We start from the raw sequence: 55,581 nt of genomic DNA, 5'->3' as shown, positions 1-55,581 counted from the left end.
AAAATAGTTGCAAAGCGTCGAACAGGCGTCTAACATTAAATTATCGATCGTTAATTAATTTAACAACCCAACAGACAAAACCGTATACAGAATATAAAGATAGGAATAAGACTATGAAAAACCTGAAAATCACCATCGCAGCCATCGCACTGGCCACCGCTTCATTCGGCAGCTTTGCCGCCGATTTGGTTAACGCTCAACCGGCAGATCTGCAAAAAGCTGGCGTAGTCACCGTCAGCGGTGCATCCGACCTGACCAGCCTGGAAAACAAACTGGCGGCCAAAGCGGATGAAGCAGGCGCTAAATCATTCCAGATTATCTCAACTACCGGCGACAACAAGCTGCACGGTACTGCGATCATCTACAATTAATGGCTGAATCAGCTATTGCGCAAAGAGGCGGCCTTGGGCCGCCTTTTGTTTTATGGATGGTGCTCAGTCGCTTTGCAGATTCTTGAGCAGGTAGATATTGCAGCCGTGGTGGCCGGTATTGCCGCGTCTTTCCGTCAGCAGCGTAAAACCCAGCGCATAATACAATCCCAGCGCCTCTTTCAACTGCTCGGTGGTTTCCAGATAACAGTAGCGGTACCCCGCTGCCCGCGCCGCTTTCAGCGCCTGCACCACCATGTAACGCGCCATGCCTAACCCGCGCACGCTGGGTTTGAAAAACAGTTTTTGCAGCTCGCAGTAACCGACGTCACCGCCCGCCAAAGGGGCAATGCCGACGCCCCCCACTACCTGGCCTTCCTGTTCCAGCACCCAATATTTTCCGCCGTTATCCTGGTAAACGCCGGTCAGGCGATCCAAATCGGGATCGTGCAGACTAACGCCTTCCATTTTATCCATGCCGTACTCGCGGAATACGTTGCAAATAATCCCCGCCATCGCGGCATCATCATCCTGGGTTATCGGACGAACCCGCAAAGCGGCGTCACGCTGCTTACGTGCGTTACGTAATGCCGAGGTCATCTTTTTCATCGCGGCCGTAGTGGCAGCCAACTCATCATCGTCCAACTGCGCCAATGCATCCTGCATAAAACCATCGGCATTGGTGTCTATCGCCGCCAGCGTTTTACGGCCCAAACGGGTCAGTTGATTCAGGTTGTGGCGTTTATCGTGCGGATAATCCACCGCTTCAATCATGCCTGCGGCAACCAGGCTACGCACCGCCCGGCTGGCACTGGCCTTATCGATACACAACCGGGTGGCCAGTTCGGTCACGCCCAGGGGTAGCGTGCTGATCTCAATCAGAATATGGATCTGTAATGGTGAAAAACGGCTGCCGTTACTCTGTTTATTCAGCATGCCCAGTTCTCTGACCAGGTTGCGCGACAATGCCCTGAAATCTCTGATGTTCACAATCAATGTCCCCGTTGGTACCAGCGCTAAAACACTTCACTTAGTTGATAGTGTTACCTAATATTCATTACCATAACGGATTTTTAAACGGCGTGAAATCTCAACCTGACGAGACACCTGCAGCAATCTGTCGCCTCACACAGAATTACATTCTTTACTGAATTAAATTTACAAAATAAAAAGCCACAAAATATATATTTTACAAATAATAAACCCATCAAAAACCGGATAATTCAGCAAACCAGATAAAATACGAATGATATCCTTACACAATCCATTGTATTTGAATGAGTTATTTAATCCCCAATAGCGCCAATTATGTCGATATTCAGTTGTATTTTGTTACATATCCATGGCAGGATTGCCCCGTTTAAATAGCACCTGTTATTTCCCCTGCCGTTTAAATTCCTGGCGCAAAACGGTCTGTCTTGCGCGCTTTTATAATCATGGAGAGATTGTATTCCGATGAAAAAATCACTCGTTGTCTGCTCAGTCGCCCTTTCCGTCAGCCTGCTGGCAGGCTGTGCTACTGAATCCTCGCGCTCTCTGGAAGTGCCTAAAGTGGCGTCCTACAACACCAGCTACCAGGGGCAGCGCAGCCCTATCTCCGTCGGCAAGTTCGATAACCGCTCCAGCTATATGAACGGCATCTTCTCCGATGGCGTCGATCGTCTGGGCAACCAGTCAAAAACCATCCTGATCACCCATCTGCAGCAAACCGGCCGCTTCAACGTGCTTGATCGCGCCAATATGGATGAGTTGAAAACTGAAGCCGGCATTAAAGGCCAAACCCAGACGCTGAAAGGCGCCAACTACGTGATCACCGGTGACGTGACCGAATTCGGCCGTAAAGAAGTGGGCGATCACCAGCTGTGGGGCATTCTGGGACGCGGTAAAACGCAGGTGGCCTATGCCAAGGTCAATTTGAATGTGGTCAACGTACAGACCTCAGAAGTGGTTTACTCCACCCAGGGTGCCGGCGAGTACCAACTATCCAACCGTGAAATCATCGGCTTCGGCGGCACCGCCAGCTACGATTCCACCCTCAACGGCAAAGTGTTGGATCTGGCCGTACGCGAAGCGGTCAATAACCTGGTTGCCGGTATCGAAAGTGGCGCATGGCGCCCTGCTAACTAACGGAATAGAAGCAGCAATATGATAACTAAAAAAATGGGTGGGGCGCTGTTCGCAGCGACCCTGCTGGCCGGCTGCGCCGCGCCAAAAACGCTCTACAACTGGGATGGCTATCAAACTTCGATTTACCAATATTACCAACAGGATGGCCAAAGCCCTGAACAACAGATTTTGACGCTAAAAGAAATTGCCGAAAAATCTCGCGCCAAGAATAAAGCCGTGCCGCCGGGCCTGCATGCACAACTGGGGTTGCTGTACAGCAAAACCGGCAATACCGGCCAGGCCATGACCGAGTTCAATACAGAGAAAACGCTGTTCCCGGAATCAGCGCCGTTTATGAATTTCCTGATGGCTAAGGATAAGGGGAGCTTTAAATGAAACGTGCATTAGGTTTCTTCAGCGTCGCCGTTACCCTGCTGTTGAGCGGCTGCGCCAAACAAGCACCTTACGATTATGCAGCCTTCCACGAGAGCAAGCCGAAATCCATCCTGGTGCTCCCCCCTGTCAATCAGTCGCCGGATGTCAAAGCCAGCCATAGCGTCCTTGCCAGCACCACGCTGCCGTTGGCGGAAGCCGGTTACTATGTGCTGCCGGTCGCCGTGGTCGAAGAGACTTTTCAGCAAAACGGCCTGACCAACGCCAACGATATCCGTGCGGTCAGTATCCAAAAGCTGCATAAGATCTTCGGTGCCGACGCTGTGTTGTACCTGGATGTCACACAATACGGCACCAGCTATATCGTTATTAACAGCGAAACGCGCGTTACCGTGAAAGCCAGGTTGGTCGATTTGCGCAACGGCAAGCAACTTTGGGCCGGCAGTGCTACCGCCTCCAGCAACGAAAATAACAACAACTCCAGCGGCGGTCTGCTGGGTATGGTAATCAGCGCCGCCATCGCGCAAATTGCCGATACCATCAGTGACAAGGGGTTCGATGTTGGTGCCATCGCCAATACCCGCTTGTTGTCAGCAAACGGCCAGAACGGCGCCATTTTGTATGGCCCGCGCTCACCGCATTACGCCAGCCAACGCTAACCTCCAAGGGCGGCAGATCCGGCCGCCCAAACCTGGTTTCCCTTTTGCCAAAAGTAGCCCATGCTGTAACAGTGATGGGGTGAGCTACCGCTCATCTTGCACCTCCTTTTGGCAAACAGGACGGCTTGCTCATGACGAAAAAAACCACGTTGCTGCAGTTTTTCCATTGGTATTACCCCGATGGCGGTAAGTTATGGCAGGAAGCCGCCGAACGCGCCGAGCAAATTGCCGGAATCGGCATCACCGACCTGTGGCTTCCCCCTGCCTATAAAGGCGCTTCCGGCGGCTATTCGGTAGGTTACGACAGCTATGATCTGTTCGATCTCGGGGAGTTCGATCAAAAAGGCAGTCGCGCCACCAAATATGGTGATAAAGAGGCGTTGGCCCTTGCCGCCAACCGGCTACGCGACAACGGCGTAAGGGTCATTTACGACGTGGTGTTTAACCATAAGCTCGGCGCCGACGAAAAAGAGCAGGTGCACGTATACAAAGCGGATGCCAACAATCGCAATGACATCAACGATCAGGGTTTTGACGCCCTGGCCTACACCCGCTTCACCTTTCCAGGGCGGCAAGGTACCTATTCCAAATTCATTTGGGACTACAAATGCTTCGGCGGAGTGGATTACGTAGAACAGCCCGATGAAAAAGGCGTTTTCAAAATCGCCAATGATTACGGCGACGACGGCTGGAACGATCAGGTCGGCGACGAGAAAGGCAACTACGATTACCTGATGGGCGCCGACGTTGAGTTTCGCAACCCCGCCGTGACGGAGGAGCTGAAATACTGGGCTCGCTGGCTGATGGAGACTCTGCCCTGCGACGGTTTCCGGCTGGACGCCGCCAAACACATCCCGGCCTGGTTCTTTAAAGAGTGGGCTGATCATGTGCGTGACAGCGCGCAGCGCGATCTGTTTATCGTCGCCGAATATTGGTCGCACGATCTGGCAGCGTTACAACAGTATATTGACCTGGTCGAGGGCAAAGTGATGCTGTTCGACGTAGCCTTGCACCTGAAGTTTCATCAGGCATCCAAGCAGGGGGACGGGTTCGATATGGCGCAGATTTTCACCGACACCCTGACCGCCGCCGATCCGGCCCATTCGGTCACGCTGGTCGCTAACCACGACACCCAGCCGCTGCAATCGCTGGAAGCTCCGGTCGAACCCTGGTTCAAACCGCTGGCCTATGCTCTGATCCTGCTGCGCGAACAAGGCGTACCCTGCGTGTTCTATCCCGATCTGTACGGTGCCAGCTATAAGGATAAAGGCAGTGACGGCCAGGAATACCAAATTGATATGCCGGTGATCCCGGAATTGGAAAAGTTGATCCAGGCGCGTCAACGCTTTGCCAACGGCGTGCAAACCGATTATTTTGATGATAAAAACTGCGTCGCTTTCACCCGCAGCGGCACCGCCGATGCCCCTGGCTGCGTGGTGGTGCTCACCAACGGAGCTGAAAGCGGCAAAGCGGTTTCGCTGGGCGATGCTCTGGCACATAAAAGCTGGCGTGATCTGCTCGGCAACCGTCAGGATGAGGTCATCACCGACGAACTGGGGCAGGCAACTTTCCCGGTTAACGGCGGCAGCGTAAGCGTTTGGGTGTTGGCGGAAACCCTGTAGCGGGTGCGCCGTTGCGGCCATGTGTCACAACGGCGGCAAACTATTTTTTGCCTTTCAGGTCTAAATTGGGGTAACACCTTAGCAAACCATTCACACCGGAGCCTAAATAGGGTACAAGGCTGCATGAAAATTCCAAAACGACTCCAGCCATTGGTAGATGATGGTTTAATTGACGACGTCATCCGCCGTTTGAAAAGTGGCAAAGAAGCCGACGTCTTTATCGTGCGCTGCGGCGAAGAGATCCGCTGCGCCAAAGTCTACAAAGAAGCAGAAAAACGTAACTTCAAGCAGGCCGTGAACTATCAGGAAGGGCGCAAAGTGCGCAACAGCCGTGATGCGCGCGCCATGAGCAAAGGCTCTAAATTCGGCCGCCAGCAGCAGGAAGAAGCCTGGCAGAACACCGAGGTCGATGCGCTGAACCTGCTCGCCAAAGCGGGCGTTCGCGTGCCGCAGCCGGATATCTGTCTGGATGGCGTACTGCTGATGGAACTGATCACCGACGAAGAAGGCCTGGTAGCGCCGCGCTTGAGCGATGTTACCCTGACGCCGGAACAGGCACGGGCCGATCACGCATTGATGATGAACTACGCGGTACGCATGCTGTGTGCCGGGCTGGTGCATGGCGACCTGTCGGAATTCAACGTGCTGATGGACAAAAACGGGCCGGTGATTATCGATCTGCCGCAGGTGGTGGATGCCGCCGCCAACAACCACGCCAAAAGCATGTTCGAACGTGATATCAACAACATGTCGCAGTTTTACGGTCAGTACGCGCCAGAACTGCTCGGCAGCAAATATGCCAAAGAGATTTGGGCGCTGTACCAGGAAGGTAATCTGACCCCGGCGAGCGTGCTGACCGGCAAGTTTGTCGAGAGCAACAAACGCGCCGATGTCGGTTCCGTCCTGGAAGAGATCCAGGCGGCCAGCGAAGAGCACCAACGCCAACTGATGGCCCGCAACGAAGAAGATTAATCCTCCGGCCCTTTTTATCGGGCCGGGGTTTATTCGATCCTGACGACGTCAGGATGGCGTTCCGTCGCGGCTTCGTGGTAAATGTCCCCCAGATAGCCGGCTATCTCGCTTTCGGTCAATTCATCCGGCAACACGATGTCGTAACTGCGCGCATACTTGCGCTCCGGCAACGTCACGCGAAACAGCTGCCACTGCCCCCCTGCCCGTTTGACCCCCAGCAGGCGGCCGAACACATTAAAAATCATCACCCGCATTCCCTCCCCGGCGCGTTTTAGGCTATAACACAAGCTAGCCCCGCCGCATCGAAAAGGAAAGACAATGACCGCTAATGCGCCGCAGTTCTGGCGTGATCCGCAGCTCCCCTTCGTGGAAGCCCGCGCCATTGAAGATGGCCGTAAGGTTTGTTACGCCCTGCACAGCCATGAAATCTTTTCCATCGGCGCCATCACCGACGGCACCAGTATTTATATTAACGGCAGCCAAGCGTTGCAGGTCAGCACCGGCGATGTGGTGATCATCAATCCGCAGCAGGCCCACGCCTGTAACCCCATCGGCGACCAGCGCTGGTCATACATCATGTTTTATATCGATGCCGCCTGGCTGGGTAAATTGCAGCAAGAAATCGTCGGCGGCGACGGCCGTTTTATCCCCTTCACTCAGGTGCTCAGCCGTGACCCCGAACTGTTTGGTGGCCTGAACCGGCTGTATGAGCTACTGATCGACCCACTGCGCTGCCATTTGGAAAAACAGATCGCTCTGGTGGAATACTTCAGCGATTTGCAGACCTCTTTGGGGAATACGCCAGTTACCCCTTACGAGCACCCAAGATTGGCGGCGGCGGCAGCCTTTATCAACGCGCATTGCACCCAACCGCTCACGCTGGAGGCCATCTGCCAGGCGGCAGCGCTTTCGCCCTCATACCTGATACGCGCCTTTAAACAGCGTTACGGCATGACGCCGCATGCTTATCTGGTTAACCAACGCATTCAATTCGGTCACCGGTTGCTGAAACGCGGTTATCCGATCGCCGCAGCGGCCAGCGAAAGCGGTTTTGCCGATCAGGCGCACTTTCAGCGCACCTTCAAACTGTTGCTGGCCGCCACCCCCGGCCAGTACCAAAACCCACGCTAAATGCCGTCGGCCAACAGATAGCAGGCGCTGGCTGCCAACAGCAGCGCCATCAAGCGATTAAAACGCCGTACGTTGCGTGCCTGCCGCAGCAGGCCGGTCAACATCGCGCCGGTGTAAGCCCAGCAGGCCACCGAGGCATAACAGATCACAAAGTAAATTACCGCGAACTGCCACAGCAGCAGGCGATCGCCATCGGCAACAAACGCTCCCAGACTGGCCACCGACGCCAGCCAGGCCTTGGGGTTCAGCCACTGCAACAGCGCGCCGTACCAGAAAGAAGGGGCTTGCGGTTGACTACCCTGCCCCAAGCGGCCGTCGTCAAACGCCAGTTGATACGCCATAAACAACAAAAACGCGATGCCCGCCCACTGGATAACCTGCGTCAGCACCGGCCACAGCGCCAACAGCGTGTTCAGCCCCAGACCTAGCAGGATCAACAGCAGAGTAAACCCCAGCGTGGCGCCCGAAACATGGCGCAGAGTGGCGTTGAAACCGAATTGTGCCCCCGCGCTCAGGGCAACGATATTGACCGGACCGGGGGTGATGGAAGCGGCCAGCGCAAACGCAGCCATGGAAAGATAGATATTCATTAAAGGCACCTGAGAAAGAATTCACAGATGCCAGACTGACGGCTTGGCTTGTCACTGTATTGAACAGAATTACCCTACGCCGGCGCTAACCCGGCATCAGGCCGATAAAGCTGGTTTTCTTGCGTGGGCCGGTCATCAGCGCTTCCAGTTTCTCCACGCATTGCAGATAGTGCGGCGTCTTTTTGTGAGCGGCGACCGCCTGCTCGTCCCGATAGGCCTCATAAATATAAAACCGCGTCGGGATGGATTCATCTTGCAATACGTCAAAACGCAGGTTGCCCGGCTCTTCTATCGCCCCCAGGTGATTGGCGCGAAAGACCTCAATAAACTCGTCGATTTTGTCCTGTTTAACGTTAATTTCTACCAGTGTGACGTGCATGGCGACTCCTTGTTAAACCTCGAAGGTCAATGTTCTTTCCAACCATAGGTTTAATCCCACAGATTGCCCCTCCGCAAGGGCAATTTTGCTGCCTGGCTCACAAATCCCGCCAGGCCTGTCGCTTCCCCCACCGGGGCGAACAGTACGGCATCTATAGTTAAGGTTCCTCCCCAGAGAGTGTGAGCTATGGATAACTATTTGATGGCGCTGGATGCAGGCACCGGCAGCGTTCGCGCGGTAATCTTCGATCTGGCGGGTAACCAGATCGCTCAGGGCCAGGCGGAATGGCGGCATTTGGCCGTGCCGGGCGTGCCCGGTTCCATGGAGTTTGACCTCAGCCACAACTGGCAGCTGACCTGCCAATGTATCCGCCAGGCGCTGCAAAACGCCGGTCTCTCTGGCCAGGCCATCCGTTCCGTGGCCTGCTGCTCCATGCGTGAAGGCATCGTACTCTACGATCGCGACGGCGTGCCGATCTGGGCCTGCGCCAACGTTGATGCCCGTGCCAGCCAGGAAGTCAGCGAACTGAAAGAGTTGCATAACCATAATTTTGAGCGCGAGGTTTACCAGTATTCAGGCCAAACGCTGGCGTTGAGCGCCATGCCGCGCCTGCTGTGGCTGGCGCATCACCGGCCGGACATTTACCGTCAGGCGGCAACGCTGACCATGATCAGCGACTGGCTGGCAAATATGCTCAGCGGTGAACTGGCGGTAGATCCCTCCAACGCCGGTACCACCGGCATGCTCGACTTGGTCAACCGCGACTGGCGTCCGGCGCTGCTCGATATGGCCGGACTGCGTGCCGATATGCTGTCGCCGGTGAAAGAGACCGGCTGTGTGCTGGGACACATCACCGAACAGGCGGCACAGCAAAGCGGCTTACTGCGCGGCACACCGGTCGTGATGGGCGGCGGCGATGTGCAACTGGGCAGCCTGGGGCTGGGGGTGGTGCATGCCGGGCAGACAGCCGTGCTGGGCGGCACCTTCTGGCAACAGATCGTCAATCTGCCGGAACCGGCCACCGATCCGGAGATGAACATTCGCATCAACCCACACGTGATCCCCGGCATGGCACAAGCGGAGTCGATAAGTTTCTTCACCGGGTTGACCATGCGCTGGTTCCGCGACGCCTTCTGTGCCGAAGAGAAGCTGCTGGCGGAACGGCTGGGTGTCGATGCCTACAGCCTGCTGGAAGAGATGGCGGCGCGCGTGCCGCCTGGGGCCTACGGCGTGATGCCGATATTTTCCGACGCCATGCATTTCAAGACCTGGTACCACGCCGCGCCGTCGTTTATTAACCTGTCGCTCGACCCGGAACGCTGCAATAAGCAGACCCTGTTCCGTGCGCTGGAAGAAAATGCCGCCATTGTGTCGGCCTGCAATCTGGAACAAATCGCCAGCTTCTCCGGCGTGCAGGCCCGTTCGCTGGTGTTCGCCGGCGGCGGCTCGAAGGGCAAGCTGTGGAGCCAAATCCTTAGCGACGTTACCGGCCTGACGGTGCGTGTACCGGTGGTGAAAGAAGCCACCGCGCTGGGTTGCGCAATTGCCGCTGGGGTGGGGGCGGGACTGTATGAATCGTTGGCGCAAACCGGGGAAAAGCTGGTGCGTTGGGAGCGAGAATATCAGCCGGATATGGCCAACCATGAGCTGTACCGACAGCAAAAAGAAACCTGGCGTCAGGTGTATGCCGATCAGCTCACCCTGGTCGATCACGGCCTGACCACCTCGATGTGGAAAGCGCCGGGCTTGTAATACACGACCGGGTGCAGCCTGCTGCACCCATCGCATAAGCTTATACCAATTAAACATTTAGCCAGCCTGATGGCCGATAGCCCATGCCAGACTGGCCGCGCGCGATTATTCCCCCTCAGAAACAGTGTAACCACCGCAAACGGATTTATCCGCCGCAGAGGCCTGCGTAAATTGTGATCTCTGTCACTCCGCGCCTACCGCGCGGTTTACGCATCCACCTGGGACGAGCGGTACTATGCTGAATAATAATGAGAAACCTGCACCATCACCCTGGCTGGCGATCTTCTCGCTGACCGTCGCCTGCTTTGTGATGGTTACCACCGAATTTCTACCGATTGGCCTGCTGACCAATATCGCCCCATCGCTGGACGTCAGCACCGGCAAAGCCGGACTGATGGTGACCGTGCCCGGTATCGTCGCGGCAATCGCCGCCCCTGCCCTCAGTCTGGCGGCCGGTCGGCTCGATCGTCGTCTGCTGATGCTGGCATTGAGCGTGCTATTGACGGTTTCCAACCTGGTCTCCGCACTGGCGGTAAACTTCCCCATGATGTTGCTGGGCCGCGTGCTGCTGGGCATTTGCGTCGGCGGTTTTTGGGCCTTTGCCGCCAACTACGGCCGCCATCTGGTGCCGGAAGCCAGCCAGGGCCGGGCCACTGCGCTTATCCTGAGCGGCATTTCGGTCGGTGCCGTTTGCGGCGTCCCTGCCGGTGCGTTGATTGGAGACCTGTTCGGCTGGCGCGCCGCTTTCTTTGGCAGCGCGGTGCTGGCGGTCGGGGTGTTATTGGCACAGCTGCGCCTGCTGACATCGGTACCCCCCACCCGGCCGGTTACGCCACGCGATCTGCTGTTGCCGCTGCGTCTGCCGATGGCGCGTACCGGGCTTATTGCCATCGTGCTGCTGTTTATCGGCCATTTTGCCGCCTACACCTACCTGAAACCGCTGCTGCAGCAGGTATTCGTCCTCAGCCCGTCGGCGATTTCGCTGCAATTGTTAGCCTATGGTGCCATTGGCCTGCTCGGAACCTTTTTGGGCGAGAGGCTGGCCGAACGCAGCCTGCGCGCCACCTTTATCCTGATTGCCGCCATGTTGGCCGCCATCCTGATTGTGTCGCCGTTCCTCAGCGGCATCGCCGGGGCTACGCTGATGGTGATGGTATGGGGGTTGGCGTTCGGCGCCGTGCCGGTGTGCGCTACCAACTGGATGTTCGCTGCGGTACCGCAGGCCCCGGAGGCCGGCCAGGCACTGTTGGTCTGCGTGATCCAGATTGCCCTGGCCTCCGGCGCGCTGCTGGGTGGAGAAGTGGTTGACTGGCAGGGCGTCAGCAGCGCCATGTTGTTCGGTGGCGCACTGACCCTGTCCGCCGCGCTGGTATTCGGCCTGACCTTGCGCTCCGGCATGATTAGCGCTAAACAGTCATAATCATTATTTACTGGCAGAAACACTCCCCGGCTTGCCGCCGGGGTTTGCACTGAGAGCGCTATGGATCATCATTTACTCGCTATCCGGGTGTTTAACCGCGTGGTGGAAACCGGCGGCTTCACCCGTGCCGCGGACTCGTTGCGGATGCCCAAAGCCACCGTCACCAAGCTGATCCAGAGCCTGGAAGATCACCTGCAAACCAAGCTGTTCAAGCGCACCACCCGCAGCGTGTCGGTAACGCCCGAAGGCGAATGCTACTACCAACGAACGGTTAAATGGCTGGCAGAGCTGGAGCAAATGGAAGGCAGCATGACCGAGTCGCAGAGTGCGCCGCAGGGCGTGCTGCGCATCGACGTTGGCGGTGCCACCGCTCGCCAGCTGCTGTTGCCGGCGCTGCCGGACTTTATTGCCCGCTATCCGCAAATACAGATTGATCTGGGCGTGGGGGATCGACTCATCGACCTGATCAACGACAGCGCTGACTGCGTGATCCGCAGCGGTCCGCTGGCCGACTCCAGCCTGATTGCCCGCCGGTTGTTCGAGCTTGAATGGGTAACCTGCGCAACCCCGGCCTATCTGGCTCATTACGGTACGCCGCAGCATCCCTGCGATCTGGAACTGGGGTATCCGCTGGCACACTATCGTCATGCGTTGAACGATCGCATCCTGCCGCTGCACTTTGTCGATCGGGGCAAAGAAATCGATATCCAGCACCGCTATCACGTCAGCGTCAACGAAAGCAATGCGCTGCTGGCGGCGGCGCTGGCCGGATTGGGTATCATCCAAACCTTCCGTTTTATGGCACAACCGCATCTGGACAGCGGTGAGTTGGTCAGCCTGCTGCACGACTGGCAACCACCGGCTGAGCAGATGTATGTGGTGTACCCTTCCAACCGCCATCTGAGCGCCAAAATGCGGGTATTTATCGATTGGGCGATCGAGACCTTCAAATAGGCGAAAATCGTCGCTATAGTTGTCTGCCCTTGGGCAAAAAATGAACCGAATCATGCGTATCGAACGACTTTCTGCGCATCGCCAGCGCATTGGTGAACTGGCCGCTTTACTGCATCAGGAGTGGCAGGACTTCCCCCCGTGGAGCTGCCGAGAGAAAATCAGCCAGCGCCTGGAACAGCGCTGTGAACCACAGCACCCCGGGCTGGCGCTGTTGGCTCTGTCGCCGCAACAACAGATCCTCGGAACCGCCAGCCTGATCGTTTACGAACTGGCAGATAAGCCAGAGCGCAAGTTCTGGCTGGGGGAAGTCTTTACCCATCCACAACACCGCGGCCAGGGCGTGGCTAGCGAACTGATCGCCCAGTGCATTGCCCACTGCCGACGGGAACAGATCACCGCGCTGTATCTTTACACGCCCGACCAACAACCGCTTTATCAGAAACTGGGCTGGCAACCTGTTGAGCAACGTGAAGTTTGTGGCGAAACCGTCACGGTGATGTGCCGCACGCTGTAAGCCGGCGCTTTGTGGTATTATTTTACGTATTATTATTATCACCCGACGGGCATACACCATGGCATATATCCCAAAAAACTACGCGAGGCTGGAGACTGGCTACCGCGAAAAAGCGCTGAAAATCTTTCCCTGGGTCTGCGGACGCTGCTCGCGTGAGTTTGTGTACTCCAACCTGCGCGAACTGACGGTTCACCATATCGATCACGACCACAGCAACAACCCGGAAGACGGCAGCAACTGGGAAATGCTGTGCCTGTATTGTCACGACCATGAGCATTCAAAATACACCGAAGCCGATCAGTATGGCTCAACGGTTGTTGCCGGTGAAGATGCGCAAAAAGACGTCGGTCTCGCGACCCATAACCCGTTCGCCAACCTGAAGTCGATGTTGAAAAAGTAGCGTTCTGGCAGCCTCATCATTAGCAGCTTAATAACTTATTAAGCTGCTAAATTAAAAAAATCCTTCCGCTTGTCCCCCCTTCCCAGAACATTCCTACTTACCCGCTGACTACGTTACCAGCAAAATAGGCTGTAAAGTTAACCGCATACTGGCTTGGCAAGCCGCCGACATTGGTGCATATTGTTCAGGCTCTGTTGTAGTTAACCTGTTTAGTTATCAACCTAATAAGCATATTAACTTAATAAGTTACCAGCTTAATAACTTGAGAGATGGCAGCATGATTGTTTTGATTGGCTCGCAAAAGGGTGGCGTAGGGAAATCGACCAAGGCGGTCAATATCGCCGGATATCTGATCCTCAAGCAGGGAAAAACGGCCATCATCGTCGATGCCGACGATCAGAAATCAATCATGACCTGGTATAACGATCGCCAAAATGTTGAAGGTCTGCCGCATATTCCGGTGGTTGCCGCCTCGGGTAAAATCAAAGAGACGCTGCTGGAGCTGGATCGCCATTACGACTATGTGATTGTCGACACCGCCGGCCGCGACAGCGCCGAACTGCGCTCGGGCCTGTTGGCCGCCGATCTGTTCCTTTCTCCGCTGCGCCCGTCGCAGATGGATCTGGATACCGTCGGGTATCTGTCTGAAATGTTCGCCACGGCGCAAGAATATAACGAGAAGGTGAAAGGCTACATCGTGCTGAACATGTGCCCGACCAACATCTTCATTAATGAAGCCAACGAAGCGGCGCAGGTATTAAGCGAATACCCGGAACTGACGCTGGTCAGTAACCGCCTGTGCGACCGCAAGATTTACCGCGACGCTTGGGGCGAGGCGATTACCGTGCATGAGGCGCATAACGAAAAAGCGCAGGCGGAAATCGAAAGCCTGGTGAAGGAGGTGATCCTGTGAAAAAACGCACCCCAACCCACCGCATGTCGGAAGACGAATTTATCAATAGCGCCACGTCGCACACTTTGCTGGTTCCCGCCCCCGAAGCCAAGCCGCAGGGTCGCAAACGCACTTACAAAGCCATTTCAGTCAGCCTGACCGATAATCACGTCGACGCCATCGATGAAATCATTGTGCAGGCGGCGCGTAACGGCGTGGTGCGCATTACCCGCTCCGATATCATCAAGCTGGCGATTGACGGCCTGGCGGAGAAGAGCGAAGAACATCTGATGCAACTGCTGAAAAAGCTGTAATAGCCTCTTAACCTGCCAACTTAATAAGCCATTAGCTCACCAGGTTGGCAGGTAAAAACCCCTGTTCACGCAGTATCGCCTGCCCCTGTTCCGCCAGAATAAACTCGGCCAAGGGCTGTGCCCGTCCATCCAACAGACACAGACCGTAGTCGGCCTCAATCGTCAGCGAAGGCGGTAACTGCCGCACCACCAGCTCGGGAAACCTTGCCAACGCCGCACCATAGCTGGCGTAACCGAGGAAGATATCCGCCTGCCCGCTGTTGAGCAGATACTCAGCCGCCGGCCGGTCCATCGGCAACGGCGCCGAATCTGGGCCACCCACCAGAGCCAAAGCCCGTTGCCGCAGGGCTGTCCCCTGCCCCGGCGCCAGGGATTCAATACGTTCAAATAATTGCAGCGCATAGTCACCGGAAGGATCGGCACCCGGCGTGGAGGTCGCCACCCGCCAACGCGAGTCCAGCAGTACCGCCAACAACGGGCGTTCTGTTAGTCCGGCAATATTACGTACCGTCGCGCATAACCGGTTACGGGCAAAAGTTTGTACCCGTGGCGATAAATGCAGATCGACCAATCGCTGCGGATGCGCCAGATTGGCCGAAGCGAAAACATGCGGCCGTTCACCGGCTTCAATGCGCTGACGCAGCAGGCCTGCGGGACCAAATACCGCATCTACAACCTCGCCGGTTTGTGCCTGAAACGCGGCCAGCAGCGGCCCAAATGCCACACGCAGGCTACCGGCGGCAAACAGCAGAAGATTACTCATGATGACGCTCCCTTTGACTGCGATATAAAGGCACCAGCGTTTCAAACTGCCGCCCCTCAATCTGCAAAGCCACCCGCTCAATCGCCAAATCAAACAGTGGCGACAAGCACTCGGCCGTCAGCACCCTGGCACAGGGCCCGATTTGATGCTGTCCCTCGGCCCCCAGCAGCAAGGCACGATCGGCCACCGCATGAGCATGGTTGGGTTGATGGGTCGAAAACATCACCGCCATCTGTCGTTCCCGCGCCAGTGACGAGATCAGGCTCAGCACCCGATCCTGGTGATGAAGATCCAATGCCGAAGTGGGTTCATCCAGTATCAGTACCTCGCAGCTCATCGCCAGTGCGCGGGCAATCAGCACCAGTTGCCGCTGTCCGCCCGATAAACTGCCAAATTCGCGGTCGGCAAAGCCCAACATATCCAGCGACTGCAGGGCTTCTTTCGCCAGCCGATGATCCTGCGCCGAAGGAGAGCGGAACAACCCCACATAACGCGCTCGCCCCATCAGCACGATATCCAGCACCCGATAGGCAAAAGGCGCCGTGAAATGCTGCGGCACAAAACCGATGCCGCCGGCACATTCAACCGCCCCCTGTTGCAGCGGCAGGGTGCCGAGCAACAGCTGCATCAGGGTACTTTTGCCTCGCCCGTTGGGGCCCAGTACCGCCAAGACTTCGCCACGCGACAATTGCAGGCTCAGCGCGTTAAACAAAGGCGCTTGGCCGGGCCAACCAAAACTGAGATCTTTAACCGTCAGTAATGTCTCAGCCATGCCAACCTCTCAGTTGCGCACGGCGCAACAGCAACGCAAACAGCGGTGCGCCAATCAATGCCGTTAAAATGCCCAGCGGAATTTCACTGCTGCTCAGCGTGCGTGCCAAATCGTCGATCAACACCATATACAACGCCCCCAAACACAGAGAAGCCGGTAACAGACGACGATGATCGGGGCCAACCAGCAGCCGGGCAACGTGCGGAATAACCAACCCAACCCAGCCAATGCTGCCGCTGACCGCCACCTGTGCGGCGACAATCGCGGCGCACAGCGTCAGGATCAACCAGCGGGTGCGCTCGACGTTAATGCCCAGTGCAGCGGCATCCTCATCCCCCATCGACAGCAAATTGATTCTCCAGCGCAATGTCAATAACAGCCCGCCAGCCAACAACAACGGCAGGAAAAGCATCAACAGTTTATTGTCGTCGGCGGTGGCGAAGCTGCCCAGCAGCCAGAACACGATGCTCGGCAGTTTCTCTTCGGTATCGGCCAGGTATTGCAACAGGCTGACGCAGGCGGAGAAAAAGCCGCTGAGGATCACCCCAGCCAGCACCAGCGACAAAATATTGCGCCGGGCGATGGCGCTGGTAATGGCAAAAATCAGCAGCAACGCCGCCATGCCGAATACAAATGCAGACAGCAACAGCGCGGCCATCGGCAGGCTAAGTAAAATTGCCAGCGTGCCGCCAAAGGCTGCACCGGAAGAGACACCGATGATATGCGGATCCACCAGCGGATTACGAAATACCCCCTGCAGCGCGGCGCCACACAGGGCCAGAGAGGCGCCGGCCCCCATCGCCAATAACACTCTGGGTACGCGAACCCCCAGAATCACCTGACGTTGAACCGCATCGATAGCACCGTTCGGGCCGGTCAACGGCTCGAGCAGGATCATCAGACTGTGAGCTGCCGATACCGGGTAACGGCCAATCCCCAACGACAGCAGCGCGCAAAGCAACGTCAGCAGGAGCAGCCAGCCAAGCCTCATTGCTCGCTCTGGCAACAGCTGCTGCGATAATACTGCCGGTAATAGGCATCCACCCGCTGCTGCAAATTGACGTCGCTAAAACGCTGCGGATACAGCTTTTTCGCCATCCAGAGTTCACCCAGCGCCAGCGCTTCCGGCATCGGGTAGCCCCAGGCCTTGGCGTATTCCGGCATCAGATAGACACGTTTATTTTTTACCGCGTCAATCCCCTGCCACTGCGGCGAACTGAGGATTTGCTGCACCACCTCGGGATAACGCTCCTGAACGAAAATCACCGCCGGGTTCCACTTCAGCACGTCTTCAATCGATACCTGCTTAAAACCCTGAATATCCTTCGCCGCCACGTTTAGCGCACCGGCGTGCTGCATCATCAGCCCGGTGTATTTGCCCGATCCATAAGTGGTTAAATCCGGATTGGCCATATACACCCGAACCCGTTGGTCCGCAGGCAGGTCTCGCAGCCGGTCGGCCACCAGCGTTCTCTGCTGAAAAACGTCCTGGATCATCGCTTCTGCCTGCGGCTGGTGCCCCATTACCGTGCCGATCAGGCGGATACCGTCCTGCAGGCCGAGGTTATAGGCCTGGTCTTCATCATTGAGTACCGGGTTCATTTTCCCGGCCTGATCCGCCGCCTCACGGCGCAACGAAATAGCCACCACCGGAATACCGGCCCTTTCAATCTGGGCAATCATTTCCGGCGGTGCATAGTTGGCGACAAACACCACCTGCGGGTGCAGGCTGAGCAGGCTTTCGATGTTCACCGAGGTGAGATCGCCCGGCATCGGCATGTTTGCCAACCCAGGTGCCAGTCGCAGATAATTCGGCCCCAGCTGTTTCTTCCAGCTACTGAGCACACCTACCACCTGCGGCAGCGCGTCGAGCTGCACCAGCAGGTTCAGCGTCTGGTGTTGCAGCACCACCGCGCGGGTGATGGTATCGGGCAATGTGACCTGTCTGTTGAGTTGGTCGGTGACCTGGCGATCCGCCTGTGCGGCGGAAGAGAAAAGAATAAAAATCAGCAACAAGCGTTTGAACATGGGGGTTTCCGGTGAGTTATCGTTATATATAAAATCATATAGCGATAGCTGTGGCGAAACAATCAGCGGGATCAAAACAACGGGATTTTCCGTGCGAAAGCAGAACGGTTATGCGTTGAAGAGCTTGGGATCTCAAAAGCAACGCAAACCCTCTCCCACCGCGATGAGAGAGGGTCAGAGAGGGTGATTACTTCAGCGTAAAGCTCTGTGTTTGCACGTTGTCGGAATCCAGACCCACCATCACGTTAAACTTGCCCGGTTCCGCGCCCCATTTCAGGCTGGCGTTATAGAACTTGAGATCGTCTTCGGTGATCGGCAGCTCAACAGTCTGCGCCTGGCCCGCTTTCAGCATCACTTTCTTAAAGTTGCGTAGCTCTTTCACCGGACGGCTGACCGAGGCGGTCACGTCCTGCAGGTACAGCTGCACAACGGTGGCACCATCATATTTGCCGGTATTCTTCAGCGTGACGCTGGCGGTGATCTTGCCGTTGCGCGCCATTGTCGGGCTGGAAAGTTTCAGGTCCGACAGGCTGAAGCTGGTGTAGCTCAGGCCATAACCGAAGGGATACAGCGGACCGTTCGGCGAGTCAAAGTAGCGCGAGGTGTATTTGCCCGGGTTTTCCTTGCCGAACGGACGGCCGGTGTTCAGGTGGTTGTAATACATCGGGATCTGACCGACCGAACGCGGGAAGGTCATCGGTAACTTGCCCGACGGGTTGTAATCGCCAAACAGCACGTCGGCAACCGCATTACCGCCTTCGGTACCGCTGTACCAGGTTTCCAGCATCGCATCCGCCTGCTGGCTTTCCCAACTCAGCGCCAGCGGCCGGCCGTTCATCAGCACCAATACCAAAGGCTTGCCGGTGGCTTTCAGCGCTGCGATCAGGTCGCGCTGGCTTTGCGGGATAGTAATATCGGCGCGGCTGGACGCTTCATGCGCCATGCCCTGCGATTCCCCGACCACCGCTACCACCACGTCGGCTTTCTTCGCCGCCTGTACCGCTTCGTCAATCATCTGCTGCGGTGGACGGGTGTCAAACGCCACCGCTGGCTCATACTCGTTCAGGTAGTCGATAATGCTCTTGTCCTGAGTGACGTTGGCCCCCTTGGCATAGAGGATTTTCGCCTTGTCGCCCACCGCACGTTCCAGCCCTTCGCGGAGGGTCACCGACTGTTTGATTACCCCAGCCGCTGACCAGCTGCCCATCACGTCACGCTGGCTGTCGGCCATCGGCCCGACCAGCGCAATGGTCGCCTGTTTGCTTAACGGCAATGTCTGCCGGTCGTTCTTCAACAGCACCATAGTCTTACGCGCGATCACGCGCGCTTCGGCACGGTGCAGGCGGCTTTCGGCATTGGTGTCCTGCGGGTCGGAACCTGCCGGGCCAAGATGGGTGTAAGGGTCTTTAAACAGGCCCATATCATATTTGGTGTTCAACACGTCGCGACAGGCACGGTCAATGTCGCTTTCCGACACTAGCCCGTCTTTCACCAGCCCCGGCAGGTATTGGTCGTAATATTCGTCGCTCATGCTCATGTCGACGCCAGAGGTGATCGCCAGTCGTACTGCATCACGCGCGTCCGCAGCCACACCGTGTTTTATCAGCTCTTTGATCGCACCGTGGTCGCTGATGGTGATGCCCTTGAAGCCCCACCGATCGCGCAGCAGGTCCTTCAGCAGCCATGGGTTAGCGGTGGCCGGAATGCCGTTCACCGAATTGAGCGACACCATGACGCCACCGCTGCCGGCTTCCACCGCCGCTTTATAGGGCGGCAGATAGTCCTGATACATCCGCAATGGGCTCATATCGACGGTGTTGTAGTCGCGGCCGCCTTCAGTAGCGCCGTACAGCGCGAAGTGCTTCACGCTGGCCATGATTGAGCCGGGCTTGGACGGGTCACCGTTTTGGTAGGCGTCCACCATCACCTTGGCGATTTTGGACACCAGCCAGGTGTCTTCACCGAAGCCTTCAGAGACCCGGCCCCAACGCGGATCGCGGGTGATGTCGACCATCGGCGAGAAGGTCATGTTCAGGCCGTCGTCGCTGGCTTCCTGCGCCGACACCCGACCGCTGAGTGCGATGGCTTCCAGATCAAAGCTGGCCGCCAACCCGAGGCTGATAGGGAACACGGTACGTTGGCCGTGCACCACGTCATAGGCAAAGAACAGCGGGATTTTCAGGCGGCTGAGCTTCATCGCCTGATCCTGCATAACGCGGATATCCGGCCGGGTGACGGTGTTGAAGATGGCGCCAATCTGCCCCTTGCTGATGCCGTCGCGGATCGCCTCTTTCGGGTTATCCGGGCCGACGCTGATTAACCGCAGCTGGCCGATTTTTTCTTCCAGCGTCATCTGCTTCATCAGGTTGGAAACAAAGGCATCGCGCTGCTGGGCATTAACGCCTTGCGTTACGGCGTTTTCCTGTGCAAAAACCGGGCTGATGGCCAGACCGGACAACATACTCACCACACAAAGCCATTTCATATTTTTTATCTCAGGCATGCTCCCGTCGCAGACCGCGGCGGAGATGATTAATCGATGTGAAAAGGCAGTGTGCCATACTCCTTTTCACCGCAGAAATACTTTGTAATGTTAAAGGTTACAAGCTATTAGCGCGGGCCGGGCGATAGTTTTTCAGCCGGGTGCGGCTTTGCGCCGCCTCATCGCCCAGGAAATCCACCAGCGTAGTTAATGCCGGCGATTGCACTGCTCGTTCAGGATAGACCAGATAGTAAGCCGCACCGCTGAGCACGCTGAGTGGGAACGGCGTAACGATACGCTGCGCCTGAATGTCTTCCTCCAGCAAACATAAATCACCGATGGCGATGCCAAAACCCTGCAGTGCCGCACTCATCGCCAGATCGAGCGTATCGAAATGCTGCGCCTTACCGGAAGGCAGCGCTTCCTGCCCCGCCGCCTTTAGCCACAGCAGCCAGTCGCGGCGATCGCGCGTGGGATGTAACAGCGTTTTCTCCGCCAGATCGGCCGGCGTCGGCGGGCGAGATAAATCGGGCAGGTAAGTCGGCGTGCAGACCGGCGTGAGAATTTCATCGAACAGATGATGCACCGTCAGTTTTTTGCCCTGCGGCTGGCCGAACACCACCGCGGCATCGAAGTGTTCCGCAGCGAAATCCAGCCCGTGCGATACCGAAGCGGTCAGCTCAATATGCATTTCAGGTCGCTCGTTTTGAAGCCGGATAATACGCGGCAACACCCAGCGCATGGCACAGGTCGGGCACTTGATCCGCAAGGTCCCCGGCTGCGCCCCGATTCGGCTCAGCGCCTCATCCAACTGTCCCAGGGCTTGCTGCACCGGGGCCAACAGCATGGCTCCCTGCGGCGTCAACGTCAGGCCTCGCGCGCGTCGGCTAAACAACGGATAACCCAGATGCTGTTCCAGCCCCAGTATTTGCCGGCTGACCGCGCCCTGCGTCAGGTGCAGGCTCTGGGCGGCGTGAGTGAAATTAAGACGCTGGGCCACCACCAAAAAGGTTTTCAATACGTCGAGCGACGGCAGTGATGACGACATGGCGAGTTCCTTGATATCCCCTGAAATCCAAGGATTCCCCCAAATAATTGGAACGACATCAAGGCGGCCAGTGAACGCAACCCGATGAGCTGACATGAGTCAGTGATTCGGGTAAGTAAGCGCAGCCAACGCCGAGATCGTTTCAAGAATGAAGAGGAATCAGTCATGATCTGAGTGCATGGCAAGTATGACAAACTTTCCCTTGTTGGCCTACCGTCATTGATGCTTAATCAAGCGATATCCCCCTATTCCCTGGAGCCACTCATGCAGAGCGCATGCGCACAACGCTCGAAGTTGCCGGACGTCGGCACCACTATTTTTACCGTTATCGGCCAGCTCAGCGCCGAACACCAGGCCCTGAATCTGTCGCAGGGCGCGCCAAACTTCGCCTGTGAACCGCAATTGGTTGAGGCAGTGTCGCAAGCCATGCGTGCAGAACATAACCAGTACGCGCCGATGAGCGGCGTGGCAGCATTGCGTATCGCGCTGGCGGATAAAGTTGAACGTTTATATGGCGCACGCTATGACGCTGACGAAGAAATCACGGTCATTGCCAGCGCCAGCGAAGGGTTGTATTCCGCCATCAGCGCACTGGTGCACCCTGGCGATGAGGTGATCTATTTTGAACCGGCGTTCGACAGCTATGCGCCGATCGTGCGTCTGCAGGGCGCCACTCCGGTGGCGATTAAACTGTCGCTGGAAGATCTGCATATTGACTGGGATGAGGTCGCTGCGGCCATCAACAGCAAAACGCGGATGATCATCGTCAACAGCCCGCACAACCCAACGGGCAGCGTATTCGGTGAACATGATATCGAACGGCTGACCGCCCTGACTCGCAATACCGACATCGTCATTCTGTCCGACGAAGTTTACGAACACGTGGTGTTCGACGGCGATATTCATCACAGCATGGCACGCCACCCGCAGCTGGCCGAACGCAGCGTGATCGTTTCGTCGTTTGGCAAAACCTATCACGTCACCGGCTGGCGCGTCGGTTACTGCATGGCACCGGCGGCGCTGATGGACGAGATCCGCAAGGTACACCAGTTTATGGTGTTTTCCGCCGATACCCCGATGCAGTACGCCTTCGCCGAAGCCTTGGCTAACCCGCAAAGTTATTTAGGGCTGGCGGCTTTCTACCAGCAAAAACGCGACCTGCTGGCGAACGCCCTGCAAGATTCGCGCTTTGAATTACTGCCCAGCCGTGGCAGTTTCTTTATGCTGGCCCGCTTTAGCGGTTTCAGCAGCGAAAGCGACAACGATTTTGCGGTGCGTCTGATCCGCGAAGCCAAAGTCGCCACTATCCCGCTGTCGGCGTTCTACAGCGACGGCACCAATACCGGCATTATTCGACTGAGTTTTTCAAAAGATAACCAGACCCTGCTGGAAGGCGCACGCCGTCTGTGTCAGGTGTAATGCATTCACTTTTGCTTTGACCATGGGAAAAGGGCTCTGAATATGAAATCACTGAAAACGTTGATCGCCGCAGGCTGCCTGCTGGCCGCCGGTTCCTCGCTGGCGGCGGAAAACACCTTGCGTTTTGGCCTGGAAGCGCTGTACCCACCGTTTGAATCCAAATCTGCCAGCGGTCAGCTCGTCGGTTTTGATATCGATCTGGGCAATGCCGTTTGCGCCGCCGCCCAGTTGAAATGCAGCTGGGTTGAAACCTCTTTCGACAGCCTGATCCCGGCGCTGAAGGCGCGCAAGTTTGACGCCATCAACTCGGCGATGAACGTCACCGATCAGCGTCGCCAGGCCATCGACTTCACCGATTCAATCTATCAGGTACCGAACCGCCTGATCGCCAAGGCCGACAGCGGCCTGTTGCCGAACGCCACCTCGCTGGCAGGCAAACACGTCGGCGTGCTGCAAGGCTCGATTCAGGAGACTTATGCCAAGGCTCACTGGGCGCCGCAGGGCGTGGACGTGGTGTCTTATCAGGATCAGAACCAGGCCTATCTGGACCTGACCGCCGGGCGTCTCGACGCCACGCTGGTGATGGCCCCGTCGGGACAAAGCGGCTTCCTGGCGCACCCGGACGGTAAGGGCTTTGCCTTCGTCGGCGATGCGGTCAGCGACGACAAAATCCTTGGCGAGGGCATTGCTTTCGGCCTGCGTAAAGGCGATGAGGCGCTGAAGAAAAAACTGAATGAGGCGATCGTCAAAGTGAAGCAGCAAGGCACGGTGAGCGAGCTGGCGAAGAAATACTTTGGCGATATTGACGTAACGGTGAAGTAAAAATCAGGGGCGAAAATCGCTTCGCCCCTGACTGTTTTAGCGATCGAATACCGAACTGTTCAACGCACGATCCTGCTGATGGCGCTCCAGCGCCAGCTCAATCAGACGGGTAATCAGTTGGCTATAGCTGATGCCGCTGGCGGCCCACAGTTTGGGATACATGCTGATATTGGTGAAGCCCGGCAGCGTGTTGATCTCGTTGATCACCACGTTGTTGTCCGGCGTCAGGAACACGTCCACGCGCGCCAAACCGAAACATTCCAGCGCCCGGAAGGCTTTCAGCGCCACCTCACGGATTTTGTCGCTCACCTCCGGCGTAATCGCCGCCGGTACCACGACCTGAGCGCCCTGCTCGTTGATGTATTTGGTGTCGTACGAATAGAAGGCGTCGCTCAGCACGATTTCGCCACACAGGCTGGCCTGCGGATCATCATTGCCCAGCACCGCACACTCGATTTCGCGGCCGACAATCGCCGACTCCACCAGCACTTTGTGATCGAAACTGAACGCCAGCGCCACTGCGGCCTCATAGCCGTCGCGATCCTGCACCTTGCTGACGCCCACCGAAGAGCCCTGGTTAGCCGGTTTAACAAACAGCGGCAGCCCCAGGCGTTCGCTGAGCTGTTCAAACGTGAATTTGGCGCGGTTGCTGCGCGTCAGGGTTACAAAGGGCGCGACCGCCAGCCCGGCATCACGCAGCAAGCGTTTGGTGACGTCTTTGTCCATGCTGACCGCAGACCCCAGCACGCCAGCGCCGACGAACGGCAAATTCGCCATCCGCAGTAGCCCCTGCAATGAACCGTCTTCCCCCAGCGTGCCGTGCACTATCGGGAACACCACGTCGAGCTGGCCCAGCGCACCGGCGCTGCCTGACTCGATCAACTGCTGTTTTTCCTGACCGGGGATCAGCGCTACATTTTTATTTGAGCGGTTCAACGCAATCAGCGCCGGGTTTTCCGCATTCAGCAGGTAGTTGGACGCATCGTTGATGTGCCAATGCCCCTGCTTGTCTATCCCCAGCAATGTGACGTCAAACTTCTCTTTGTCTATGGCATCCACAATGTTTTTTGCCGACTGCAGTGAAACCTCATGCTCCGCCGATTTACCGCCGAAGATCACCCCAACACGTAATTTGGTCACGCCCTAATCCTTCTGAAAAATCATGGCAAAAAAGTCGTTTATCACAATAAACGCATTGCCCCGTGGCAGCAATCGTTGCAACCCGGAAAATGACCACCCCACGGAATGCCAAATTGCGACCATCCAAAACGTATACACTTCGTATATTACTCACTGAGGAGCAGCCTATGGGCATTGTGAAAATTTCAGACGCGCTGCATGACGATCTACGCCTCGCCAGCCTGACGATGACGCGTTCGATTAACGCGCAGGCGGAATACTGGATCAAGATCGGCATGCTGGCGGAGTTCCATCCGGAACTGACCTACCCCCAACTGGTAAAAAAAATGATGAAAGATAACGCGATGACGTTAAAGGAGATTGTCGGGTGAAACAGATTGTGATCAAAACACCGGAAGAGATTGTCAAAATGCGTCACTCTGGCGCGCTGCTGGCAAAGGTGTTTGCTATGCTCGATGAGGTGATAGTCGAAGGTATCTCCACGATGGAGATTAACGACCGCGCCGAAGCCTTTATCGTTGATGAGCTGAAATCGCGCCCGTCTACAAAAGGACAGTACGGTTTTCCCTATGTGCTCAATACCTCGATTGACGAAGTGATCTGTCACGGCGTCCCGTCGGTCAGCAAAATACTGCGCTCCGGCATGATCGTTAACGTCGACATTACGCTGGAACACGACGGTTATATTGCCGACTCCAGTAAAATGTACTGCATTGGGCAGATCACGCCGCTGGCCAAACGGCTGGTGAATAACGTGTATGAGTCGATGTGGCAAGGCATTCGCGTGGTGAAACCGGGCGCGACGCTGGGGGATATCGGCCATGCAATTCAACAGCATGCAGAACAGGCCGGATACAGCATCGTGCGGGAGTACTGCGGCCACGGTATCGGCCGCGAGATGCACGAAGAGCCGGCGGTAATGCACTTTGGCAAACCGGGTACCGGAATGGTACTGCAGGAAGGCATGGTGTTTACCATCGAGCCGATGATCAATCAGGGCGACCACCGCATCAAGCAAAAGAAAGACGGTTGGACAGTGGTTACGCGCGACAAAAAGCTGTCTGCCCAGTGGGAGCACACCGTGGCGGTCACCGCCGACGGCGTGGAAATCCTGACGCTGCGCGACGAAGAGCGCCAGGCTGGTTACAAAGAACGATACTAAGTTATTAAGCCATTAAGCTACCAAGTTAATGACTTACTAAATTAATCACCTCATGGATTTCACCGGGCAATCGACAAGGCTGCCCGGTGGAAAACGATGGGGACGACAGGGAGATCGGCATGACGCAGTCCACCAGCGCCACCAACCAGGCGTTTCTCAGTAAACTCAAAAGCATCGTCGGTGGCCCGCAGCTGCTGACCGGTGAACGCAGCACCGAACGTTACCGCAAGGGCTTCCGCTCCGGCGAGGGCCAGGCGCTGGCGGTGGTGTTCCCGACACGCCTGCTGCAGTTGTGGCAGTTGCTTGAAGCCTGCGTCGCCGCCGATAAAATCGTCATCATGCAGGCGGCGAACACCGGTCTGACCGAAGGTTCAACGCCCAGCGGCAACGACTATGACCGTGATATCGTCATTATCAGCACCCTGCGGCTCAACCATGTGCAGGTGCTGGACAATGGCAAACAGGTGGTCGGCTTCCCCGGCAGTACGCTCAACCAGTTGGAAAAATTGCTCAAGCCTTATGGTCGCGAACCGCATTCGGTAATTGGCTCGTCCTGCATCGGTGCTTCGGTGATCGGCGGCGTGTGCAACAACTCCGGCGGTTCACTGGTCAAACGCGGCCCTGCCTATACCGAGATGGCGCTGTATGCCCAACTGGGTGAAGACGGTCAGTTGCGTCTGGTTAACCATCTGGGCATTAACCTCGGGGACACGCCGGAAGAGATCCTTACCCGCCTGGAGAAAGGCGACTACCGGCCGGAAGATGTCGAGCACGGCGAACTGCGTGCCTCCGACAATGAATACGCCAGCCGCGTACGCGACGTTGATGCCGATACGCCCTCCCGTTTTAACGCCGACAAGCGCCGCCTGTACGAAGCCTCCGGCTGCGCAGGCAAGCTGGCGGTATTTGCCGTGCGGCTGGACACCTTCGAGAAAGAAGGCAAAGAGCAGGTGTTTTACATCGGGACCAACGACACCGCCGTACTGACCGAACTGCGCCGCCACATGCTGAGCAAATTTGACAACCTGCCGGTTGCCGGCGAATACATGCACCGGGATATTTTTGATATCGCCGAAGTGTACGGCAAAGACACCTTTATGATGATCGATAAGCTCGGCACCGATCAGATGCCGACCTTCTTCACTCTGAAAGGCCGCATGGACGCCAGCCTCAACAAGCTGCCGTTGCTGCCGCATAACCTGACCGACCGCCTGATGCAGGGCCTGAGCCATCTGGCGCCCAGCCACCTGCCTAAACGCATGAAAGAGTATCGCGAGCGCTTTGAACACCACCTGCTGCTGAAAATGGCCGGGCCGGGCGTCGAAGAGGCGCAGCAGTACCTGAGCCAATACTTTGCTCAGGCCAACGGAGCGTTCTTCGTCTGCACCCCGGATGAAGGCAAGAAAGCTTTCCTGCACCGCTTTGCCGCCGCCGGAGCCGCGGTGCGTTACCATGCGGTGCACGCCGACAAGGTCGAGGATATTTTGGCGCTGGATATCGCGCTGCGCCGCAACGACACCGACTGGTTCGAAACCCTGCCGCCGGAAATCGACAGCCAACTGGTGCACAAGCTGTATTACGGCCACTTTATGTGTCACGTCTTCCATCAGGATTATGTGGTGAAAAAAGGCGTCGACAGCCATGCGCTCAAGGAAAAGATGTTGGAGATCCTCAACCAACGCGGCGCGGAGTACCCGGCGGAACATAACGTCGGCCATCTGTACACCGCCAAGCCGGATCTGCAGGCGTTCTACCGCAGCGCCGATCCCACCAACAGCTTTAACCCCGGTCTGGGCAAAACCAGCAAGCGGAAGCACTGGGCCGGTAACGGTCAATAACCTTCTTCCCTCAGGTTCGCCGCTGTACGGGCGAGCCCTCCTTCAAGATGCTTCCCTCTTTTGCAATCTTAAAGATGCATTTTTATTGCAACTTTAAAGTCTGCTGATTATTATGCGGTGTAAATAAGAATCAATAACAAATTTGTCATGACGGATACGTGACATCTGCCGTGACGTTCACCGCAAAATTAATGAGAAGGAACCTACCATGAGCCAGACCCTCGATTCCGCCCAACTGCTGTCTGCACTGGACAAAGTGATGGTGATCTCTACCACCGACCTGCAAGGCACCATCACCTATGTCAACGACCTGTTTTGCCAGCTCACCGGCTTTACCCGGGAAGAACTTGTAGGGCAACCCCACAACATCGTGCGTCACCCTTCCGTCCCCAAGGCCATCTATAAAGAGATGTGGGATACCATTAAAGCCGGAAATATCTGGACCGGCATCATTCCCAACGTTGGCAAGGGTGGCGTGCTGTATGTGGTCGACACCACTGTGCAACCGCTCTATGACGCTCAGGGCAAAATCGAGGCCTACATCAGTATCCGCCGTGTGATCAACGATCTGATGACCGATTTCGACTCCGTCGAATTCTCCAAAGAACAGTTCGACAACCACTACGATAAGTAAGAAACATGGCCGATATCATCGAACGTATCCTGATTGGCTACGGTTCGGAATCGGGCAAAGCCCAGGCGCTGGCTACGCGCTTGGGCGAGTTACCTTTTCTGCACCCTTACGCCCCCACCCTACTGACCCTCAACGAAATTTCACCGGCAGACCTGGGGAAAGGTGACCTATTGCTCATCGTATCCAGTTCGTTTGGCGACGGGGAGCCGCCCGCCAACGCCGAGCTTTTTTTCGACGCTCTGGCACACACGCCAAACCTCACGCACCTGCGCTACGCCATTTTCGGCTTGGGTGACACGGCTTACCCGCATTTTTGCGGTTTCACGCAATGGCTTGACGCCGGGTTGTCCGAACGCGGCGCGCAGGCCATCGTCAACCGCGTTGATGCCGACCTAAACTTCGAGAGCTTTTTCACTACCTGGTCAGCCGTAGTGGAACAGGTAATTGCGGGGGATTGGCAGGCCGGTCGCGATCTGCATCTGCGCGTCACCGCCTATGGCGAGGACAACGCTTTTGCCGCCGGCTTGCTGGAGCGCCGTTCGCTCAGTGCTCGCGCGCCGCATGCCTGGCATCTTCGTCTGGATATCAGCGGCAGCGGCATCGCCTACCGGGCAGGCGATACGCTCTACCTGTTGCCGGAAAACGACGAGGCTTTACTGCTTCGTCTGTCAGCCTGGCTCGACCGGCCGGAGGCCGCAGAGGCGCTGCGCCGCCGGGAACTGCGCCAAATAAGCAAAGCGATATTGCGCGAACTGGCGCAGCTTGCCGGCAGCGAAGACCTTAAGGGGATGCTGAAAATCCGCCAGCGCAAAGCGCTGGAAGCCTACCTGTACGGCGCCGATCTGCTGGACGTGCTGCAAGAGTTTTGCACGCCGCAGTCGGTCACTTTGGATGATCTGCTAACGCTGCTCCCTGCCTGCTTACCGCGCGCCTATTCGATCGCTTCGGCTTCGCGAGAAGACAGCCTGGATTTGTGCGTTCGCGAGGTTCGCTACGAGCGTAATGGGCGCACCCGAAACGGCACGGCCACCGGCTGGTTGCTCGATAACCCAGGCCCCTTCCGTGTCTTCTGCCGCGCCAATCCCAACTTCTACCTGCCACACGATCCGCAAACTCCCGTGCTGTTCATCGGCACCGGTACCGGTATCGCCCCGTTGATAGGCTTGCTGCGTGAAATGGCGATCGACGGCGGACAGCGAGAAACCGCCTTAATCTTCGGCGAAAAACGCCGCGACGAAGACTTCCTATACCGCGAAGAGCTTGAGTCGCTGTGCAAGAATGGCGTACTGAATCGGCTCATTACCGCGTTTTCCCGCGATGGTGCCGCCAAATACTACGTGCAGCACGCGATCGAAGAACATGCCGATTACGTGAGGGAGCTGTTGCTTAAGGGGGCACACCTCTACCTGTGCGGCAACCGACAGTATCTTGAAACCGCCGTCGCGCAGGCGCTGGAAAAGGCTTGTGCTCCAGGGGACGAAACCGCGACGGACAGCCTGTGGCAAAGGCTGACGCAACAAGGGCGTCTGCATCTGGAGCTGTACTGAGAACGGTTGCGGAGTGCGCCGTTTTTAGGTTGCGCCCTCCGCCAAACTTGACTATCTTGAAGAGGTTAATCACTCCCTGTATTCAGGAATATCCATGACAGAGTTTGCGCACGCTACCGATCCTGCGAACACGCCGCTTGCGGCCGTCGTTCTGCTGTGCGCATCCTCAGCCCCACCCGCCGTTTTCTCTGTCGTTACCGCGGTAGCCGCTTACCCACCACACGCCGTGGTTGTGCGTTAAGCCAAACCGAATTTCTCACCTCCAGCTTTCCTTGCTTTGCGCTCAGGCGTAGAACGCCGCGCGTGCTGGAGCTTGTTATTTTCACGACAGGTGAAAACAAAATGCGATTGATTTCTCACTGGGCCAACGCCGGCCTGGCTACGCTATTCGTTCTGCTCTGGAGCAGCGGCGCAATTTTCTCGCGCTGGGGGTTGGAGCATGCTTCCGCCTTCGCTTTTCTCTTCTTTCGTTGCGCCATCGCACTGGCGCTGCTGTTGGCTATCGGCCTGTGGCAACGGCAGTGCTTGCCGGCTCCCGGCACCCGTCTTCGGGTGGCGCTGATCGGTCTGCTGATGATCGGCAGCTATCAGATTTGTTATTTGCTGGCGCTGGAACAGGGCATTACCCCCGGCGTGTTGGCGACGCTGCTCGGCGTTCAGCCGATACTCACCCAGTTCATTACCGAACGCCGCTGCTCAGGGTTGCGCGGCTTGGGCCTGCTGCTGGCGATGGCCGGACTGACGCTGGTGGTGTATCAAAGCCTGATGATTGCCCACTTCTCACTGGTCGGTATGCTGTGCGCCTTTATCGCGCTGGGCTGCATGACCGCCGGGACTTTGCTACAAAAAGGGCTTAGCCAACCGCCGCTGGCGGTATTACCGCTGCAGTATGCGGTTGGGCTGCTGATGTGTACGCTGGTGCTGCCGTTTGAACCGCTGCGGGTCGATTGGGGCCTGGCATTTGTTCTGCCGCTGCTGTGGATGGCGGTGGTGATTTCGGTGTTGGCCACCTTCCTGCTGTACCGGCTGATTCAGCGCGGCAATCTGGTGCAGGTTACCAGCCTGTTTTATCTGATCCCGGCGGTTACCGCCCTGCTGGACTATCTGCTGCTCGGCCACGCGCTGGCGGCCATTAGCATGCTGGGCATGGCAGCCATTCTGCTCGGGGTGATGCTGGTGTTTCGCCAACCTTAAATAGCAAAAGCCCCTCACGCCAGGCCGGCGTGAGGGGCTAACACTCAATCACTTCAGAACAACCAGGAACCATACCCCCACAGCAGCACCGTAACCCCAAGCAGTAACTCAAGCAGCAGGATGCCGATGGCAAAGGTAGAGCTGGAGAAAATAAAACCTTCTTTACTGTCGATATTCAGGAAGTGAGGTATGCCCAGGTTCAGCAGATAGCCTGAATAACACAGGCCAATCACGCCGACAAACAGACACAACCACACCACGGGATATAACGCCACGATGCCGCTGAGGAACATCGGGGTGGCGACATAACCGGCGAACACCATGCAACGATGCAAGCTGGGACGAACCTCATAACGGCGCGCCATCCAGTGGATCACTTTCCCCATGATAGCTACGCCTGCCAGCATCAGCAGGTAAAACGCGACCGCCGTATAGGAAGCCGTAAACATATCGAGCCGGATAGCGTGCCCTTCGCCGGAAAGCCAGCCCAGTTGGGTGGTACCGATAAACGCGCAGATCACCGGGATCAACGCCAGCAACAGCACGTGGTGGGTGTAAAGGTGCGAGACGCTTTCGTTCTCGCTTTTAATGTGTTCGAACTCGGTGCTTGGATGCGCCAGAAGTCCCCAAACATGATTAACCATGAGACACCTCCTCCATCGCCGTAGGTCGCGATCGGCGAACGAATTTACCCCTCTGACGGATTGCTAACCGTGCGAGGATTGCGGCCACGGGGCTCTCTCCCCTGTACTAATTATAGTCTTTCGCTGAAAAAACGTTCAGAAAGCGCAGACGCGGCGGCAGTTTGTTTTATAATTCCCGCCTGCTTATCCGCCGTGAGGAATGCCATGTCATCCGCCATCAAGATTCGCCAGGTCGGCATCGTCGATGTCGACGCCGGGCAAAATGTCACCGTCGTAGAGCCCTGTAATCTGTACGGCTGCCGACTCGGTGACGGAGTGTTCGTCGGCCCCTTTGTCGAAATCCAAAAAAACGTCAGCATTGGCGCCCGCAGTAAAATCCAGTCTCACAGCTTTATCTGCGAATATGTCACCATCGGCGAGGACTGTTTTATCGGCCACAACGTGACCTTCGCCAACGATCTGTTCAAAGGTGGCGCCCCCAATGCCGATCCGGCAAGCTGGGGCCGCACACGGATTGGCGACGGCGTCTCCATCGGGTCCGGCGCCACGGTACTGGCGGTGGAAATCTGCAGCGGAGTGGTGATCGGCGCCGGTGCGGTGGTCACCAAAAACATCACCCGCAAGGGGATTTACGCTGGCAATCCAGCCCGCCTGCTAAGGGAACTGACCCCATGAGCGAAGCGATTCAAATTACCCCGGTGACCCAGTTGCCCGACGGATACTTGACCGGCTGCGACTTCAGCTTTCAGATTGCCCACTACGCCCAACCGATTTTCAACGCGCCGATTGACAGCTGGCCGCTGCTGCCGGTGACGCCGTTTCGCAAGCACTACCCGCTGGCACCGTTCGTCAATGATGAAAGCGAAACCTTTCTGGCGCGTCATCGCGGGGAGGCGGTCGGCCATATCACGCTGAGCAATAACTGGAATGGCTATGCGCTCATCGAGGAGATTGTCGTCAGTGCTCATGTGCGCCGACTCGGCGTCGCCACCGCGCTGCTGGAGAGCGCACGACTCTGGGCGCAACGTCACGAAACCGCCGGGCTGATGCTGGAAACGCAAAACACCAATTTGCCTGCCTGCCGCTGCTACCAGCGCTTTGGGTTTATCCTCGGCGGCATCGATCATCTGCTGTATCGTGCTCAACCTGATATTCCCGATCACGAAATTGCCCTGTTCTGGTATTTGCCGTTTAACAGCGAAATCGGGTATTAAGCGATCGCCGAACGTTGAGGCTATGTTTAAACATTAACCATCCTGGCCATGGTGAGAACTGTTATCATTTCTACGATCACAAGCCGAACCATTGGAGGGTAAAATGTACAAGGTAGTTTCAATGATATTGGCTATTGCGCTTAGCGGTTGTGCAGATAAAATTCCGGTCGGGCAAACACCTGAACCCATCACTACCCCACCTGCAGATCTCAAGGCCAGCATGGACAACGACACGTTAAACAAACTCAATGAGCTTCTCGCCCTGCGCGCCAAGGCAACGCCCGAACAACGGCAGGATAACGGCCGCATGATCGACCTGCTGTCGCGACCTTTCCTCGGCACGCCCTACGTCGCCAACCGGCTGATTGGCTCGCAGACTACGCCGGAAGAACTGGTGATCGACTTCCGCGGTCTGGATTGCTTCACCTACATCGATTATGTCGATGCGCTGCGCCAGGCCAACAGCCAGGCTGACTTTGTACAGCGGCTGATTCAAATCCGCTATGCCAATGGCGATATCAGCTTCCTGAAGCGTAAACACTTCTTCACCGACTGGTCGCATCAGGCCAAAACCAACGTAACGGACGTTACAGCCACGCTCAGCCCGCATGCCGTGACGCTGGTGAAAAACCTCAATCAAAAATCAGACGGCAGCAGCTATCTGCCAGGGCTGAAAAACGTTCGACGCAGCATTACCTACCTGCCCAGCGAGGCGATTGACGACAAGGTTCTTGCCCGGTTGCATACCGGTGATTACATCGGTATTTATACCAACCTGGCCGGTCTGGACGTCACCCATACCGGTATCTATATCATGACCGAAAACGGCCCAGTATTGCGCAATGCCTCGTCGCGTAAAGAGAATATGCAGGTGGTGGACTCGCCGTTTATGGAGTACGTCCAGGCTACGCCAGGCATCGTGGTGCTGCGCGCCAAATAACATTCCCCTCCCCCTTCAGGCTTTGCGCTTGCCGCTAACGGCGTAGCGTTTTGCAAGAGGGGGATTTAAAACTTCCCGTTATGAGCTATAAGCGTTTGTGCTGAGCAAGCGTTTGACTTCCCCGCAGGTTCAGGCTTAGCTAGCAGCACAAAACCAACTGATTTCATTGTTTTTTTCAGGGAGCACTCGATGACAAAAAGCTGGCGTTATACCCCTCTGCTGGCGGCGTTTGCCGCGGTGCTGGCACTGCAGGGCTGTGAACAGAAAACCGATCGGGATCACATCAAGGTAGGGGTCATCAACGGCGCGGAACAGGACGTAGCGGAAGTCGCCAAGCAGGTGGCGAAAGAGAAGTACGGCCTGGATGTTGAACTGGTCGGTTTCAGCGGTTCATTGCTGCCTAATGACGCCACCGACAAAGGTGAACTGGATGCCAACGTTTTCCAACACCGGCCATTCCTCGAACAACAGAATAAAGATCACGGCTACAAACTGGTGGCGGTAGGCAATACCTTTGTGTTCCCGATGGCCGGCTATTCGAAAAAAATCAAATCGCTGAAAGAGCTGCAGGACGGCGCGGTTATCGCTATTCCGCTGGATCCCACCAACCTCGGCCGTGCGCTGCTGCTGCTGGAAAAAACTGGCCTGATTAAGCTGAAACCGGGCAAGGGGCTATTGCCGACCTCACTGGATATCAGCGCCAACCCGCATAACTACAAGATTATGGAGCTGGAAGGCGCACAGCTGCCACAGCTGCTGGATGATCCGAAAGTCACCGTGGCAATCATCAGCACTACCTACATTAATCAAACTGGCCTGACGCCAACCAAAGACGGCATTTTCATCGAAGACAAGGATTCGCCGTACACCAACATCATCGTGACGCGTGAAGACAACAAGGACGCGCCGAACGTACAAAACTTCATCAAAGCCTACGAGTCGGATGAAGTGGCCAAAGCCGCCGAAAAGATCTTTAACGGCGGTGCGGTCAAAGGCTGGTAAAACAGCGCTCTACTGGCGAGCACCTGTGCAGGTGCTCGCACTTTTAATCTCTCCCCAAGTTCAGTCCCCTACCTTCGCCGCGCTCGGTCCGGCAGCCAGTCAAAACCATTCCGCAGCTCATTACAGCCCCGAACGCCAGCCTCACCGCATCGGGTAAACCATCGGCCGCGCAACACCCAACATTCTCTGCGTTCATCCCCGTTTACAGCCACATTTGCGGGGCGACGGCCAAAAATTGCTTTGGCAAAAGTGTCGACTACAATTCAATCGAAATACCTCCCTACAAAGTCATCATTCAATAATATTAGAGGTGATTATGTTACAGAAACACGAAAACGTAATAAGTATGACTACGCTTAGCCGTCAGGCCACCCAACAATTAACGCCGTCGTTTTCTGCATTGCCCCATACGCAACACGCTGACGGAAAATACCGCTTACGGCGCTATTCGGTAGTCAAACATCTCAATGGCCATGTGGTAGAGGTTGGCCAACGCAATTTCGTGCAGTCCGATGAGATCAATCACTTCCAGGGCAACGTGGTACGCCATTTTGAACCCATTGATAGCGACGTGTTGCAAAGCGCCGGCATGGATGAAATGTGTAATCTATTCGCGGAAAGTAATGATTTACCCGAAGGCGCGGAGATAGAAATTCACCAGATGCGCGTGGTCGCCATTCATAATGAAACGCAGGTAGCGCCGGAAGGGATCCATCAGGATGGTTTTGATCATATCGCGATGATTGCTATTCATCGGCAGAATATTGTCGGCGGCGAAATCATGTTATACGCCGATAATCACCAGCCTCCCTTCTTTAAAAAAGCGCTGGCGGACGGCGAAGCCGTTTTACTGGCGGACAGCAAGTTATGGCATAACGCCACGCCGATCAGCGCCATTGTCCCGGAAGAAGAAGGACACCTGGATATCTTTGTCCTGACTGCCCGCGGAGAAAAAGCATGACCTTTACGCCCGAACTCGCCAGAGCCCAGTTTAGCGCGCTGACCCAGCATTATAACGATCAACCGGTGATCTTCTTCGATGGCCCTGGTGGGTCTCAGGTTTCACGAGGCGTACTGGAAAAAATGACGGACTACCTGGGGAAATATAACGCCAATCTGGGCGGGCACTATTTTTCCAGCCACGTGACCGGCGAAGTGATGAATAATGCCAGGGAGTCGGTGCGCGCCTTATTAAACGCGCCGACGCCCGATAACATCATTTTTGGCATGAATATGACCTCGCTGACATTCCATCTCAGCCGAATCATTAGCCGTCACTGGCAGGCCGGCGATGAGATTATCGTCACCGAACTGGATCACTACGCCAATGTCTCCAGTTGGCAACAGGCGGCAAACGATAAACAAGTCACCGTGCATCAAATCCCCCTGCAACAAGCAGACTGTTCTTTGGATGTTGCCCGACTGTGCGAACAGATCACCGCTAAAACCCGTCTGGTGGCGGTGACCTACGCGTCCAACGTTACCGGCAGCATCGTCGATATAAAAACCATCACCGAAGCCGCTCACCGGGTCGGCGCTCAGGTTTATGTCGATGCCGTGCACTATGCCCCACACAATCTGATCGATGTGCAGGCATTGGGCTGTGATTTTTTAGTGTGCTCCGCCTATAAATTCTTTGGTCCGCACATCGGCATGGCCTATATCGCGCCGCAGTGGTTACAGCGGCTGCAACCCTATAAAGTCGAACCGGCTACCGACGTGGGGCCAGGACGTTTTGAGACGGGTACTCAGAGTTTTGAAGGGCTGGCAGGAGTCACGGCAGCCGTTGACTACCTGGCGCAATGGGGAACGCCCGGCGCGTCCTTAAGGCAGCGTTTGCAGGAAAGTTTTGCCGACTACCATCGCCATGAAGAGAACCTGTGCCGTTATTTTTTGCAGCGCTTACAGCAAATAGACGATGTGCAACTGTACGGTTCCCCTCAGGCGGATTGCCAACGCCGCACGCCCACCTTTGCACTGACCTTTAAGCGACATGCCCCCGAACAGATTGCGCGCCGATTAGGCCGGCACAATATCTGCGTCGGCAGCGGGCACTTCTATGCGCAAGGCTTAATCCAACGGCTGAACCTGCAAGACAGCGGCGGCGTATTGCGTATTGGGATGATGCATTACAACACCCTGCAGGAAATCGACACGCTGTTTGAGCTGCTCGTTAGCGAAAGGTAGCAGCACATAGATCCACAAAGCCCAGCCCCCTGCTGGGCTCATACTACTGACCCCCCTGCATATGGGTTAAGTCGGTAAGGGTCGAACATGTTCACCCGATTTAATCTGTTGATTATGTAATAGGGCGCAGCATGCAGTGCCCCTACTACGAAACAACAGAGCACTTTGCTAATGTTCCCTAAGGCAAACGCCCTCCTCCGTTGCCAAAAATATCCTTAACTCCGCTATTGACCCTCACGCTACGTCAGGTTTTAGTATCCCGGAACGCACAAGGGAGGAGCACACCGATGTTATTGAAAGTGGGTGAACTGGCCCGCCGTTCCGGCATTACCGTCCGGACGCTGCATTATTACGACAGCATTGGCTTGCTGGTTCCTTCTGCGCGTTCCGACGCCGGGTATCGGTTATACAACCGGGCTGACATCACTCGCTTGCACCACATTCAGGCATTGCGCCGAATGGGCGTCTCGTTGGCAGAGGTCGGGGCAATTTTGGCGCGTTCGGGGATGGCGCTCACTTCGGTGATAGAACAGCAAATCGTCATGCTGGAGCGGCAGTTGGAACAGACCGCCGCGCTGCGCGATCGTCTGCAGCATATGCATGCTCAGCTCACCGCCGGGGACGAACCGGAACTGAACGACTGGCTGACTACGTTGGAGTTAATGACCATGTACGATAAATATTTTACCGCAGACGAACTGGCCCAATTGCCTTTCTATCAGGCCGACCCGAGCCGCAATCAGGAGTGGGCCGAGTTGGTCAGCAGCATGCGCCAGTTGATCGATGGCGGCGTTGAACCGCAAGCGTTGCAGGCTCAGGCGCTGGCGCGTCGTTGGATGCTGATGCTGGAACGCGATACGGCGCGTAATCCGGCGTTTCTCACCCGACTCAACGCCATGCATGCCGATGAGCCCGCGATACGCGAACAAACTGGCATTACCCCGGCTATGACCGACTATGTGACCCGGGCATTCGCCGAAACCAAGCTGTCAATCTACCAAAAATACCTGTCGGCGGAAGAATACGCCCATGTACGCCAGCACTACTTTACCCGCCTGCAGGAATGGCCGGCACTGCTCGCCCAGTTCCATCAGGCGCTGAATGAGGGCATACCGCCAGAGTCAGCGCGGGCAAAACAGCTGGCAGCCCAATGGCTTGAACTGTTCCAGTCCTACGCCGGTCCCCACCCGGCCACCCAGATGAAAATCCGCCAGGCCATGGAGCAGGAACCGACGCTGACGGAAGGCACCTGGCTGACCCCGCCGCTATTACGCTACCTGCAGCAGGCGGTAGCGCACTTCATGCGCGGCTAGCCCGGTTTTTTCCCCCGTCCGAATGCTGCTCGCAGCGGCTCCCGGCGCATGGCGAAGATCGTCATGCGCCATTTTTTCGTTTCGCGGCCGGGTATAACTTTTTTTTATCTTCAGCATAAGAAAGCCCAATTTTCCTTGTCGCCAGGCGCGGCGCATAATGCGCTTATCTTCTGATTTCCAAGGTAAACATGAATCACTATGCCCCACACCGCTCCGCTGATCCTCACCGACGCTACGCCGGACGACATAGCCGCCATCCAACAGATTTACGCCCATCACGTGTTATTCGGCGCCGCTTCGTTTGAAGAAACGCCCCCCACGCAGGAAGAAATGCGGCAGCGGCTGAGCAAAGTGCAAGAGGCCGGGCTGCCCTGGCTGGTGGCCAAGCGGGATCATCTCGTCGTGGGCTACTGTTACGCCACGCCTTATCGACCGCGTCCAGCCTATCGATTCACCGTGGAAGAATCGGTATATATCGCCGAAGGGCAACAGGGTCAGGGCATCGGCAAAGCGTTACTGATTGAGCTGATTGCCCGCTGCGAGCAGGGGCCGTGGCGCCAAATGTTGGCTGTCGTCGGCAATGCCGGGGAAAACCATGGCTCGCTGGCTTTGCATCAAAAACTGGGGTTTGGCAGCGTGGGGACGCTAAAGGCGGTAGGGTTTAAATTGGGTAAGTGGCGCGACACCCATATCATGCAGCGTGCGTTAGGCGAAGGTGGCGACAATCCCCCCTGATGGGCTTGCAGCGAGCAATTTGCGAATTATCGACTACAGTAAATAATGATTTCATCAGGTTAGCGAAAACTCGCGCCGTCATTCAAATCAATTGGGAGAGACGAATGAAAATCATTCTGTGGATTGTCGCTATTATCTTTATCGTTGGCCTGCTCACCATCACCGGCGTGTTCAAGCTGATCTTTTAAATGACCCCGCGCCGAGAGGCGCGGGATTAGCTTAGGCCTTTAAACGTCCCCGGATCGCCCCCAGAGCCGAAACCACCAGCAGGACTACGCCGCCGGCAACCAGACCAAACACCACGTTGAGCAAGGCGGGAATCACGCCCTGCAGGATCTGACCGAAGGTTGGCACCACGGTGGCGTACGACGCCCAGTCCTCAAACAAATGATGTACCGGCGGCAAGCCATGGGTCAGGATACCGCCCCCGACCATAAACATGGCGATGGTACCGACTACCGACAGGGTCTTCATCAGATAAGGCGCAGCACTGACAATACCGCTGCCGATTGAGCGGGCCAGCGCACTGCTTTTACGGCTCAGATACAACCCCAGGTCGTCGAGTTTGACGATGCCGGCCACGATGCCGTAAACCCCCACCGTCATCACAATCGCGATACCGCACAGCACAATCACCTGCTGGCTGAAGGTCGCCCCGGCCACGGTGCCCAGAGTAATGGCAATAATTTCGGCCGACAGCACAAAATCGGTGCGGATAGCCCCTTTCACCTTGCGTTGTTCATAGGCCGCCACGTCTTCATTGGCGTTCAGCGCCTCTTTATTCTCTTCCCCATCCTGTTTTTTGTGGGTCAGGCTGTGGAACACCTTCTCGAACCCTTCGTAACACAGGTAAGCCCCACCCACCATCAGCAGCGGCGTGATCGCCCAAGGGGCAAATGCGCTGATCAGCAACGCCAACGGCACCAGGATCGCCTTGTTGATAAACGAGCCCTTGGCCACGCTCCACACCACCGGCAGCTCGCGATCGGCCTTTACGCCGGTGACCTGCTGCGCGTTAAGTGCCAGATCGTCTCCCAATACCCCGGCGGTTTTTTTCGCCGCCATCTTGGTCATCAGCGAGACGTCGTCCAGCAGTGAGGCAATATCGTCGATTAAAGTCAGTAAGCTACTTCCAGCCAAAGTGGTTCATCCTTTTCATATTCACGAGTCACGATCTCTTCGTCGAGATTCATACTACAACATTAATGATTGTCGATTTGCTAATGAATATTTTAGTGGAGAAATAACGATTGGGAGGAGAGACGGGGGATAAACAGGAAGTATTGCTGGATGAATGCCCAAGTGGTTGCAGCAAATCATCCAGTGGGTGAAAGCGTATAGCCATGCCGGTCATCAGGTTAACGCCCCCTAAGAAGCGGCGGTAACCGTTAAAAAAGATCACCCGGCATTCAGGCTGCTCTGGTTATTTTTCAAGGCTTCCAGCGCGCACTGCTGATCAAGATCCCCGCCCGGTGCCCCACCAATGCCAATGGCACCGATGACCATGTCCCCAGATTTCACCGGTACGCCACCTGCCAGCAACAGGAAGCCCGGGATATCGCGCAGGTTTGCCGCCCCTGGGTTAGCCTGAGCATTCTTCATCACGTTTTCCGTCGGGTTTTTGGTGCTGAGGGCGGTAAACGCCTTCATGCGACTGGCTTCGATCGTATGCGGACCGGCGTTATCCATTTTCTTGATGACAAGCGGGGTACCGGCGCGATCGACCAGCGTAACGGCGACGTTATAGTTTTTCGCACTGCAGGCCTGAATAGCGCTCTGAGCCAGTTTATCGGCCAGGTCGAGGGAAAGGTTTTTTTCACTGAGAACGCCGCCGGCCATGCTGGCGAACGACGTCACGCTGCTGAGTAAAATGATGCTTGAAATGATGATTTTCATACTGGCTTGCTCCTTGCTTGTCCCTTGTGGATATCAGGAATAGTAAAAGGTGCAGCCGCAGCACACTATTGGCGTGATTACCTACGCGATTAAGTAATTTTACCTAGAATGCCCTTGGGACGGGACTTGCGCCCCATTTTCATCAATAACAAAGCGTTGTTACATTTTTTTCAGCAGCGCCAGCTCGCCATATTCGTTCATCAGTTTGGGCAGAGAGTTGACGTCCAGCTTGGCGAAGATATTGGCCCGGTGGGCCTCCACGGTGCGCGGCGACAGTGCAAAAACGCGAGCGATCTCCTTGCTCGAATTCCCCTGCATAATGTGCTCAAAAATATCCTGTTCGCGAGCAGTCAACGTAGCCAGCCGGTGTTGCATCAGGCGTATTTTTTGTTGCCGCTCCTGCAAGTTCTGCTGCTGTTCCAATGCGCTGCCGACCACTTCGAACAGTAAATCGGCGTCGATCGGTTTGGTCAGGAATTCGAAGGCGCCGTTTTTGAAGGCCCGGCGGCATAAATCAATGTTCGCGTGCCCGGTCATGATGATCACCGGGATCGCCAACCCTTGCCGTTGCCATTCCTCCAACAGCGTCAGCCCGGTTTTGCCCGGCATCCTGATATCCAGCAGCAGACAGCCGGTTAAGCCATGCAGCTCACCGACGCCTTGCTGAAACGCCAGTGCACTGCTGTAAGTACGGGTTTGCCAACCGACGGTACCCAGCAAGGCGCTAAGCGAGGAGAGAATGGCCGGTTCGTCGTCAATAAGGTAAATGGTTTGGTTCATCATCTCTCCTCAGGGTGTATCGGTAACCAGAGTCGGAAGCAGGCCCCTTGCCCGACAATATTCGTCGCTTCGATGGTGCCGTTAAGACGTTGGATCAGCGTATCCGTCAAGGCCATTCCCAATCCTATGCCCTGGGCGCGCGTGGTGAAAAACGGCATAAATACATGCTGTAGAGCCTGTTCCGAGAGCCCTGGGCCACCGTCAGTCAGGGTTAAAGCAATCCCCTCGTCGGTGGCCGTGGCTGCCAGGTTGATCCAGGCCGTCCCGACAGCATTATTTTCTTGCGCCTGAATCGCATTGCTGGCGATGTTGTGCAGAATTTGCTCTATCCACAGCGGCGGAGCAAACAGCCTGGGCAAATTGTCAGGAATGCTGCTGTTAATTTTGACTTTATTGCCCCGAATTTCATTGTCCAACAGCGTCCTCACCCGGGCCCAGAGTGCGCCCAGCGCGACGGGTTGATAATCGACTCGCTCACTGGTCAGCTTCTGACGAAATTGCTGCAGCAATGCGTCGGTGCGCTTGATCTGAACCACGGCGGCCTCAAGCAACTGCGGCAGTTGTTCGGTGTGCTGTTGCCGAACCAGGCGCAAGGCCGTTTGGTTGTAACTCAAAATCGCGGTGAGGGGCTGGTTAAGTTCATGCACGATACCGGCGGTCAGTTCGCCCAGGGTATTGAGCCGTGTGATTTCGGCGTAATGGGCACGCAGATCGGCGATATCTCGCCGCCGACGGTTGGTTCGATATTGGTTAATCAAGTAAAGCACCAGTCCCCAGAACAATGCAGGGGACAGGATCAGGGGCCAGGGCAGCGTAGCCCAGTTCGGATCGTCACCGGCGGCCAGCACAAAAGGCTGCGAATGGCTGGCTATCACCTTTTCCCATTGCCAATAGTAGGAAGCCTGCGCCGCCCCGCGCTCAAATAAGGTCTGACCGTTCCAACGCACCACCAGGTGCCGGAAGCCGTTTTCTCCCACCAATTCGTTCATCAATTGGTTCAGATCGATCAACAACGACTGGTTACCGGCATTGAGCCAGTAGCGCCCATTTTGTTCCACTACGATGAGCCGTCGCGGTTCAATACCAGGATGAGAACGCCAATGGATGATTTGCGGAAAGATCCTCTGCACTTCCCGGCTGTATTGGCTGGCCGGCAATAACGGAATGATGGCGTCGTGCTGTGAAAGCTTCACCGTCACGTCGCGATAAAGTATACGAAAATCAGCGCTTTTCTCTTCGTACTGCTGCTGCAAAAAATAGGCTGTCAGCCCGCCGCTGGAGAGCAGAGCCAACGCTAACCAGCCCATTATCTTGAACATACCCATCCATCCCTGCGCAAATTTTCTGAACGCTTAAATACCATAAAAGAGCGGGTGCGGGTATCTCAGCCGGCATCACCGGCAGGCACGTTCAGTTGCCAGGACAGGCCAAAGCGGTCGTTCAACCATCCGAAGCGCGCGCTGAAACCATAATCATCAATCGGCATAAGCACCTCGCCGCCCTCTGCCAAGCGGGCGAAAATCCTTTCAAGCTCCGCCTCGGTGGCCAAGTTCACATGAAGCGAGACCGCCGGGGTAAAGCTGAAGTCATGGCTGACCGGGCTGTCAATAAACACCAGATTATGCCGATCAAAATCGATGGTAGCCTGCTTGATCCGTCGCGGCCCGCCATCGCGCTCATCAAAATGCAGCAGTTGCTGAACCTGGAAACCGGCAAACAGTTCGCTATAAAGATCTATCGCCTGTTGGGCCTGGCCCTGAAACATGACAAAGGTAGAAACGTGGCTCATGGGATGCTGCCCTCGCGTGCAATATGGTATTAATTGATGATAGCGGATGGATACGCCTTCACGGCGATTGAAAGGAGGAAATATGACCGTCATCCACCGTCAGGCCCAATTGAGCGATCTTGCCGGCCTGCAGGCGCTGTACAGGGAGTTACGCCCGCAGGATCAGCCACTGCGCCCGGATAATGCCCAGCGTACTTTGCAACGCCTGCTCGACAATCCGGCGATTCGTCTGGTGGTCAGCGTGGTCGATGACCAACCGGTGGCGACCTGCATGCTGGCGATGGTGCCGGGGCTGGTGCATCAGGGGCAACCCTTCGGCATCATTGAGCACGTGGTCACTGCTCCGGCGCATCGCGGACAAGGTATTGCTTTAGCGATGCTTGAATACGCATTGCAACTGGCATGGCGGAAAGGTTGCTACAAAGTGATGCTGCTCTCCGGTCAACAGCGCACCGGGGCACATCAGCTGTATCTGCGCGCCGGGTTCGACGGCGATCGGGAGCGGGGTTTTGTGATCCGGCGTCCTGAGGGACGGTAACGGCCTGCGAACAGCTCCGCAGGCCACAGCATCGATTATTCGGTTTCGTTCTTCGCCAGACGGGCGTCTTTCTGACGACGGTAGTCACGGGCAGCGGCAGGGATTGGCGTCACCTTACCGGTTTCGATCCAACTGCGCAGGCGGTTGGCATCGGCGAAGTGGGTATACTTGCCAAAGGCGTCCAGCACCACCAGCGACACGGAATGACTGCCGATCATGGTGCGCATCGCCAGGCAGTGTCCCGCTTCGTTAGTGAAGCCGGTTTTGGTCAACTGGATGTTCCATTTCGGGTTGTATACCAGATGATTGGTATTGCGGAACGGCAGCGTATAGTTCGGATCCTTGAAGCTCGCCATGCGTTCGGTGGTGGTGCTGAGCTGGCCAATCAGCGGATATTGCTTGGTGGCGATCAACAGTTTGGTCAGGTCGCGTGCGGTAGAGACGTTTTTGATCGACAGCCCGGTCGGTTCCACATAACGCGTGTTGGTCATGCCCAGCGCCCTGGCTTTGGCGTTCATCGCTTTGATAAATGCACCGTACCCACCTGGATAATGATGCGCCAGACTGGCGGCAGCGCGGTTTTCCGACGACATCAGCGCCAACAGCAGCATATCTTTACGGCTGATCTCACTGTTCAGCCGTACGCGCGAATAGACCCCTTTCATCTCCGGCGTCTGGTGAATATCTACCGACAGCATTTCATCCAGCGGCAGATGGGCGTCCAGCGTCACCATTGCCGTCATCAGCTTGGTGATGGAGGCGATCGGCACCACTTCATCCGGGTTGCGGGCATACATCACCTTGTGGGTCTGCATATCCACCACCATGGCGCTGCCGGAAGCCAGCTCAGGCTGGGCGGCCCGGGTGACGGCGTTATTTTCGCTGGCCAGCGCGCGCGGCGCGAAGCCTGCCCCTGCCTGCAAAGCGAGCAGGGCTAGTACCAAAACACGTTTTTTCACATGCATTACTCTGTCACTGAAGAAGATGAAGGTCTTATTTGGCCGAATTATATGTGAGGGATCTTCCGTTGGCACTGGGATTATGTCAGCCGATTTGTGACAAATTCTGTCGGAGAGATAATTGCGCAAACCGCGAGCGCTCTGGGATGAACGCCCGCGTTGAAAAAGTTACAGTGCCGGTTGCCAAGCCGACTGCGGCAACAGGTACAACCCAGGGGCCTGGCGTGCGCCGTCCCCGACGATATAGCCAATGCCTGCCGCCATCACCGCCAGCGTCACATCGAAGGCGTTAAGACTGTCGCCGTAGCCCGCCGTCAGGTTGAACATTGAACCGTTGGCCAACAAGTACAACTGCTTGTCGCCAAGTTGGTAGGCATTCACAAACGGCATAGGCTCGCTGTGCGGCAGGTTCTGCAGGAAACCGACGTCAATTTCCGCCGTTACATGGCCGACGTTGAGGATGAACACCCCGTCTTTCGCCTGCTGCAGATGCTGCGCTGACAGCACGTTTTTTGCCCCGGTTGCCGTGGCAATTACATCGGCCTGGCCGACCGCACTGGCCAAATCAACGACCGCCCAGCCGTCATAACGCGCCTGCAGCGCACGCGCCGGATCGATTTCCGCCACGATCACCTGGCCGCCGTAAGCTTTCGCCGCGGCCGCAACGCCCTGCCCAACCAAACCATAGCCAATCACCAGCACGCATTTCTCATGCAGCGTCAAATGGGTGGTTTGGAAGAAGGTGTGCCAGGCGGTCAAGCCGACCATGTGACGGTTATGCAGCCCTTCTTTTACCGGCAAATCGTCCCAGTTAAAAATAGGATAGCGCGGTGCCATACCGTTCAGTCGACTGATGCCGGAACCTGTCGCTTCCAGCCCGGCGATAATCTGCGGGCCGTCGGCAGACTGGTGCAGGCGGGTAGTCAGATCCGCCCCCATTTCGCACAGGTGGGTAGGCCCCCAGGCCAGAGCGCGGTCAAACGATGCCGACCAATCGGCGTCGCTCATGTCGCGCCAGGCGTGAGCCTGTGCCCCACGGCGTTCCAGCCAGGCGACCACGTCATCCTGCACCGTGGTCGGGTTGCAGGTGGTCAGATAGATGGCAGCGCCCTTATCCAACAGACCCGCCACCAGCGGGGCCATTTTCAGATCCAGGTGCATATTGCACGCCAGACGCACGCCGCTTAAATCCGGCAGTGCAGCAACGGCCGCCCGGGTACGCGGCATGTGGCGCATCGCCCAGTTCAGCTCACTTTCAAAATCCTGATACATCTGTCGCTCCTCTACTGCGCCGCGCCACCGGGGCACGGCAGAATGATTTAACCGCTGCGGCTCAGGCGCTTTATCGCCTGTGGCGACAGGCCAAACAGACGGATGAAGGCCCGCCGCATACGCTCCGGGTCACTGAACCCGACGGCGCGGGCGATGCTCTCCAGCGCTTCGTGACCTTCTTCAATCCTGACCCTGGCGGCCTCGACTCGCAATTGTTCAATCACCTTGGCCGGCGTCTGGCCGGTTTCGGCGCGGAACAAGCGGCCAAACTGCCGCTCGCTCAGACAGGCCGCGTCCGCCAGATCGCCCACCGTCAGCGGATGATGGAGGTGTTCACGAGCATAAGAGAGCGCGTTGCGAATGCGATCTGAAGACGGGTTGAGTTCCAGCAGCAAGGAATACTGCGACTGCCCGCCCGGACGCCGGTGATACACCACCAGTTGCCGCGCCACGCTGGCCGCCAATGCGCTGCCGAGATCTTCCTCGACCATCGCCAGCGCCAAATCGATACCGGCAGTGATGCCCGCCGAAGTCCAGATCGCACCGTCGCGGATATAAATACGATTGCTGTCGACGCGGATACGCGGATAACTCTGTTGCAGCCGTGCGGCATGGTACCAATGAGTAGTCGCGCGCTTGCCGTCCAGCAACCCGGCAGCCGCCAGTATAAATGCGCCGGTGCACACGCTGGCCATGCGCCGTGCCTGCCGGCTTTGCCGGTGCAGAAACGCCAATAGCCCCGCCGACTGGGTGGCGACGACGTTGCCGCTGCCTCCGGCAATCAATAGCGTATCAAGGCGATGTTCGCCAAACGGCTGAGTGAGCACTTCCACACCCGAAGAGCTCACCACGCTGCCGCCCCGCTCCGAGAGCGGCAGACACCGGTAGGACTGGGTCGCCGTAAACTGGTTGGCATTATCAAAGGCCGCCAGTGGCCCGGCGAAGTCGAGCAGGTTAAAGCCGGGGAAGACCACAAAGCCGATATTTTTCATCATGGCGCTTTTTGAGGGTTATCCGTCATATCAGCCAAAAACAGGGCCGCTATTATGACCCAAAGCAAATGACAAAACTGAGGCGAATATCATGTCTGAACCATTAGTGATTGTTTTTCCGATCTATCAGGGCGTCACCCAGTTGGACTTTACCGGGCCACTGCAGTTCTTGCGACACATGCCGGGGGCCGAAATTGTCGTGGCCTCCGTCGGTGGCGCAGATATCAGCGCCGAAGGATTGCACTTTACCCAGTTGCAGAAGCTGGAAGAAGTCACGCGCTGCGACGTGCTGTGCGTACCGGGCGGCGCCGGCTGCACCCAGGCGCTGGAAAACGACGCCTTCATGAGCCAGATCCGCCGTCTGGGACTTGATGCCCGCTATCTGACCTCCGTGTGTACCGGTTCGCTGATCCTGGCCGCTGCCGGTTTGCTGCAAGGCAAACGCGCCGCCTGTCACTGGAGCATGCGCGAAAGCCTGGCGCTGTTCGGTGCGATCCCCAGTCATGCCCGGGTAGAGCGTGACGGTAACGTCATCAGCGGCGGCGGCGTGACTGCCGGCATCGATTTCGCCCTAGCATTAATCGCCGAATTGCACGATGAGGAAACCGCGCAAATGATCCAACTGTATCTGGAATATGCGCCGGCACCGCCTTTCCAGGGAGGGACGCCGGAACTGGCGCCGGCGCATGTTCTGGCTCGGGTTCAGGCGCAAATGGCCGACAGTTTGCGGCAACGTCGGGCGTTGGTGGCGCAGATTGCCGCCCGCGGCTAGCGCACAGGGCGTATACTTAACCTTATGTGTTAAAGACATAGGGGATCAGAATGGCGGATTTAGCCCACTACATTACGGACTACGGTTATTGGGCGCTGTTTATCGGCTGTCTGGCCGAAGGCGAAACCATCACGCTGCTGGGCGGCATTGCGGCACATCAGGGACTGTTACATCTGCCCTGGGTTATTGCGGTGGTGGCGTTGGGCGGCACGCTGGGGGATCAACTGCTGTTTTTCCTGGGCCGTCGCTTCGGCGGACGGGTCATTTCACGCATGAAAAGCCAGGAAAAACGCATCGAACGCGCCAGAAAGCTGATCGCACGCCACCCAATGCTGTTCGTGATTGGCGTACGTTTTATGTATGGCTTCCGCATTATCGGCCCGGTTCTGATCGGCGCCAGCAAGCTGCCGCCGTCGCGCTTTGTGCCACTGAACATTTTGGGCGCCATCCTGTGGGCGACAATCTTTGTGCTGCTGGGCTATTTTGGTGGCGAGGCGATCGGCCGCTTTATCTCGGGCTTCGACAAAAGACTCACCAGCGTGCTGTTCTGCGCGCTGGTGATCGCCGCCATTCTGCTAGTACGGTTTTGGTGGCGCCGTCGGCATGCCGATTAAGCTTATCGGTTCAGCATCAGTTTCACACCGAGCAAGGCCAACACTCCGCCGCCTACCCGATCGAACCAGGCTTTAAAACGCAGGTAGGCGCGACGCGGACGTGGTGATGACAACACAAAGGCCACGAAGGCATACCACAGGACGTCAACCGTCAGGGCGATCACCGGCAGAATAATGTACATCAGCGGCGAGATTTTATGGCTGAGCAAGGCGGCAAACACGCTGCCGAACACGATGGCGGTGTTCGGGTTGCTCAACTGGGTCAATAGCCCCGTGGTAAAGGCCTTGCGAAGGCCCAGAGACTGCGCGCCGACGGCCTCCACGTTCAACGGTTGACTCGCCCCACGCAGCATTTTGAACGCCAGGTAGACCAGGTAAGCGCCCCCCAGCACTTTCAGCGTGGAGTACAGCCATGGCAATGCCAACAGCAATGACTGAAGCCCCAACAGAGCCACCAGTGCAAAAATAAAGCAGCCGACGCCCATACCCAGCGCCACTGCCATACCGTCGCGGCGCGACGATGCCACGGCCGTACGCGCCACCAGAATAAAGCTTTGGCCCGGACTCATTGCCCCCAGCGCAATGGCGCCAGTAATGCTCAATACCGATAATGCCGTCTCGCTGATCATGCTTTCCGCCCCTTCGTAAATGCCACGGTTCAAAGTAGCCCAGTGATGAAAACAAAAGCAATACGGCCGCTGGGATTATTCCGCCTGCGACGCGTCGCGCATCAGGGCCACCAGTTCGCGGGCGGCCTTATCCAACGGTCGGCTTTTCAGCCAGACAAGGTGTATCGGCAATCGCAGCTCATTTTTGGTGTTTTTGAATTTCAGCCTGATCAACCGCCCCTGAGCTAACAATGGTGCGGTCAGCGATAGCGGGAAATTGCCCCACCCCAAACCCGCCTCGACCATGTTCAGCGCCATCGGCAGGCTGTCGGTGCGCCAGTAAGATTCCGCCACCCGCGGCCGCAGATCGGCGATCGGCAAATCACGGCTGGCCACCATTATCTGCCGCACGTTGACCAAATCCTCGAGGAACAGCTCATCCGGCGCTCCCTGCAACGCCGGGTGCCGTGGCGAAAGCATGGCAACCAGCGATTCCGCGCCGACGAAGTGAAACTGTTCCTGGCTGTTGATGTTAAGTCCGCCAAATGCCAGGCAAACGTCGACTCGCTCCTGATGCAGCATATGCACCACGTCATCCTGCGGAGCGGTCAGCACTTCAATATTCAGCAGCGGATAGCGCTCCGCCAGCGTGTTGATCGCCGTCAGCAGGCCGTTGCTGTTGATGTCCGAGGCAACGCCAATCGACAAGGTGCTCTCCAGCCCTTGCGACAGTTCGATAGCGTGGTTCTGCAACTGCTTAAGCTGTTCGGCTATCAGTCGCGCATGGGGTGCCAGGGCCAATGCCAACGCGGTCGGCACCGGCTCGCGGTGCGAACGATCAAACAGTTGAAACCCCAGTTCCGCCTCCATATTGGCGATCCCCATACTCACCGCCGAAGGTACGCGGCGCAGCGATCGGGCCGCGGCGGAAAACGAACCGCGATCCAGTACCGCCAGAAACATCTCAATATTGTCGCTGGAAAAATTCATTGCGCTTTCTGTCAGTAAAACTGACAGCTCCTGACTTTTTCTATCAATGTAGTTGACGTTATCTTACCCGCCAGACGACAAAAGGTCACTCGACCACAAAGCCAAGAAATCAGTCAGGAGATGAGTAATGCAAGGCGTTAAACGCAAACTGGTGTATGTCACCGCCTATGAAATTATCGGCATGGCGATCTCAGCGCTCGGGCTGGCGCTGCTTTCCGGCAGCGCCCCCAGCAGCACTGGGCCGCTGGCGGTGATCATTACCACTATCGCCGTCACCTGGAACTTCATCTACAACTCGCTGTTTGAGCTGTGGGAAAGTCGCCAGGCCTCACGCGGCCGTACGCTTAAACGCCGTATTCTGCACGCCGTAGGCTTTCAATTAACGTTAGTGGTTTACCTGATCCCGCTGATTGCCTGGTGGATGGGGATTACGCTGTGGCAGGCGCTGCTGCTGGATATGGCCCTGATAGTGATTATCCCGTGCTACACCTTTGTGTTTAACTGGGTGTTCGACAAGGTATTCGGCCTGCCGACTTCGGCTCTGCCGGCCGGTGAATCCGCCTAAAAATCGGCCAAATCTCTCCGTTTATTATCTCCCGCCTGCGGACAATATCACCACAGGTTGGGAGGTCTTATTATCCCCCTCCTTTCACCTCACCCATTAATAAGAAAAATTCCCTGTAGTTTGCACGGTAATTATTATTATGTGATTTTAATCACTTTTTATTCCTCGATATTTCCGTCTTGATAAAATCAACCATCTTATTGAATAATATATTCTTTTATATATAGAACAAAAAACAAACACACTTGTTCACGATTTATACGCAGGATTTTTTGCCACATTTACTGAGAAAAGGTAGCATGCTTCGCCGTTATTTCGTGGCGGCTTGTATACACAATAAACAGCAGAATGATGCCATGACCTCATTCTCATAACGATTGTCCATAGCAATCGTTTGCTCTGAAGCCAGAGCAGGGTAATTCCATAGACAGGTAAACAGGACGGATAATGCAATCAAATAAAAAGTCTGCGCATGACAAGCACGCAGCCAGAAGACGATGGTTAGACTCCCATGAATCCGGTTATCACAAAAGCATGGGCAATCGACAAATACAGATGATCGCTATCGGCGGTTCAATCGGTACCGGCTTGTTCCTCGGTACCGGTGGCCGTCTGGAATTGGCCGGCCCGGCACTGGCGCTGGTCTATCTGGTGTGCGGTATATTCTCTTTCTTCATTCTGCGCGCATTGGGCGAATTGGTTCTGCACCGCCCGTCCAGCGGCAGCTTCGTGTCTTATGCCCGCGAGTTTCTCGGCGAAAAAGCCTCTTACGTCGCCGGGTGGATGTATTTCCTCAACTGGGCAATGACCGGCATCGTCGATATCACTGCGGTGGCGCTGTACATGCACTACTGGGGCACCTTCGCCGACGTCCCACAATGGCTGTTCGCGCTCTGCGCACTCGGCGTGGTTGCCACCATGAACATGATCGGCGTGAAGTGGTTCGCCGAAATGGAGTTCTGGTTCGCCCTGATCAAAGTCGTCGCCATCGCATTGTTCCTGGTGGTGGGGGTAGTGTTCCTCGGCACCGGTACCCCGGTGGCCGGCAACACCACCGGCCTGCACCTGATTACCGAAAACGGCGGCATGTTCCCGCACGGGCTGCTGCCAGCGCTGGTGTTAGTGCAGGGTGTTATCTTCGCCTTCGCCGGGATTGAGCTGATCGGCACCGCCGCCGGTGAGTGTAAGGATCCGGCCAAAATGATGCCAAAAGCGATCAACAGCGTGATCTGGCGCATTGGCCTGTTCTACGTCGGTTCGGTGGTACTGTTGGTGCTGCTGCTGCCGTGGAACGCCTACCAAGCGGGCCAAAGCCCGTTCGTTACCTTCTTCAGCAAGCTGGGCGTACCTTATATCGGCACCATCATGAATATCGTGGTGCTGACCGCAGCACTCTCCAGCCTCAACTCCGGCCTGTACTCCACCGGCCGTATCCTGCGCTCGTTGTCGATGGGCGGGTCAGCGCCGAAATTCATGGCCAAAATGAGCAGCCAGCAAGTGCCCTACGCCGGCATTCTGGTGACCTGCGGCATCTATGTGATTGGCGTTTTGCTGAACTATCTGGTGCCTTCGCGGGTGTTTGAAATCGTGCTGAACATCGCTTCGCTGGGCATTATCGCCTCATGGGCGTTTATCATCGTGTGCCAGATGCGTTTGCGCAAAGCCGTACGCGAAGGTCGCGCCCAGCCGGTATCCTTCAGAATGCCCGGCGCGCCCTTCACCTCTTGGCTAACGCTGGCATTCCTGCTGGCGGTCGTCATCATGATGGCGTTCGACTACCCGAACGGCACCTGGACTATCGCCACCATTCCGGTGCTGGCGGTGCTGCTGACGCTGGGCTGGTTCGGCCTGCGCAAGCGGGCTCAGGAAGTGAAGCTGGAACAGCAGGCTCACGAAGAAGCCCACCACTGAGTCTCTTAACTGCCCCTTTCGGGGCAGTTATTCGTAGTAGGGGTGCTGTATGCCGCGCCCTACCGCATAATCAATCGGTTAAATCGGGTCGAACATGTTCGATCCCTATCGGTTAACCCTTATGCGGGCTTGTCAGCCCTCTGAATTTTTTATTCTTAAAGTCGGCCGTAAAAGGTCATTCTGGCGCTCTCCGACAGCGCGATATCCGGCTGGGCATTGTAGGCCAGCACCACCAGCATGCGGGTGGTATCGCCTTCGGTTGGCGTGACGCGGTGCATGGCATTGCGTCCCCGGAACAGCACCAAATCCCCCTCTTCGATCGCCAAGGTCTTAACCGCCCGTTCGCCGTCCAATACCTGCGACACGCCAGCGTAATTCATCTCCCCACGATCGGCATCCCGCAGGTTTTCCACGTACTCGAATTGCCCACCGGCCTGCGGTTTCTGGATCAGCAGCGTGATGGCAAACGACGAATTGTCAAAATGCCAGCCCAGCTCCTGCCCGCGATGGGCATAATGCAGATTGATTGAAGACAGCCGATCGGCGTAAGGGTACAGCTGTTGTTCTTGCAGTACCGCACAGAGGAAATCGCGGAAGGATTGCGCATCGTACAGCGTACGCAGCGGCGACTGCGCCGGGATATCCTCGTCGGTAATGCACCCCTTGGAAGAAACCACCAGCCGGTTGCGTGGGTGATCGGCCGGCAAGGCGTCGTCCTGCGGTTTCAGGTAGACATTGTGCTTGCTGGCGGCATAAAACGCCGCAGGGCTGTGCTCTGCCCCCTCCAAACGCACCGTCGCCAGCGCCGCGGCGGTCAAAAAGCCGGGCAGCACCAGCGCCCCTGCCGCATCCAGCGTCGCCCTGCAACGGGCCTGAAAGGCAGCATCGCCAATCGGGTTGGCGGATAAATCAATGATATGAGCAAGTTGCTGCATGCTGAACTCCTGAGGGCATAAGGGCCGGATAACCTCACTGTAGCGAATGTCGGATTGCCGTAATAACAAAAATGCGTTAAGGATGAGCTAACCAATTCTTAGCGATAGCCACCATGAACGCACCTTCCCGCAGCCGCCTGCCCAAACTGAGCGCCATTCTGGCGTTTGAAACCGCCGCCCGTACCGGCAGCCTGGCCAGAGCGGCAGACAGCCTGGCGCTGACCGCCGCCGCCGTCAGCCAGCAGATCCGCCAGCTCGAGCAGCATCTGGGCATCACACTGTTTATCCGTGCCAAAAGCGGCGTGACGCTGACTGAACAAGGGGCGGATTACCTGGCCTACGTGCAGCAGGCGTTTGAAACGCTGCGCGTGGCGCAACAGCATGTCGATCGCCAACGGGGCCAAGAGGCATTGACGATTTTTGCCTTGCCGGCCCTGGCGTCAAAATGGCTGAACCCGGCCATCGGCAAGTGGCTGAACCAGCATCCACAGATGGATATTCGCCTGCACGCCACCCACGCCGAGGTCGATTTTGCCGCTTCAACGGCGGATTTTGCCCTGAGCTTTGGCGATCAGGGCTATCCATTGATGGAAAAAGTGCGGCTGTTTCAGGACTGCGTGCAGCCGGTATGTAGCCCGCAGTTACAAAGGATCGGCGACTGGACTCAACAGCCGCTGATTCAGGTGGATTGGGGAAAGGAGAGCCAGTTTCTGCCGGGCTGGCATGAGTGGTTCAGCGCCGCCGGGTTACCACCGCCGCAGCGGCGCGGCCTGACTTATAATCTGACCTCGCTGGCGATTGACGCCGCGGTTGAGGGCCACGGCGTTTTGCTCGGCCAGCAGCAGCTGATCCAGCGTGAACTGGCTCAGGGAACCCTGGTGCCGCTGGCAGAACCGACGCTACCGCTGAGCAAGCCTTACTATGTGGTCTACCCGCAACGCACGCTGGACAAACCCAAAGCCGCCGAATTTCTGGCGTGGCTGCAAAGCATCGCACCGGCGGACAGCGCGGGGTAAGCGGCGTCGCAATGTTTACCCGTCTTTGGACATCATCTCGCCCAGCAGCAGATTCGTCGCGCGCGGCAGATAAACTTCGTTGCCTGCGCCTGGCGTGAGCGTCAATTCGCCAATGTAGATCTGGTCGCGAGTGAGATAAAAATCGACGCGGCAATAATCCAGATCTGCCGAGACCGCTTTCGCCACCTGGATCATTTCATCCCAAAACGCCGGTTTCTGGTTCAGCGTATTGATCTGCGGAATGTCACCCTGGGTGAAAAAACAATGGTGGGCATATTCGTCCAAAAACTCCAGCGAAGTCGGCTCTGGCCCGCCACGTAACAACTCAACGAATAAATAAGAGTATTTGCCGTTAAACACGTGCACTTTGTAATCTATCAGCTCACCGTCGCATTCAATATCCAGCAGCTCCTCAACAATAATTTTCTGCGGAATATTAGCGTAGTGTTTTTCTCGAAATCTTTTCCAATAGGTTATTCCAGACCATTCCCTAAGAATTTTCGTAATATCCTGATAGGTGACCTTACTTTTATCTTTAACTATCTTGACCTGCTGAGAGGCATTATTAGTTTTGATAACAAATGATTGTGGCAA

General features: G+C 56.5%; 60 protein-coding genes (1 of these 60 only partly in view). 36 read left to right on the top strand and 24 right to left on the bottom strand.

The genetic code is table 11. The features are described 5' to 3' along the window. Positions 1-113 precede the first annotated feature (113 nt). Positions 114-371 (top strand): multiple stress resistance protein BhsA, encoded by a 258-nt coding sequence (bhsA, locus tag H0S68_RS06775; RefSeq protein WP_020825809.1) that lies wholly within the window; start codon positions 114-116, stop codon positions 369-371. A gap of 63 nt (positions 372-434) precedes the next feature. Here the strand turns inward: bhsA and H0S68_RS06770 are convergent, their stop codons facing one another. After that, positions 435-1,358 carry a bifunctional helix-turn-helix transcriptional regulator/GNAT family N-acetyltransferase gene (locus tag H0S68_RS06770; protein WP_041414322.1) on the bottom strand — a complete coding sequence of 308 codons (924 nt, stop codon included), beginning with the start codon at positions 1,356-1,358 and terminating at the stop codon, positions 435-437. A gap of 465 nt (positions 1,359-1,823) precedes the next feature. Here H0S68_RS06770 and H0S68_RS06765 point away from each other — a divergent pair, with 465 nt between their 5' ends. The 5 genes from H0S68_RS06765 to H0S68_RS06745 all read left to right on the top strand — a co-directional run bounded on the left by H0S68_RS06765 (position 1,824) and on the right by H0S68_RS06745 (position 6,120). Then, on the top strand, positions 1,824-2,495 hold the full coding sequence (locus H0S68_RS06765) for a CsgG/HfaB family protein (RefSeq protein WP_020825807.1): 672 nt from the start codon (positions 1,824-1,826) through the stop codon (positions 2,493-2,495). 18 nt (positions 2,496-2,513) lie between these two features. After that, a complete protein-coding gene (locus H0S68_RS06760; RefSeq protein WP_041414320.1) occupies positions 2,514-2,870 on the top strand; it encodes a DUF4810 domain-containing protein in 357 nt (118 codons plus the stop codon). Further along, positions 2,867-3,526, top strand: coding sequence for a DUF799 domain-containing protein (locus H0S68_RS06755; RefSeq protein WP_020825805.1), 660 nt, complete (start codon positions 2,867-2,869; stop codon positions 3,524-3,526). The genes H0S68_RS06760 and H0S68_RS06755 overlap by 4 nt, the downstream gene beginning before the upstream one ends. A 131-nt stretch (positions 3,527-3,657) precedes the next feature. Then, the gene (amyA, locus tag H0S68_RS06750) at positions 3,658-5,148 is read left to right on the top strand and encodes an alpha-amylase (protein ID WP_046374194.1); all 1,491 of its coding nucleotides are present in this window, start codon (positions 3,658-3,660) and stop codon (positions 5,146-5,148) included. A gap of 123 nt (positions 5,149-5,271) precedes the next feature. Next, positions 5,272-6,120, top strand: coding sequence for a PA4780 family RIO1-like protein kinase (locus H0S68_RS06745; RefSeq protein ID WP_020825803.1), 849 nt, complete (start codon positions 5,272-5,274; stop codon positions 6,118-6,120). A 29-nt stretch (positions 6,121-6,149) separates the two neighbouring features. Here H0S68_RS06745 and H0S68_RS06740 read toward each other — a convergent pair whose 3' ends face one another. Beyond that, positions 6,150-6,368, bottom strand: a complete 219-nt coding sequence (locus H0S68_RS06740) for a hypothetical protein (protein ID WP_041414319.1) — start codon at positions 6,366-6,368, stop codon at positions 6,150-6,152. A 70-nt stretch (positions 6,369-6,438) separates the two neighbouring features. Between H0S68_RS06740 and H0S68_RS06735 the strand changes: the two genes are divergently transcribed. Further along, positions 6,439-7,251 carry an AraC family transcriptional regulator gene (locus tag H0S68_RS06735; protein ID WP_046374195.1) on the top strand — a complete coding sequence of 271 codons (813 nt, stop codon included), beginning with the start codon at positions 6,439-6,441 and terminating at the stop codon, positions 7,249-7,251. On the opposite strand, the gene H0S68_RS06730 is transcribed toward H0S68_RS06735, so the two are convergent. Both H0S68_RS06730 and lsrG read right to left on the bottom strand, forming a co-directional pair. Then, on the bottom strand, positions 7,248-7,841 hold the full coding sequence (locus H0S68_RS06730; RefSeq protein WP_261156774.1) for a LysE family translocator: 594 nt from the start codon (positions 7,839-7,841) through the stop codon (positions 7,248-7,250). The two genes, H0S68_RS06735 and H0S68_RS06730, sit on opposite strands and share 4 nt — an antisense overlap. 85 nt (positions 7,842-7,926) lie before the next feature. Then, complete coding sequence (lsrG, locus tag H0S68_RS06725) at positions 7,927-8,220, bottom strand: (4S)-4-hydroxy-5-phosphonooxypentane-2,3-dione isomerase (RefSeq protein WP_020825799.1); 294 nt, start codon at positions 8,218-8,220, stop codon at positions 7,927-7,929. A gap of 186 nt (positions 8,221-8,406) precedes the next feature. On the opposite strand from lsrG, the gene lsrK reads away from it, so the two are divergent. The 7 genes from lsrK to H0S68_RS06690 all read left to right on the top strand — a co-directional run bounded on the left by lsrK (position 8,407) and on the right by H0S68_RS06690 (position 14,466). Continuing rightward, complete coding sequence (gene lsrK, locus H0S68_RS06720; protein WP_371078379.1) at positions 8,407-9,972, top strand: autoinducer-2 kinase; 1,566 nt, start codon at positions 8,407-8,409, stop codon at positions 9,970-9,972. Between the two features lie 235 nt (positions 9,973-10,207). Beyond that, complete coding sequence (locus H0S68_RS06715; RefSeq protein WP_020825797.1) at positions 10,208-11,392, top strand: MFS transporter; 1,185 nt, start codon at positions 10,208-10,210, stop codon at positions 11,390-11,392. A gap of 60 nt (positions 11,393-11,452) precedes the next feature. After that, positions 11,453-12,346, top strand: coding sequence for a LysR family transcriptional regulator (locus H0S68_RS06710; RefSeq protein WP_020825796.1), 894 nt, complete (start codon positions 11,453-11,455; stop codon positions 12,344-12,346). A gap of 52 nt (positions 12,347-12,398) precedes the next feature. Beyond that, positions 12,399-12,860 carry a GNAT family N-acetyltransferase gene (locus H0S68_RS06705; RefSeq protein ID WP_020825795.1) on the top strand — a complete coding sequence of 154 codons (462 nt, stop codon included), beginning with the start codon at positions 12,399-12,401 and terminating at the stop codon, positions 12,858-12,860. Between the two features lie 58 nt (positions 12,861-12,918). Beyond that, positions 12,919-13,260 (top strand): HNH nuclease YajD, encoded by a 342-nt coding sequence (yajD, locus tag H0S68_RS06700; protein ID WP_020825794.1) that lies wholly within the window; start codon positions 12,919-12,921, stop codon positions 13,258-13,260. A gap of 277 nt (positions 13,261-13,537) precedes the next feature. Further along, the gene (locus H0S68_RS06695) at positions 13,538-14,173 is read left to right on the top strand and encodes an AAA family ATPase (protein WP_020825793.1); all 636 of its coding nucleotides are present in this window, start codon (positions 13,538-13,540) and stop codon (positions 14,171-14,173) included. Beyond that, positions 14,170-14,466 carry a hypothetical protein gene (locus tag H0S68_RS06690; RefSeq protein ID WP_020825792.1) on the top strand — a complete coding sequence of 99 codons (297 nt, stop codon included), beginning with the start codon at positions 14,170-14,172 and terminating at the stop codon, positions 14,464-14,466. The genes H0S68_RS06695 and H0S68_RS06690 overlap by 4 nt, the downstream gene beginning before the upstream one ends. A 31-nt stretch (positions 14,467-14,497) precedes the next feature. On the opposite strand, the gene H0S68_RS06685 is transcribed toward H0S68_RS06690, so the two are convergent. The 6 genes from H0S68_RS06685 to H0S68_RS06660 form a co-directional block, all read right to left on the bottom strand. Next, positions 14,498-15,229, bottom strand: a complete 732-nt coding sequence (locus H0S68_RS06685; RefSeq protein WP_129940105.1) for a substrate-binding domain-containing protein — start codon at positions 15,227-15,229, stop codon at positions 14,498-14,500. Continuing rightward, a complete protein-coding gene (locus tag H0S68_RS06680; RefSeq protein ID WP_046374199.1) occupies positions 15,222-16,001 on the bottom strand; it encodes an ABC transporter ATP-binding protein in 780 nt (259 codons plus the stop codon). The genes H0S68_RS06685 and H0S68_RS06680 overlap by 8 nt, the downstream gene beginning before the upstream one ends. Further along, positions 15,994-16,992, bottom strand: a complete 999-nt coding sequence (locus H0S68_RS06675) for a FecCD family ABC transporter permease (protein WP_217330944.1) — start codon at positions 16,990-16,992, stop codon at positions 15,994-15,996. Before H0S68_RS06675 ends, H0S68_RS06680 begins: the two co-directional genes overlap by 8 nt. Then, entirely contained in the window at positions 16,989-18,029 is a 1,041-nt protein-coding gene (locus H0S68_RS06670) for an ABC transporter substrate-binding protein (protein ID WP_217330943.1), read from the bottom strand. The genes H0S68_RS06675 and H0S68_RS06670 overlap by 4 nt, the downstream gene beginning before the upstream one ends. 187 nt (positions 18,030-18,216) lie before the next feature. Further along, complete coding sequence (gene bglX, locus H0S68_RS06665) at positions 18,217-20,514, bottom strand: beta-glucosidase BglX (RefSeq protein WP_410529450.1); 2,298 nt, start codon at positions 20,512-20,514, stop codon at positions 18,217-18,219. Between the two features lie 115 nt (positions 20,515-20,629). Further along, positions 20,630-21,559, bottom strand: coding sequence for a LysR substrate-binding domain-containing protein (locus H0S68_RS06660; RefSeq protein WP_115059526.1), 930 nt, complete (start codon positions 21,557-21,559; stop codon positions 20,630-20,632). 264 nt (positions 21,560-21,823) lie between these two features. On the opposite strand from H0S68_RS06660, the gene H0S68_RS06655 reads away from it, so the two are divergent. Both H0S68_RS06655 and H0S68_RS06650 read left to right on the top strand, forming a co-directional pair. Beyond that, positions 21,824-22,978 carry a pyridoxal phosphate-dependent aminotransferase gene (locus H0S68_RS06655; RefSeq protein WP_410529255.1) on the top strand — a complete coding sequence of 385 codons (1,155 nt, stop codon included), beginning with the start codon at positions 21,824-21,826 and terminating at the stop codon, positions 22,976-22,978. A gap of 42 nt (positions 22,979-23,020) precedes the next feature. Further along, on the top strand, positions 23,021-23,800 hold the full coding sequence (locus H0S68_RS06650) for an ABC transporter substrate-binding protein (protein WP_122077700.1): 780 nt from the start codon (positions 23,021-23,023) through the stop codon (positions 23,798-23,800). A 36-nt stretch (positions 23,801-23,836) separates the two neighbouring features. Here the strand turns inward: H0S68_RS06650 and ddlA are convergent, their stop codons facing one another. Beyond that, positions 23,837-24,940: a D-alanine--D-alanine ligase gene (gene ddlA / locus H0S68_RS06645; RefSeq protein ID WP_115059531.1), complete on the bottom strand. Its 1,104-nt coding sequence runs from the start codon at positions 24,938-24,940 to the stop codon at positions 23,837-23,839. 167 nt (positions 24,941-25,107) lie between these two features. Between ddlA and H0S68_RS06640 the strand changes: the two genes are divergently transcribed. The 6 genes from H0S68_RS06640 to H0S68_RS06615 all read left to right on the top strand — a co-directional run bounded on the left by H0S68_RS06640 (position 25,108) and on the right by H0S68_RS06615 (position 31,315). Next, positions 25,108-25,311 (top strand): ParD-like family protein, encoded by a 204-nt coding sequence (locus H0S68_RS06640; RefSeq protein WP_020825782.1) that lies wholly within the window; start codon positions 25,108-25,110, stop codon positions 25,309-25,311. Further along, a complete protein-coding gene (gene map, locus H0S68_RS06635) occupies positions 25,308-26,102 on the top strand; it encodes a type I methionyl aminopeptidase (RefSeq protein ID WP_046374205.1) in 795 nt (264 codons plus the stop codon). The genes H0S68_RS06640 and map overlap by 4 nt, the downstream gene beginning before the upstream one ends. A gap of 119 nt (positions 26,103-26,221) precedes the next feature. Then, positions 26,222-27,940 carry a D-lactate dehydrogenase gene (dld, locus tag H0S68_RS06630; protein WP_020825780.1) on the top strand — a complete coding sequence of 573 codons (1,719 nt, stop codon included), beginning with the start codon at positions 26,222-26,224 and terminating at the stop codon, positions 27,938-27,940. A 208-nt stretch (positions 27,941-28,148) separates the two neighbouring features. Further along, entirely contained in the window at positions 28,149-28,574 is a 426-nt protein-coding gene (locus H0S68_RS06625) for a PAS domain-containing protein (protein ID WP_020825779.1), read from the top strand. Between the two features lie 5 nt (positions 28,575-28,579). Continuing rightward, positions 28,580-30,121, top strand: a complete 1,542-nt coding sequence (locus tag H0S68_RS06620) for a flavodoxin domain-containing protein (protein ID WP_410529254.1) — start codon at positions 28,580-28,582, stop codon at positions 30,119-30,121. 342 nt (positions 30,122-30,463) lie between these two features. Further along, the gene (locus H0S68_RS06615; RefSeq protein WP_258090045.1) at positions 30,464-31,315 is read left to right on the top strand and encodes a DMT family transporter; all 852 of its coding nucleotides are present in this window, start codon (positions 30,464-30,466) and stop codon (positions 31,313-31,315) included. 53 nt (positions 31,316-31,368) lie between these two features. On the opposite strand, the gene H0S68_RS06610 is transcribed toward H0S68_RS06615, so the two are convergent. Next, complete coding sequence (locus H0S68_RS06610; protein ID WP_020825776.1) at positions 31,369-31,959, bottom strand: Yip1 family protein; 591 nt, start codon at positions 31,957-31,959, stop codon at positions 31,369-31,371. 204 nt (positions 31,960-32,163) lie between these two features. Here H0S68_RS06610 and H0S68_RS06605 point away from each other — a divergent pair, with 204 nt between their 5' ends. From H0S68_RS06605 to H0S68_RS06570, 8 genes are all read left to right on the top strand, one after another. Beyond that, a complete protein-coding gene (locus H0S68_RS06605) occupies positions 32,164-32,634 on the top strand; it encodes an acyltransferase (RefSeq protein ID WP_115059540.1) in 471 nt (156 codons plus the stop codon). Beyond that, on the top strand, positions 32,631-33,173 hold the full coding sequence (locus H0S68_RS06600) for a GNAT family N-acetyltransferase (protein WP_046374208.1): 543 nt from the start codon (positions 32,631-32,633) through the stop codon (positions 33,171-33,173). The genes H0S68_RS06605 and H0S68_RS06600 overlap by 4 nt, the downstream gene beginning before the upstream one ends. Positions 33,174-33,276: 103 nt before the next feature. Next, positions 33,277-34,113, top strand: a complete 837-nt coding sequence (locus H0S68_RS06595; RefSeq protein ID WP_048761308.1) for a DUF1460 domain-containing protein — start codon at positions 33,277-33,279, stop codon at positions 34,111-34,113. Between the two features lie 189 nt (positions 34,114-34,302). Continuing rightward, entirely contained in the window at positions 34,303-35,115 is an 813-nt protein-coding gene (locus H0S68_RS06590) for a MetQ/NlpA family lipoprotein (protein WP_116690963.1), read from the top strand. Between the two features lie 346 nt (positions 35,116-35,461). Further along, a complete protein-coding gene (locus H0S68_RS06585) occupies positions 35,462-36,076 on the top strand; it encodes a 2OG-Fe dioxygenase family protein (RefSeq protein WP_104410908.1) in 615 nt (204 codons plus the stop codon). Further along, on the top strand, positions 36,073-37,302 hold the full coding sequence (locus H0S68_RS06580) for a cysteine desulfurase-like protein (protein WP_116690964.1): 1,230 nt from the start codon (positions 36,073-36,075) through the stop codon (positions 37,300-37,302). The genes H0S68_RS06585 and H0S68_RS06580 overlap by 4 nt, the downstream gene beginning before the upstream one ends. A gap of 287 nt (positions 37,303-37,589) precedes the next feature. Continuing rightward, positions 37,590-38,615: a MerR family transcriptional regulator gene (locus tag H0S68_RS06575; RefSeq protein WP_410529253.1), complete on the top strand. Its 1,026-nt coding sequence runs from the start codon at positions 37,590-37,592 to the stop codon at positions 38,613-38,615. Positions 38,616-38,813: 198 nt separating this feature from the next. Next, positions 38,814-39,350, top strand: a complete 537-nt coding sequence (locus H0S68_RS06570; RefSeq protein ID WP_130015939.1) for a GNAT family N-acetyltransferase — start codon at positions 38,814-38,816, stop codon at positions 39,348-39,350. A gap of 219 nt (positions 39,351-39,569) precedes the next feature. On the opposite strand, the gene H0S68_RS06565 is transcribed toward H0S68_RS06570, so the two are convergent. From H0S68_RS06565 to H0S68_RS06545, 5 genes are all read right to left on the bottom strand, one after another. Then, positions 39,570-40,490, bottom strand: coding sequence for a DUF808 domain-containing protein (locus tag H0S68_RS06565; protein WP_046374213.1), 921 nt, complete (start codon positions 40,488-40,490; stop codon positions 39,570-39,572). Between the two features lie 258 nt (positions 40,491-40,748). Beyond that, positions 40,749-41,246, bottom strand: a complete 498-nt coding sequence (locus H0S68_RS06560; protein ID WP_129940096.1) for a GlcG/HbpS family heme-binding protein — start codon at positions 41,244-41,246, stop codon at positions 40,749-40,751. A gap of 159 nt (positions 41,247-41,405) precedes the next feature. Continuing rightward, positions 41,406-42,026, bottom strand: coding sequence for a response regulator transcription factor (locus H0S68_RS06555; protein ID WP_020825762.1), 621 nt, complete (start codon positions 42,024-42,026; stop codon positions 41,406-41,408). Further along, a complete protein-coding gene (locus H0S68_RS06550; RefSeq protein ID WP_130015937.1) occupies positions 42,026-43,345 on the bottom strand; it encodes a sensor histidine kinase in 1,320 nt (439 codons plus the stop codon). The genes H0S68_RS06555 and H0S68_RS06550 overlap by 1 nt, the downstream gene beginning before the upstream one ends. A gap of 65 nt (positions 43,346-43,410) precedes the next feature. Further along, on the bottom strand, positions 43,411-43,815 hold the full coding sequence (locus H0S68_RS06545) for a VOC family protein (RefSeq protein WP_041414313.1): 405 nt from the start codon (positions 43,813-43,815) through the stop codon (positions 43,411-43,413). A gap of 82 nt (positions 43,816-43,897) precedes the next feature. Between H0S68_RS06545 and H0S68_RS06540 the strand changes: the two genes are divergently transcribed. Continuing rightward, positions 43,898-44,353: a GNAT family N-acetyltransferase gene (locus tag H0S68_RS06540; RefSeq protein WP_410529252.1), complete on the top strand. Its 456-nt coding sequence runs from the start codon at positions 43,898-43,900 to the stop codon at positions 44,351-44,353. A gap of 35 nt (positions 44,354-44,388) precedes the next feature. Here H0S68_RS06540 and pbpG read toward each other — a convergent pair whose 3' ends face one another. From pbpG to H0S68_RS06525, 3 genes are all read right to left on the bottom strand, one after another. Next, positions 44,389-45,318, bottom strand: a complete 930-nt coding sequence (pbpG, locus tag H0S68_RS06535; RefSeq protein WP_020825758.1) for a D-alanyl-D-alanine endopeptidase — start codon at positions 45,316-45,318, stop codon at positions 44,389-44,391. A 162-nt stretch (positions 45,319-45,480) separates the two neighbouring features. Continuing rightward, positions 45,481-46,584, bottom strand: a complete 1,104-nt coding sequence (locus H0S68_RS06530; protein WP_410529251.1) for an adenosylhomocysteinase — start codon at positions 46,582-46,584, stop codon at positions 45,481-45,483. Between the two features lie 47 nt (positions 46,585-46,631). Beyond that, the gene (locus H0S68_RS06525) at positions 46,632-47,576 is read right to left on the bottom strand and encodes a GlxA family transcriptional regulator (RefSeq protein ID WP_142816438.1); all 945 of its coding nucleotides are present in this window, start codon (positions 47,574-47,576) and stop codon (positions 46,632-46,634) included. A 91-nt stretch (positions 47,577-47,667) separates the two neighbouring features. On the opposite strand from H0S68_RS06525, the gene H0S68_RS06520 reads away from it, so the two are divergent. After that, entirely contained in the window at positions 47,668-48,348 is a 681-nt protein-coding gene (locus tag H0S68_RS06520) for a DJ-1/PfpI family protein (protein ID WP_410529250.1), read from the top strand. Between the two features lie 50 nt (positions 48,349-48,398). Then, positions 48,399-48,962 carry a DedA family protein gene (locus H0S68_RS06515; RefSeq protein WP_020825754.1) on the top strand — a complete coding sequence of 188 codons (564 nt, stop codon included), beginning with the start codon at positions 48,399-48,401 and terminating at the stop codon, positions 48,960-48,962. Positions 48,963-48,964: 2 nt separating this feature from the next. On the opposite strand, the gene H0S68_RS06510 is transcribed toward H0S68_RS06515, so the two are convergent. Both H0S68_RS06510 and H0S68_RS06505 read right to left on the bottom strand, forming a co-directional pair. Continuing rightward, positions 48,965-49,591, bottom strand: a complete 627-nt coding sequence (locus H0S68_RS06510) for a LysE family translocator (RefSeq protein WP_048761285.1) — start codon at positions 49,589-49,591, stop codon at positions 48,965-48,967. A gap of 75 nt (positions 49,592-49,666) precedes the next feature. Next, a complete protein-coding gene (locus tag H0S68_RS06505; RefSeq protein WP_410529249.1) occupies positions 49,667-50,560 on the bottom strand; it encodes a LysR family transcriptional regulator in 894 nt (297 codons plus the stop codon). 127 nt (positions 50,561-50,687) lie between these two features. On the opposite strand from H0S68_RS06505, the gene H0S68_RS06500 reads away from it, so the two are divergent. Next, positions 50,688-51,125 (top strand): PACE efflux transporter, encoded by a 438-nt coding sequence (locus tag H0S68_RS06500; RefSeq protein ID WP_046374221.1) that lies wholly within the window; start codon positions 50,688-50,690, stop codon positions 51,123-51,125. Between the two features lie 447 nt (positions 51,126-51,572). Further along, positions 51,573-53,036 carry an L-asparagine permease gene (gene ansP, locus H0S68_RS06495; RefSeq protein WP_046374222.1) on the top strand — a complete coding sequence of 488 codons (1,464 nt, stop codon included), beginning with the start codon at positions 51,573-51,575 and terminating at the stop codon, positions 53,034-53,036. Positions 53,037-53,191: 155 nt separating this feature from the next. On the opposite strand, the gene H0S68_RS06490 is transcribed toward ansP, so the two are convergent. Further along, positions 53,192-53,971, bottom strand: a complete 780-nt coding sequence (locus H0S68_RS06490; protein ID WP_174573894.1) for a 2OG-Fe(II) oxygenase — start codon at positions 53,969-53,971, stop codon at positions 53,192-53,194. A gap of 113 nt (positions 53,972-54,084) precedes the next feature. Between H0S68_RS06490 and H0S68_RS06485 the strand changes: the two genes are divergently transcribed. Continuing rightward, the gene (locus H0S68_RS06485; RefSeq protein ID WP_410529248.1) at positions 54,085-54,987 is read left to right on the top strand and encodes a LysR substrate-binding domain-containing protein; all 903 of its coding nucleotides are present in this window, start codon (positions 54,085-54,087) and stop codon (positions 54,985-54,987) included. A 15-nt stretch (positions 54,988-55,002) separates the two neighbouring features. Here H0S68_RS06485 and H0S68_RS06480 read toward each other — a convergent pair whose 3' ends face one another. Continuing rightward, positions 55,003-55,581, bottom strand: partial view of an ATP-grasp fold amidoligase family protein gene (locus tag H0S68_RS06480; protein ID WP_174573893.1) — the 3' portion only. Its footprint extends 276 nt past the window's final position; 579 of the gene's 855 nt are visible here — the last part of the coding sequence; the start codon falls outside the window, past its right edge; it ends in the stop codon at positions 55,003-55,005.

This window comes from Serratia sp. AXJ-M (assembly GCF_046531865.1).
GTDB lineage: Bacteria > Pseudomonadota > Gammaproteobacteria > Enterobacterales > Enterobacteriaceae > Serratia > Serratia liquefaciens.
Note: the sequence above shows the minus strand (reverse complement) of the source record. Positions and strands in the feature narration are given on the sequence as shown.

Excerpts from the sequence above, each read along its gene's own strand:
- bhsA (WP_020825809.1), top strand. The coding sequence starts at position 114 with ATGAAAAACCTGAAAATCACCATCGCAGCCATCGCACTGGCCACCGCT.
- H0S68_RS06765 (WP_020825807.1), top strand. The coding sequence starts at position 1,824 with ATGAAAAAATCACTCGTTGTCTGCTCAGTCGCCCTTTCCGTCAGCCTG.
- H0S68_RS06760 (WP_041414320.1), top strand. The coding sequence starts at position 2,514 with ATGATAACTAAAAAAATGGGTGGGGCGCTGTTCGCAGCGACCCTGCTG.
- H0S68_RS06755 (WP_020825805.1), top strand. The coding sequence starts at position 2,867 with ATGAAACGTGCATTAGGTTTCTTCAGCGTCGCCGTTACCCTGCTGTTG.
- amyA (WP_046374194.1), top strand. The coding sequence starts at position 3,658 with ATGACGAAAAAAACCACGTTGCTGCAGTTTTTCCATTGGTATTACCCC.
- H0S68_RS06745 (WP_020825803.1), top strand. The coding sequence starts at position 5,272 with ATGAAAATTCCAAAACGACTCCAGCCATTGGTAGATGATGGTTTAATT.
- H0S68_RS06735 (WP_046374195.1), top strand. The coding sequence starts at position 6,439 with ATGACCGCTAATGCGCCGCAGTTCTGGCGTGATCCGCAGCTCCCCTTC.
- H0S68_RS06730 (WP_261156774.1), bottom strand. The coding sequence starts at position 7,841 with ATGAATATCTATCTTTCCATGGCTGCGTTTGCGCTGGCCGCTTCCATC.
- lsrG (WP_020825799.1), bottom strand. The coding sequence starts at position 8,220 with ATGCACGTCACACTGGTAGAAATTAACGTTAAACAGGACAAAATCGAC.
- lsrK (WP_371078379.1), top strand. The coding sequence starts at position 8,407 with ATGGATAACTATTTGATGGCGCTGGATGCAGGCACCGGCAGCGTTCGC.
- H0S68_RS06715 (WP_020825797.1), top strand. The coding sequence starts at position 10,208 with ATGCTGAATAATAATGAGAAACCTGCACCATCACCCTGGCTGGCGATC.
- H0S68_RS06710 (WP_020825796.1), top strand. The coding sequence starts at position 11,453 with ATGGATCATCATTTACTCGCTATCCGGGTGTTTAACCGCGTGGTGGAA.
- H0S68_RS06705 (WP_020825795.1), top strand. The coding sequence starts at position 12,399 with ATGCGTATCGAACGACTTTCTGCGCATCGCCAGCGCATTGGTGAACTG.
- yajD (WP_020825794.1), top strand. The coding sequence starts at position 12,919 with ATGGCATATATCCCAAAAAACTACGCGAGGCTGGAGACTGGCTACCGC.
- H0S68_RS06695 (WP_020825793.1), top strand. The coding sequence starts at position 13,538 with ATGATTGTTTTGATTGGCTCGCAAAAGGGTGGCGTAGGGAAATCGACC.
- H0S68_RS06685 (WP_129940105.1), bottom strand. The coding sequence starts at position 15,229 with ATGAGTAATCTTCTGCTGTTTGCCGCCGGTAGCCTGCGTGTGGCATTT.
- H0S68_RS06680 (WP_046374199.1), bottom strand. The coding sequence starts at position 16,001 with ATGGCTGAGACATTACTGACGGTTAAAGATCTCAGTTTTGGTTGGCCC.
- H0S68_RS06675 (WP_217330944.1), bottom strand. The coding sequence starts at position 16,992 with ATGAGGCTTGGCTGGCTGCTCCTGCTGACGTTGCTTTGCGCGCTGCTG.
- H0S68_RS06670 (WP_217330943.1), bottom strand. The coding sequence starts at position 18,029 with ATGTTCAAACGCTTGTTGCTGATTTTTATTCTTTTCTCTTCCGCCGCA.
- bglX (WP_410529450.1), bottom strand. The coding sequence starts at position 20,514 with ATGAAATGGCTTTGTGTGGTGAGTATGTTGTCCGGTCTGGCCATCAGC.
- H0S68_RS06660 (WP_115059526.1), bottom strand. The coding sequence starts at position 21,559 with ATGTCGTCATCACTGCCGTCGCTCGACGTATTGAAAACCTTTTTGGTG.
- H0S68_RS06655 (WP_410529255.1), top strand. The coding sequence starts at position 21,824 with ATGCAGAGCGCATGCGCACAACGCTCGAAGTTGCCGGACGTCGGCACC.
- H0S68_RS06650 (WP_122077700.1), top strand. The coding sequence starts at position 23,021 with ATGAAATCACTGAAAACGTTGATCGCCGCAGGCTGCCTGCTGGCCGCC.
- H0S68_RS06640 (WP_020825782.1), top strand. The coding sequence starts at position 25,108 with ATGGGCATTGTGAAAATTTCAGACGCGCTGCATGACGATCTACGCCTC.
- dld (WP_020825780.1), top strand. The coding sequence starts at position 26,222 with ATGACGCAGTCCACCAGCGCCACCAACCAGGCGTTTCTCAGTAAACTC.
- H0S68_RS06625 (WP_020825779.1), top strand. The coding sequence starts at position 28,149 with ATGAGCCAGACCCTCGATTCCGCCCAACTGCTGTCTGCACTGGACAAA.
- H0S68_RS06620 (WP_410529254.1), top strand. The coding sequence starts at position 28,580 with ATGGCCGATATCATCGAACGTATCCTGATTGGCTACGGTTCGGAATCG.
- H0S68_RS06615 (WP_258090045.1), top strand. The coding sequence starts at position 30,464 with ATGCGATTGATTTCTCACTGGGCCAACGCCGGCCTGGCTACGCTATTC.
- H0S68_RS06610 (WP_020825776.1), bottom strand. The coding sequence starts at position 31,959 with ATGGTTAATCATGTTTGGGGACTTCTGGCGCATCCAAGCACCGAGTTC.
- H0S68_RS06605 (WP_115059540.1), top strand. The coding sequence starts at position 32,164 with ATGTCATCCGCCATCAAGATTCGCCAGGTCGGCATCGTCGATGTCGAC.
- H0S68_RS06600 (WP_046374208.1), top strand. The coding sequence starts at position 32,631 with ATGAGCGAAGCGATTCAAATTACCCCGGTGACCCAGTTGCCCGACGGA.
- H0S68_RS06595 (WP_048761308.1), top strand. The coding sequence starts at position 33,277 with ATGTACAAGGTAGTTTCAATGATATTGGCTATTGCGCTTAGCGGTTGT.
- H0S68_RS06590 (WP_116690963.1), top strand. The coding sequence starts at position 34,303 with ATGACAAAAAGCTGGCGTTATACCCCTCTGCTGGCGGCGTTTGCCGCG.
- H0S68_RS06585 (WP_104410908.1), top strand. The coding sequence starts at position 35,462 with ATGACTACGCTTAGCCGTCAGGCCACCCAACAATTAACGCCGTCGTTT.
- H0S68_RS06580 (WP_116690964.1), top strand. The coding sequence starts at position 36,073 with ATGACCTTTACGCCCGAACTCGCCAGAGCCCAGTTTAGCGCGCTGACC.
- H0S68_RS06575 (WP_410529253.1), top strand. The coding sequence starts at position 37,590 with ATGTTATTGAAAGTGGGTGAACTGGCCCGCCGTTCCGGCATTACCGTC.
- H0S68_RS06570 (WP_130015939.1), top strand. The coding sequence starts at position 38,814 with ATGCCCCACACCGCTCCGCTGATCCTCACCGACGCTACGCCGGACGAC.
- H0S68_RS06560 (WP_129940096.1), bottom strand. The coding sequence starts at position 41,246 with ATGAAAATCATCATTTCAAGCATCATTTTACTCAGCAGCGTGACGTCG.
- H0S68_RS06555 (WP_020825762.1), bottom strand. The coding sequence starts at position 42,026 with ATGAACCAAACCATTTACCTTATTGACGACGAACCGGCCATTCTCTCC.
- H0S68_RS06550 (WP_130015937.1), bottom strand. The coding sequence starts at position 43,345 with ATGTTCAAGATAATGGGCTGGTTAGCGTTGGCTCTGCTCTCCAGCGGC.
- H0S68_RS06545 (WP_041414313.1), bottom strand. The coding sequence starts at position 43,815 with ATGAGCCACGTTTCTACCTTTGTCATGTTTCAGGGCCAGGCCCAACAG.
- H0S68_RS06540 (WP_410529252.1), top strand. The coding sequence starts at position 43,898 with ATGACCGTCATCCACCGTCAGGCCCAATTGAGCGATCTTGCCGGCCTG.
- pbpG (WP_020825758.1), bottom strand. The coding sequence starts at position 45,318 with ATGCATGTGAAAAAACGTGTTTTGGTACTAGCCCTGCTCGCTTTGCAG.
- H0S68_RS06530 (WP_410529251.1), bottom strand. The coding sequence starts at position 46,584 with ATGTATCAGGATTTTGAAAGTGAGCTGAACTGGGCGATGCGCCACATG.
- H0S68_RS06525 (WP_142816438.1), bottom strand. The coding sequence starts at position 47,576 with ATGAAAAATATCGGCTTTGTGGTCTTCCCCGGCTTTAACCTGCTCGAC.
- H0S68_RS06520 (WP_410529250.1), top strand. The coding sequence starts at position 47,668 with ATGTCTGAACCATTAGTGATTGTTTTTCCGATCTATCAGGGCGTCACC.
- H0S68_RS06515 (WP_020825754.1), top strand. The coding sequence starts at position 48,399 with ATGGCGGATTTAGCCCACTACATTACGGACTACGGTTATTGGGCGCTG.
- H0S68_RS06510 (WP_048761285.1), bottom strand. The coding sequence starts at position 49,591 with ATGATCAGCGAGACGGCATTATCGGTATTGAGCATTACTGGCGCCATT.
- H0S68_RS06505 (WP_410529249.1), bottom strand. The coding sequence starts at position 50,560 with ATGAATTTTTCCAGCGACAATATTGAGATGTTTCTGGCGGTACTGGAT.
- H0S68_RS06500 (WP_046374221.1), top strand. The coding sequence starts at position 50,688 with ATGCAAGGCGTTAAACGCAAACTGGTGTATGTCACCGCCTATGAAATT.
- ansP (WP_046374222.1), top strand. The coding sequence starts at position 51,573 with ATGCAATCAAATAAAAAGTCTGCGCATGACAAGCACGCAGCCAGAAGA.
- H0S68_RS06490 (WP_174573894.1), bottom strand. The coding sequence starts at position 53,971 with ATGCAGCAACTTGCTCATATCATTGATTTATCCGCCAACCCGATTGGC.
- H0S68_RS06485 (WP_410529248.1), top strand. The coding sequence starts at position 54,085 with ATGAACGCACCTTCCCGCAGCCGCCTGCCCAAACTGAGCGCCATTCTG.